Here is a 55,477-nt window from a genome sequence, read left to right as displayed (position 1 = left end):
TTCGTAGATGCCGCGCGACTTCATGCCGACATAGCGGTTCTCGACGAGGTCGAGACGGCCGATGCCGTTGTCGCGGCCGTAATTGTTGAGCGCCGCCAAAAGTGTCGCCGGGCTCATGCGCACACCATTGATCGAAACCGCGTCACCCTTTTCAAAACCGACTTTGATCACCGTTGCCTTGTCGGGTGCAGCCTCGGGCGAAATGGTGCGCATATGCACATATTCCGGCGCTTCCTGGGCGGGGTCTTCGAGAACCTTGCCCTCGGAAGAGGAATGCAGAAGGTTGGCGTCGACGGAGAACGGCGCCTCGCCCTTCTTGTCCTTGGCGACCGGGATCTGATGCTGCTCGGCGAAGGCGAGCAGGTCGGTGCGGCTCTTGAACGCCCAGTCGCGCCACGGTGCGATGATCTTGATGTCGGGGTTCAAAGCATAGGCGGACAATTCGAACCGGACCTGGTCGTTGCCCTTGCCGGTCGCCCCATGGGCGATCGCATCCGCACCCGTCTTGCGGGCGATATCGATCAGATGCTTGGAAATCAACGGCCGGGCAATCGAGGTGCCGAGCAGGTAGACGCCTTCATAGACGGCATTGGCGCGGAACATCGGGAAGACGAAATCGCGCACGAATTCCTCGCGCACATCCTCGATATAGATCTCCTTGATGCCGAGCATCTCGGCCTTCTTGCGCGCCGGCTCCAGCTCTTCGCCCTGGCCGAGATCGGCGGTGAAAGTGACGACTTCGGCGCCGAGTTCCGTCTGCAGCCACTTCAGGATGATCGAGGTGTCGAGGCCGCCGGAATAGGCGAGCACGACTTTCTTCACGTCTTTATATGATGCCATGATGATGAGGTCCGTTGCATAAAGGCCGGCGAAAACCCGGTGTCGCGGCACTTTTAGCGAGATTGGCGCCTGACGCAAGGGCAAGTGCGACGCCCATGCGCCGATAGCGTTTGACAGCGCCAAAGCGGAGCCCATATTCGCCAGCGTCCGAACTATGCTCGAGGAGAGGCAACCCCCGTGACGAATATTCAAGACATTTTCAAGAAGTCCAATGTTGCCGTCATCACCGGCGGCGCCTCCGGCATCGGCCTGGCGGCAGCGAAATATTTCGCCGGGCGCGGTATGAGCGTCGTCATCGCCGATCTCGGCGGCGATCGGCTGGCCGAGGCCGCCGACGAACTCAAGGCCATTGTCGGCGAGGAAAATGTGATGGCGGTCGAAACCGACGTCGCATCCAAGGACTCGCTCGAGGCGCTCGAACGCGCCGTGCTCCAGCGTTTCGGCCGCGTGCATGTGCTGATGAACAATGCCGGCATCGGCCCGGAAACTTCGATCTTCAGCCCGCAGGCCAACTGGGACAATATCTTCGCCGTCAATCTGATGGGCGTCGTCAACGGCACGCGCACCTTCGGCCCGAAGATGCTGTCGCATGGCGAGCCAGGCCTGATCATCAACACCGGCTCGAAGCAGGGCATCACCACGCCCCCCGGCAACCCCGCTTACAACATTTCCAAGGCTGGGGTGAAGGTCTTCACCGAAGCGCTCGAACACGAGCTTCGCAACGTCGACGGCGGAAATATTTTCGCCCATCTTCTCATCCCCGGCTTCGTCTTCACCGGTTTGACCCAAGGCAGCCATGTCGAAAAACCGGCCGCCGCCTGGACACCGGAGCAGACCATCGACTTCATGGTCGAGAGCCTTGAGCGCGGCGACTTCTATATCCTCTGCCCCGACAATGACGTAGCCCGCGCAGTCGATGAGCGCCGCATGCTCTGGGCGGCCGGCGACATCGTCGAGAACCGCCCGCCACTGTCGCGCTGGCACAAGGACTACGGCGACAAGTTCAAGGCCTTCCTCGAACAGAAGTAATCGGTACCATTCCAAGGTTTGATTGGTAATTTTCTGAAAGCCGGATAGGAAATCGTCCGATCTTCCCGGCTTTCAGAGTGTGCCATGGATTTCCTGCCCAGCCTGTCGACCCTTCTCGCCTTTGCCGCCGCGACGCTGCTGCTCGCGGCGACCCCAGGCCCCGACATGACGCTGTCGATCAGCCGTTCGCTGTCCCAGGGCAAGAAGGCGGCTCTTTTCGTCGTCGTCGGAACCAGTCTCGGCATCGTCGTTCACACCATGCTGGTCGCCTTCGGCATTTCGGCGCTGATCACCGCCTCGCCGACCGCCTTCCTGATCCTGAAGACCGGCGGTGCCGCCTATCTGCTCTGGCTGGCGGTGCAGGCGATCCGCTTCGGCTCGAAGCTTACCGTCGCCAAGGTCGAAGCGCAGAAGGGCACGGTGTTTTCGAACATCTCCTCGGGTTTCTGGGTCAATCTTCTGAACCCCAAGGTCATCATCTTCTTCATGACCTTCCTGCCGCAATTCGTCAGCGCCGGCGATCCCGCCGTGACGCAGAAGCTGCTTTTCCTCGGGTTTTGCTTCATCCTGATCGGCATGCCGGTCAATGCCAGCGTCGTCTTTGCCGCCGACTGGCTGGCCTCCTGGCTGCAGACCAACAAGAAGGTGCTGCGCGGCATGGACTACACCTTTGCCGGCGTCTTCTCGATCTTCGCCGCGAAGATACTGCTCACCCAGGCAAGATGATCAGCCATCCCGCGGTCGGCCTAGCCGATCAGCAAAGCATCGTCGTCGAGCGTCTGGCCGCGCATCTTGCGGAACATCGCGATCAGGTCCTCGACCTGCAGGTTCTTTCTGCTGTCGCCCGCGACATCGAGAACAATCTCGCCGCCATGCAGCATGATCGTGCGGTGGCCGTAATCCAGCGCCTGGCGCATCGAGTGCGTCACCATCATCGTCGTCAGCTTGCGCTCGGCAACGATCTTCTGGGTGAGGCCCATCACGAATTCCGCCATGCCGGGATCGAGCGCTGCCGTATGTTCGTCGAGCAGCAGCACTTCCGAGCCGGCAAGCGTCGCCATGACCAGCGAAACGGCCTGGCGCTGCCCACCGGAGAGCAGATCCATGCGGTCCTTCAGCCGGTTTTCCAGCCCGAGATTGAGTTCGGCGATCCGCTCCCGAAAATAGTCGCGCCGGCTGCCACCGAGGGCCGATGCAAGTCCGCGTTTCTTACCCCGACTGGCAGCCAGAGCAAGATTTTCCTCGATCGACAGCGCGCCGCAGCTTCCCGTCAACGGATCCTGGAACACACGCGCAACCAGACCGGCGCGGGATGCCGTCGATTTGCGCGTCACCTCATTCTTGCCGATCAGCACCTGCCCCTCACTCGGCAGGACGTCGCCGGCGAGCACGCCGAGCAAGGTCGATTTGCCGGCCCCGTTGGAGCCGATGACAGTCACGAAGGAGCCTTGCTCGATGGTCAGGCTGACGCCGTTCAGTGCCTGCTTCTGCAGCGGCGTGCCGCGCCCGAAAACAACCTTGATGTCCTTGACGCTGATCACGATGCGGCACCTCCGCGAAGACGGGGCAGGATGAGCGCCACGGTCACCAGCACCGCCGTTACGAAATTGAGGTCGGATGCCTGCAGGCCGATGACGTCGCTGGACAGCGCCAACTGGATCGCGATGCGATAGAGGATCGAGCCGAGCACGCAGCCGATCAACGCGATCAGCAGCCCGCGGCGCCCGAGCAGCGTCTCGCCGATGATGACGGCGGCAAGGCCGACGACGATCGTGCCAACGCCCGAGGTGACGTCGGCAAAGCCGTTCGTCTGAGCAAACAACGCGCCGCCGAGTGCCACCAGCGCGTTGGAAATCGCCATGCCGAGATAGATCTGCCGGCTGGTATCGACGCCCTGCGCCCGCGCCATCCGCGCATTCGCGCCGGTCGCCCGCATCGCCAGCCCGGCATCGCTTTCCAGGAAACGCCAGACCAGGATGAGCGCGAAGATCACGAGAACGCCGACGAACAGCGGCCGCACGTAGAAATCGCGAAGGCCATGGCCGAAGAATGGGCTGATCATCGTGTCGGCATTGATGAGGGCGACATTGGGTTTGCCCATCACGCGCAGATTGACGGAAAACAGCGCGATCATCGTCAGGATCGAGGCCAGCAGGTTGAGGATCTTGAAGCGCACGTTGAGCAGCGCCGTCACCATGCCCGCGCCAGCCCCGGCCGCCATCGCGACCAGAGCCGCAAGCCAGGCATTGAGACCGGCAATGATCAGCACCGCGGTCACCGCCGCGCCAAGCGGAAACGAGCCGTCGACCGTCAGATCGGGAAAGTCGAGGACACGGAAGGCGAGATAAACGCCGAGAGCGACGAAGGAATAGACCAAGCCGAGCTCGACGGCTCCCCAGAATGCGATTTGGCTCAAGGCTTTTGGCCCCTTTTCTTCCGTTTCCGTTCCGCATGCGTGCGTGCGTGCGAAACATTCAGGCTTCCAATAGCATCAGCCACTCTCGTGTGGAACGAGAGCGGCTGTAATACTCGATCGGTGGCAGCAGCCGCGTTGCTATTCGATGACTTTGGTGGCGCGGGAAAGCACGCTCTGCGGCAGGGTGACGCCCATCTTGGCCGCAGCAGCCTTGTTGACGACGAGATCGCTGCCGGCTGCGGTCTTGACCGCGATATCACCGGGGTTTTCGCCCTTCAGCACCCGCACGACGATTTCGCCGGTCTGCTTGCCGACATCGTAATAGTTGAAGCCGAGGGCGGCGATCGACCCGCGCGAAACCGAATCCGTATCGGCGGTGAAGAGCGGCAGCTTGCTCTCTTCGGCGACCGCGACGGCGCCTTCCAGCGCCGAGATGATCGTGTTGTCGGTCGGGATGTAGATCACATCGGCGCGGCCGACGAGGGCGCGTGCCCCACCCTGAACCTCGGCCGATTTGGTGGCAGCCGATTCCACAACCTTCAGGCCGGCCTTTTCGGCTTCGGACTTCAACACGGCGAGCAGCGAAACGGAGTTCGCCTCGCCTGAGTTGTAGAGATAACCGATGGTTTTCACATCAGGCAGGATCTCCTTGATCAGCGCGATGTGCTCGGCGACCGGCGACATGTCGGAAAGGCCGGTGACGTTGCCGCCTGGTTTATCCAAGTTCTTGACGAGCTGGGCGCCGAGCGGATCGGAGACCGCCGTGAAGACGACCGGGATGTCGCGCGTCGAGGAGACGACCGCTTGGGCCGAGGGCGTGGAGATCGGCACGATGACATTCGGCTCGTCGCCGGCGAACTGGCGGGCGATCTGGGCGGCCGTCGCCGGATTGCCCTGCGCCGACTCGAACACAAATTTCAGGTTCTCGCCCTCCTTGTAGCCGGCCGCCGTCAGCGCATCGAGAATGCCCTTGCGCGCAGCATCCAGCGCCGGATGTTCGACGATCGCCGTCACGGCAACGGTGACGTTATCGGCTTTCGCGGGCAGGGAAAGGGCCAAAGTGGCGGCGAGAGCGAGCAGAACCGGGCGCATTTGTATCCTCCTGAATGATTTTGGCGCCAGTTTTAGGAAAAGCGCCTCCTGAAATCAATCGCGGAGAATTGTAGCGAGGATCAAACTTGCTGATCAGTCGTCGGCGCCGTGATTGGCAATCATCATCGCCTCGAAGGCCAGGCGCTCGGTCTTGCGCATGCGTTCGGAGTCCGATTTCAGCTGGCCGCAGGCGGCAAGAATATCACGGCCGCGCGGCGTGCGGATCGGCGAGGCGTAACCCGCCGAGTTGATGAAATCGGCAAACTTTTCGATCTGCTCCCAGTCGGAACACTGGTAGTTGGTGCCGGGCCAGGGATTGAACGGAATGAGGTTGATCTTAGCCGGCACGCCCTTCAGCAGCTTGATCAGCCCCTTGGCGTCCTCAAGGCTGTCGTTGACATCCTTCAGCATCACATATTCGAAGGTGATGCGCCGCGCATTGGATAGGCCAGGATAAGACTTGCACGCCTCGATCAGCTCCTTCAGCGGGTACTTCTTGTTGATCGGCACGAGAATGTCGCGCAGATCGTCGCGCACCGCATGCAGCGAGATCGCCAGCATGACGCCGATCTCATCGCCGGTGCGGAAAATCTCCGGCACGACACCGGAGGTGGAAAGCGTCACTCGGCGCCTGGACAGCGACAGGCCGTCGCCATCCGTGGCGATCAGCAATGCCTGTTTGACGGCGTCGAAATTATAGAGCGGCTCACCCATGCCCATCATCACGATGTTGCTGACCTTGCGGCCCTCGGCCGGCATGATCGTACCCTGCGGCGCTTGACGATCCGGGAAGTCGCCGAGCCGATCGCGGGCAAGCAGCAGCTGCGACAGAATTTCCTCTGCGGTCAGGTTGCGCACCAGACGCTGTGTCCCGGTATGACAGAAGGAACAGGTCAGCGTGCAGCCGACCTGGCTGGAAAGACAGAGCGTGCCGCGGCCCTCTTCCGGAATATAGACGGCTTCGATCTCGACGGGACGCCCGGCGCCCCGCGGGGGGAAACGCAGCAGCCATTTGCGCGTGCCGTCGTTCGAGACCTGCTCCTCGACGATCTCCGGACGCTCGATGGTGAAATGCTGCTTCAGCATCTCCCGCATGTCTTTGGCGACATTCGTCATATGGTCGAAATCGGAGACGCCGCGCACATAGATCCAGTTCCAGAGCTGCGCGACGCGCATCTTGATCTGTTTCTCGGCCACACCCTTTTCCCGGAGTGCCGCCCCCATCTCCTCGCGCGACAGCCCGATCAAAGACGGCTTTTCGAGGCTGGCGGAGGTGCGCGCCTGCGGCTTGCTAACAACGATCGCATCCATGACGGACATAGGCATTCATCCCGAATTCAAACATGTCCTGCCCCTGCGAGCCCGCACGCTTCGGGGGGAACCGGAAGACTTGCGGACGCATGACGGCAGATCGGCAAAAATTGAATGGCGGAACGGCGACTGATCGCAATCTATCCGCTGTTGGCGCCGGCTTTAGCATCATTTTGCCCGCCCGTCACTATAGATGGAAAACGGCAAAGGCCGGCGCAAGGCCGGCCCCTGGAAACTCTGCGGCTGGAGACCGCTTACTTGCAGCTTTCGATCTGCTTCAGCGCAGCCGAGATGCCCGAGAGCGAATAGCTGTAGGAGGTGCCGGTGCCCTTGCGCGAAACGGCATTCACCGTCATCGAATGACCGGTCTTCATGGCCGCGACGAGGGCTGGCTCCTGCGCGGCATTCTCGACCCAGCCGGCCTTGTCCTTGGTGAACATCACGAAGGTCTTGTTGTCGATGACGACGTTGATCTTCGAATTTTCCTTCACCGTGTAGCCCATCATCGCCTGCGGTTCGTAGGAGATGTTCTGGCCCGGACGCTGCGAGACGATGAAGAAGTTGTCGCCATGGTCGACGCTTGCCGGCTGCTTTGCCGTCGGAACGGACAGCACATAGCAGACGGTGCTGTTGCCCGACTTGTAGGAGTAGGCGCCCCATGCCTGGAACTGCTGGATGCGGTTCGGCGCAGCGGCCTGCTGCGCTGCCGCAACTCCGGCCATGACAAGGGTGAGTGCGAGAGCGGATACGATACTTTTTACAAACATGGATTCCTGCCGGTTCTTGCGATCAAGGCCCGAAGCGATCATAGCGGGCGCCGCATAATCACGATCTGCTTTATTTTGACTTAATTCAGGTTACCAAATGGTCAACAATAGCCGCGATTTGTATGTGCCTGTGTCATTTCAGCTCGAGTGTCAATTTTCGACCCTTTGACGGCATCGGCCGCAACACCCTGTCCCGATGGTACTGGCCGTCCGTTCCGCTGAATTTAAGACACAAAGATTCAGGCAAGAGTTTGACCTTTCCCAAATCCGTTGTACCTCATTAAGACTTGGAAATCCGATACGAATTTATTGCGCAGGGGGCTTGTGAGGGGACATGGATGCCGAGGAAAGACAGCGTTTCGCTGCCCTCGCGAAGGCCGTCGCCAGAAATCGCGACCAGCAGGCCTTTTCCATCCTGTTCGACTATTTCGCGCCCCGTCTGAAAGCCTGGCTGATGCGCCAGAAGATGGCATCAGGCGAGGCCGAGGAACTGGTTCAGGAGATCATGATCGTGCTCTGGCACAAGGCCGATCTCTACGATGCCACGCGATCTTCGCTCTCGACCTGGCTTTTCCGCATTGCCCGCAATCGCCGCATCGACATGCAGCGCCGCGTCAATACCCGCATCTTCGATGAAACCGATCCGGCTCTGCAGCCGCCGGCCGAAATCGGCGCCGAGGAAATCGTCGCCAATGACGATCGCGACGCCAGGATACGTGCCGCCGTCGGCCAATTGCCGGAGGAGCAGCGCGACATGCTGCGCGCCGCCTTCTTCCTCGGTCAATCGCACTCGGAAATCGCCGAAGCGACCGGGCTGCCGCTCGGCACGGTGAAGTCGCGGATCCGGCTTGCCTTCGGCAAGCTCCGCAAGATGCTGGAGCGCGAGATGGCATAATGTATGTCGCCGAGAAGCGTGCAGCGATTCCGGGCAACATGCATAAACAAAGGACTGAAGCGCGTCACATGATTCGAATTTGATGCGACGCGCTTTAAATCGTCTTCATCGTTTCCTCAGTCCGGTCGGCCAGAACGCGGTCGGCCGCTTCGTAGTGACCCGGGCGGATATGGCCACGCACCATGGCAAAGGCGGCCGACAGCACGGCGATGTCGTCGGAAAATCCGATGACGGCGAAAACATCCGGGATCATGTCGATCGGCATGACGAAATAGGCAAGCGCTGCGAGCAGCACGCCGCGCACCTTCGTCGGCGTCTGCGGATCGAGCGCGCAGTAGAAACCGGCGACGACATCGCGCGAAAACGGAATCTGCCGCACGGCCCGCCGGAAAGTCGGCCAGAATTTCTGCCGCACAGTCTTTTCCCGCCGGCTCTGAGTATCCTCGTCGCCGGGCAACAGGATTTCCCCGAATTTGACGTCGTTCATCCCTTCGATCCTTTCGTCCAAGCGAACATATGGTGATCGCGCCCACTCTTTCAATCGGCCCCTTTCAATCGGCCCCGCTTTCAAACGCCGCGTCGGGCCGCAACCTTGTCCATCGCCTTGGCAAGCTTGAAATCCAGCTCCGTCAGTCCGCCGGCATCATGCGTGTTCAGCGTCACGTCCACCCTGGAATAGACGTTGAACCATTCCGGGTGGTGATTGAGCTTCTCGGCCGTAATCGCTGCTTCGGTCATGAAGCCGAAAGCCTCGACAAAGTTTGCAAACTTGAACGTCCTCGATATTGCAGAGGCCGCATCATTGAGCGCCCAGCCCGCAAGCCCCGCCATTTCAGCCTCCACCGCCGTCCGTTCCAGTCTTTCCATTTTCATGCCCTGCTCCTCCTCTCATCTGCCGACAGGTCTATCGATGATAGCGTATCAATATCCCCTTCGTTTGCATGGGCAATATATGCCGTTCTCCACTCGAGCATGATGTCATAAGAAAACCGCTCACACTTTTCGGCATCATGCTCTGCGGAGGGAATTTTCAGCCACCTCGCCGCCGAGGTTGATTTGAGTGGCCACTTCACGATCGATTCCGCCGGCACCGGCGGTCGGCAGAGGGCGAGCCACCTGACCGGCGGTCGATCGTCACCGCGAAAAGCCACGGCATCGACATATCCGGGCGACGCGCCCGCCGAATCCGCTCAAGCGATTTCAGGGATTTCGATCTGATCCTGGCCATGGACCGCGACAACCTTGCGGTGCTCGGCAACATCGCACCGCCTGAGGCGACCATCCGCCTCTTCGGCGATATCGCGCTTGGAACGGGAGAGGATATTCCCGATCCCTATTATGGCGGCCAAGCAGATTTCGAGCCGATCTACACCATGCCCTTGATCGGCTGCAGCAGACTGCTCGAAACGCTTGGGGCCGAGCGCGCCTCGTGCAGCGGGAACACTTCCTCGGTGAGGTAAGGGCCGCCGCCGACCGATTCGCGCGACGACAGCAGCACGAAGCGCGGCGCGGTGAAGGTTGCGGTATAAAAGTTGCCGTGTCCCGCCAGGTACTGCACGACATCGTCGAGCCGCGACGATTTGAGCCGCGCCAGCGTTACATGCGGCATGAACTTGCGCGGATCCGGCGGCAGGCCGATACGCTGGCAGATGCGCTCGATCTCACCCTGCAGCGCATGCATTTCAGGCGATTGCGAAACACCGGCCCAGACCGAATGCGGTTTCTTCGAGCCGAAGGAACCGATGCCTTCGAGCCGGAACTGGAATTCCGGCCGGTCGATCCGGTCGAGGCGTTCGACGATTTCATCGGCCGTGCGGCCGTCGACATCACCGATGAAGCGCAGCGTGATGTGGTAATTCTCCACATCGATCCATCGTGCTCCGGGGAGGCCACCGCGCAGCAATGAAAGGCTCATCGCCGCATTGCGCGGAATTTCGAGGGCGGTAAACAGTCTCGGCATAACGAGCACTCCCCGAATCTTTTGCAGATGCTTACACGGAATCACGCAATCAACAGCCGCGCAAGTCCCTATTTCTTCACAGAAGAAATCGCTTCGACGAAATTTGTGACGGCGGGCTCCATCTTCCCGACCATGATCTCGACACCTCTCGTATTCGGATGCATGCCGTCTTCAAGTTTGAGCCCGGGATCCAGCGCGACACCGTCGAGAAAGAACGCATAGAGCGGAAGTCCGTGTTTTTCCGAAAGCCTCTGGTAGATCGGGTTGAACCGCGCCGCATAATCCGCCCCCATGTTCGGCGGCGCCATTATGCCGGCAAGCAAGACGGCAATCCCGCGATCCTTTAGCCGAGCAATCATCTGATCGAGATTCTTCTCGCTTTCTCCAGGCGGGATGCCGCGCAACGCATCATTGGCGCCAAGCTCCAAAATGACGCCATCGGTGCCGTCAGGTATCGACCAATCGATGCGCGCAAGCCCCCCTGACGTCGTGTCGCCGGAGACCCCGGCATTGGCAACGGCGACGTCGAGCCCCTTCGCCTTCAGGGCCGCCTGCAGCTTTTCCGGAAAACCGTCGCCGGGCGGCAGCTGGTAGCCCGCCATCAAACTGTCCCCGAAACCGACGAGATTGATCGTCCGCGCATCGGCTGCAGCGGCAAAGATCAACGAGACGGCAATGACGGTGAATTGAAGCGCGGCAACTTTAAATCTCATTCTGGCTTCCCTAGATTGGCGAAGTGCCGTCATGCGGCCATTCGATCACAGACTTATATAGGGCGATTTCTGTTGGCAAAAACCATCATCGAGTTGAAGGGCGCCGATCTGACGCTTGGCAGTGCGGCCGCTTCCGTGCATGTGCTGAAGGGCATCGATCTCGATATCGATGCCGGCGAATCCGTCGGCATCGTCGGTCCCTCCGGTTCCGGCAAGTCGACCCTGCTGATGGTGCTTGCCGGGTTGGAAAAACTCGACAGCGGCGAAATCAACATCAACGACACGCCGCTCCACGCGCTGAGCGAGGACCAGGTCGCCGATTTCCGCGGCCGCAACATCGGCATCGTCTTCCAGTCTTTCCATCTGATCGCCAACATGACGGCGCTGGAAAACGTCGCCGTGCCGCTGGAGCTCGCCAATGTCGGCAACGCTTTCGAGATCGCCCACCGCGAGCTGAAATCGGTCGGCCTCGGCGAACGGCTGAACCATTATCCCGGCCAGCTTTCCGGCGGCGAACAGCAGCGCGTGGCGATCGCCAGGGCGCTTGCCCCCTCGCCGGCCCTGCTGATCGCCGATGAACCGACTGGCAATCTCGACACCGAGACCGGTCGCCAGATCGCCGACCTGCTGTTCTCCAAGCAAGCCGAACGCGGCATGACCCTGCTTCTCGTCACCCATGACGTCTCGCTGGCAAACCGCTGCTCGCGCCAGATTCGCGTCCGCTCCGGCAGGATCGAAGGCGACAGCGCCGCCCGCCAGAACGAGGCGGCGATCGCATGAGCATCATCACGCCACGCGTCTCGCTTGCTTTTCGCCTGGCGCTCCGCGAGCTGCGCGGCGGCATTGCCGGCTTCTACATTTTCCTCGCCTGTATCGCCCTCGGCACCGGCGCCATCGCCGCCGTCAATTCCGTTTCGCAGTCGATCACCGACACGATTGCCTCGCAGGGGCAGGAGCTGCTGGCCGGCGACGTCCGCTTCGAGCTCAACAACCGCGAGGCGAAGCCTGAGGAAATGAGTTTCCTCGAAGGCCTCGGCACCGTTTCGGTGTCGACGGGCCTGCGCTCGATGGCCCGCAAACCTGACGGTTCCGATCAGGCGCTGGTCGAAGTCAAGGCCGTCGACGACGCCTACCCACTCTACGGCCGCTTCGTGGCCGAGCCGGACTATCCGCTCGCGGCGCTGCTTTCCGGCCAGGGCGGCACCTATGGTGCCGTCGCAGCCCCACTGCTTCTCGATCGGCTCGGGCTTGCGGTCGGCGACGAATTGCTGCTCGGCAATGTCAAGCTCAGCATCACCGGCACGGTCAAAACCGAGCCGGATGCGCTGTCGGAAGGTTTCGGCTTTGCGCCGCGTCTGCTCGTCAGCCGCCGGGCGCTCGAAGCCTCCGGGCTGATCCAGACGGGAAGCCTGGTCGAACATGCCTATAAGATCCGGCTGGAAGACAAGGGTGCGATGGTGGGCATCCAGGCACGCGCCGCCAAGGAATTTCCCTCCGCCGGCTGGGCTGTCCGCACCAGCGACCGCGCCGCCCCGTCGCTCACCGAAAACATCACCCGCTTCTCGCAGTTCCTGACACTGGTCGGCTTGACCGCGCTGATCGTCGGTGGCGTCGGTGTCGCCAATGCCGTGCGCGCCTTCCTCGATTCCAAACGCACCACCATCGCCACCTTCAAATGTCTGGGTGCGCCGGCGCAGGTCGTCGTGTTGATCTATCTTTTCCAGATCGCCATCATCGCGCTTGGCGGCATCCTGATCGGCCTCGTCATCGGCGCCCTGTCGCCGATCTTCGCCGCCCAGTTCCTGGCGCAATTCCTGCCGGTGTCGACAGTACCGACCCTCTATCCCGGCGCCCTGCTGCTGGCGACGCTGTTCGGCATCCTGACGACGCTTGCCTTCGCCATCCTGCCGCTCGGCCATGCCCGCGAAGTGCCGGCGACCGCACTCTTTCGCGAACAGGGTTTCGAAGCCCGCAGCCTGCCCTCCTGGCCCTACATTCTGCTGGCCGCGCTGTTCATGGCCGCCCTTGCCGGCCTTGCCATCCTCACCGCCTATGACCGCTTCATCGCCGTCGTCTTTGTCGGCGCCATCGTCTTCGCCTTCGTCGTGCTGCGCCTCGTCGCAGCAGCGATCGCCTGGCTTGCGCGCCGCAGCCCGCGGGTCAATTCCCCGGCATTGCGGCTAGCAATCGGCAACATCCATCGCCCCGGCGCCCTGACGCCCTCGGTGGTGCTCTCGCTCGGCCTCGGCCTGGCGTTGCTGGTGACGCTGACCTTGATCGACGGAAATCTGCGCCAGCAACTGACCGGCCGCATGAACGAGGGCGCGCCGAACTTCTTCTTCGTCGATATCCAGAGCGCCGAGGTCGACGCCTTCCGCGATCTCGTCCAGGCGCAGGCGCCGCAGGGCAAGCTCGTCGAAGTGCCGATGCTGCGCGGCCGGATCGTCGCCTTCAACGGCGAGGACGTCACCAAGATGAACGTGCCGGCCGCCGGCCGCTGGGTGCTGAACGGCGATCGCGGCATCACCTATGCCGACACCCTGCCGGAGAATGCCGCGCTCACCGAAGGCAGCTGGTGGGACAAGGATTACAGCGGCGAGCCGCTCGTCTCCTTCTCCTCGGAAGAGGCGCATGAACTCGGCCTGAAGATTGGCGATAAGGTCACCGTCAACGTGCTCGGCCGCAACATCACCGCCAAGATCGCCAATCTGCGCCGCGTCCAATGGGAATCGCTGTCGATCAACTTCGTCATGGTCTTCTCGCCGAACACTTTTCGCGGCGCGCCGCATGCGTGGCTGGCGACGCTCACCGATCCCTCCTCGACGCCGGCCGAAGATGCGGCGATCCTGAAATCCGTCACCAACACCTATCCGACGATCACCAGCGTCCGCGTCAAGGACGCAATCGATATCGTCAACCAGTTGGTGGCGCAGCTTGCGACCGCAATTCGCGCCGCCGCCTCCGTCGCCCTCATCGCTTCGATCCTCGTCCTGGCCGGCGCGCTTGCCGCCGGAAACCGGGCGCGCACCCACGATGCAGTGGTGCTGAAGACGCTTGGCGCCACCCGCGCCATGCTGATCCGCGCCTTCAGCTACGAATATCTGATCCTCGGGCTGGCAACCGCGATCTTCGCGCTGATCGCCGGCGGCGTCGCCGCCTGGTTCATCGTCGCCCGTATCATGCGCCTGCCCTCGGCGTTTCTGCCCGACGTGGCTGGCCTGACGCTGGTGACCGCGCTCGTCCTCACCGTCGGCATCGGCCTGATCGGCACCTGGCGCATCCTCGGGCAGAAGGCGGCGCCCGTCCTGCGCGAGCTCTAACCGGCAGCGACGCCCAAACCCTTCACCTTACGGCGATTTAACCGGCCGAGCCTTTGCAAGCCTCTTGTTTGCGATCGGCGGAAGCCTCATATTGTCTGCAGGCATGCTGGAGCTCCGCAGCGGCGCCCGGGTCGAAAACCCGACACCGTATTTCCATCGGAGCTTGTAAGAGGAAACTATGGCTGACCTTCGTAACTATCAAAGCCGCGCGCAGACCGGCGAGATGATTGATCAAGGCCTGCGCACTTATATGCTCAAGGTCTACAACCTGATGGCGCTGGGTCTGGCGATCACCGGTGTGGCCGCATATCTCGGATTCAACTTCGCTGTTCAGGACGGCCAGCTCACCCAGTTCGGCGTGCTGCTGTTCCAGTCGCCTTTGCGCTGGGTCGTCATCCTTGCGCCTCTTGCGGCCGTCTTCTTCCTGAGCTTCCGCATTAACAGCATGAGCGTGGCCGCCGCCCAGACGACTTTCTGGGTCTATGCCGCACTCGTCGGCTTGTCGCTCTCATCGATCTTCCTGGTCTACACCGGCCAGAGCGTCGTTCAGACTTTCTTCGTCACCGCCGCCTCCTTCGGCGCGCTGTCGCTTTACGGCTACACCACGAAGCGTAACCTGTCGGCGATGGGCTCGTTCCTGATCATGGGTCTTTTCGGCCTGATCATCGCTTCGATCGTCAACATCTTCCTGGCGTCGTCTGCGCTGCAGTTCGCGATCTCCGCGATCGGCGTCCTGATCTTCGCAGGCCTAACCGCCTACGACACGCAGCGGATCAAGGAATTGTACCTGGAAGCCGATGACGTCGCTGTCGCCGGCCGCAAGGCGATCATGGGTGCGCTGACGCTCTATCTCGACTTCATCAACCTCTTCATGTTCCTGCTGCAGTTCATGGGCAACCGTAAATAAGCAGGACAGACTGAGATCGAAAAGGCGGCTTCGGCCGCCTTTTTTGTTGCGCCGGCTTTCGCGGAATGGTTTAGGAAAGACCTTGCCCTCCGATGGACCTGCCGCCGAAATGTCCTTCCTCCTGCGCGATGCCTTTGAAGCCGACATCCCCGCCATTGCCGAAATCTACCGGGAATCCGTCCTGAACGGCACGTCGAGCTATGAGATCGCGCCGCCGTCCGAGGCGGAGATGGCGCAACGTTTTGCGGCGATCATCAGTCAGCAGTATCCCTACATCGCCGCAGCCGATGCTGACGGAAACCTGCTCGGCTACGCCTATGCCTCGGCTTTTCGCGTCCGTCCGGCCTATCGCTGGATGGTCGAGGATTCGATTTATCTGGCGCCCGAAGCCCGCGGCCGCGGCATCGGAAAGGCATTGATGACCGAGCTGATCGACCGCTGCACTGGTCTCGGTTTCCGTCAGATGATCGCCGTCATCGGCGGCGCCAGCCCCGCCTCCATCGCACTTCATCTCAAGGCGGGCTTCGTGGAGGTCGGCCTGATGCGGGGCGCCGGCTACAAGCACGGCCGCTGGCTGGATACGATGCTCATGCAGCGCACCCTCGGCGAGGGCATGACGACCGATCCGGACCCGTTCACCTATCCCGGCACGCTATTTGCCGGCTGATGCATGTCGCCCGGAAGTGTGCAGCGGTTGCGGGATAACGACATGCAGAAAATAGCGTCCTAGTTGTCGACCAGCTTCAGCGCCTTGTCGAACACCTTCAGCACCTGGTTCAACTCGTGACCGCGCTTCAGGATCGTGCCGTGGACGTTGATCACCGAATAGGCGCCCTGCTTGGCGGCAAGTTTCGGGTTTTTCTCGATGCGGAAGAGCGGCATCTCGCCGGAGCGCTTGAAAACGGAAAAGACCGCCCTGTCCTTCAGGTGATCGATGGCGTAGTCGCGCCAGTCGCCGTCACCGACCATACGGCCGTAGATCCACAGAATCGCGTCCAATTCGCGCCGATGGAAGGTCACCGGAAGCGGGTCCTTGCTTTGCTTGTATTCCCTGAGATCGACGACGACTGAGGAACTATTGTCGACGGAACGGCTTTCGCCGTGTCGCAAATCCGGCTGATCTGTCATTCAGTCTCCAAGGCCTCTGCGTGTGACAGGTGAGTGACAGTGTGCCCGAGCTGCCGCAAATTGCAAGAGCGCCGGCCGTCGCATTCGGCCACGCGTCAGCGCGCAAGGACGCTGCAGCACTTTGAATCGGCACATCGTCCGATGCGCATGACAGCGCTGACGCTTTCTCGGTAGCGCCGTATTTCAGTCAAAACAGCGCCTCATTTGCAGGAGAAATATCAATCCCGGTTTGGCGCCAGCGCGCCAAAGGGCCCGGCGAGCGTATCGACCTTAACCCCAGCCCCGAATACGCTCAGCCGGGCCGCCCGGTACTTCATCCGCAATCGGGATGAAATCTCAGATATTTTTGCCAGCCATCACCACGGTCGCGCCCAGGATCGCAGCCGGATCGCCGTTGTCGGTCGCCGATTGCAGCAGGATCGCGCAGCCCTCAAGCTGCGGCCGCTGCAGGACGCTGGCCGGCAGCGTCAGACTGGTCGCCTTGCCGTCCCACATGCCGACGGTTTCGACATTGGTGACGCTGTGCAGATAGGAAATCTTCTTCCCACTGTTCTCGCCCTTTTCGACGTCAATCGTCTTTTCCTTGTCGAAATAGACCATCACGACATTGGCTTTGCCCTGTCCCGCGCCAATCTTGATCTCCAGCTCGTCGCCACGCATCGATGTGCTGATGGGGACGGTCAGCCCATTGCCTTCGCCGCTATAGGTATCGAGCTTGCCGTTGATACCGTTGAGATCGGCGCCGGCCAGATGATCGCGCCCGTTGACGATCGCCTGCGGCGTGTAGACGTTGCTGCGGCCCATTGTCCTTGCATAGCCGTACTGCCGCTCGGTGTTTTCCTTGGAGCTCAGCGTATCGGCCCAGCCGAGATAGTTCCAGTAATCGACATGATAGGCGAGCGCGATGACATCGCCCTGGCTCACCAGCTTGCGGAAAGCCGCATCAGCGGGAGGACACGAGGAGCAGCCCTGCGCCGTAAACAGTTCGACGACACCTTTCGGCGTGCCGTCTTCGGCCTGCAGCGGGCCTGAGAGAACAACGCCGGCTATCAGCGGAATCAGAAAACGGGGGGACATTCACCTGCACCTCTTTTTCAGCGCCGACGGCGTGTTCGAACCGGAGGCCCTGACATATGAACGTACGAATAATCCTTCCGGGTCCAAACGAAAAATCACGAACGGGTGAGGCGCAGCGCAACCGGAACCCGCATAAAACAAATCATCGTGAGGCCCCTCAAATACCGTCGCTGCAAAGAAAAGCCGCCGGAAACTGCTCTCCGGCGGCCATCATCATATTATGAAGCTCTTAACAATCAGGCAGCGAGATCGCGCAGAACCGTCTGCAGGATGCCGCCATTGTTGAGGTAGACCACTTCGTCGAGCGTATCGACGCGCGACAGCAGCGGAACTTCCTTCACAGTGCCGTCGCCATAGGTGATCCTGGCGATCTTCTTCTCGCGCGGCTTGATCTTCTCCAGACCCTCGATGGTGACGAGTTCGTCGCCCTTGAGGCCAAGGCTCTGCCAGGTCGTACCCTCTTCGAAGACGAAGGGAATGATGCCCATGCCGACCAGGTTCGAGCGATGGATACGCTCGAAGGACTGGGCGACGACAGCCTTGACGCCCAGCAGGTTGGTGCCCTTGGCAGCCCAGTCGCGCGAGGAGCCGTTGCCGTATTCGACACCGGCGAAGATGACGAGCGGTACGCCTTCGGCCTTGTACTGCATCGCCGCGTCGTAGATCGAGGTCTCTTCCTTCGACGGGTAGTGGATGGTGTAGCCACCTTCCTTGCCGTTCGGACCGAGCATATGGTTGCGGATGCGGATATTGGCGAAGGTGCCGCGCATCATCACTTCATGGTTGCCGCGGCGCGTGCCGTACTGGTTGAAGTCGGCAACGGCGACCTCATGGCCGAGCAGATAGGCACCTGCAGGGGATGCAGCCTTGATCGAACCGGCCGGGGAAATGTGGTCGGTGGTGATCTTGTCGCCGAACAGGCCAAGGACGCGGGCGCCCTTGATATCGGCGACGCCGCTGCCCTTCTTGCCCATGCCGACGAAGTAAGGCGGGTTCTGGACATAGGTCGAATCGTCGTCCCAGGCATAGGTCTGGCCCGGAGGAACCTGAACGGCCTGCCAGTTGACGTCGCCCTTGAAGACGTCGGCATACTTGCTTTCGTAAAGTTCGCGGGTCACGTATTTCTGGATGAACTCCTGCACCTCGTGCGAGGTTGGCCAGATGTCCTTGAGATAAACCGGATTGCCGTTCTGGTCTTCGCCGATCGGCTCCTTGGTCAGGTCCATCTGCACCGTACCGGCGAGCGCATAGGCGACGACGAGCGGCGGGGAAGCCAGGTAGTTCGCCTGCACGTCGGGCGAAATGCGGCCTTCGAAGTTGCGGTTGCCGGAAAGGACGCCGGAAACGATCAGGCCCTTGTCGTTGATCGTCTTCGAGATCGGCGCCGGCAGCGGGCCGGAATTGCCGATGCAGGTAGTGCAGCCGAAGCCGACGAGGTTGAAGCCGAGCTTGTCGAGATCGGCCTGCAGGCCTGACGTGGCAAGATATTCGCCGACGACTTGCGATCCCGGTGCCAGCGAGGTCTTCACCCAGGGCTTGGTCTTCAGGCCCTTGGCAACGGCATTGCGAGCCAGAAGCCCGGCAGCGATCAGCACCGACGGATTGGAGGTATTGGTGCACGAGGTGATGGCAGCGATCGCCACGTCGCCATGGCCGAGATCGAAATCCGTGCCTTCGACCGCGTAGCGGTTGTTAAGCTGGCCCGGCTTCTTGTAATCGGCATCCATCGAGCCGGCAAAGCCGGTCGCGATGTTCTCGAGCGAGATGCGGCCTTCCGGACGCTTCGGGCCGGCCATTGACGGCACCACGTCGCCGAGATCGAGTTCCAGCGTATCGGTGAAGACGAGATCGGAACCATCACCGTCACGCCACATGCCCTGGGCCTTCGAATAGGCTTCGACGAGCGCGATCCGGTCATGCGTGCGGCCGGACACGGTGAGGTAGTTGATGGTTTCGCCATCGACCGGAAAGAAGCCGCAGGTGGCGCCGTATTCCGGGCCCATATTGCCGATCGTCGCGCGGTCGGCGAGCGGCATATTGTCCATGCCAGGCCCGAAGAATTCGACGAACTTCGAAACGACGCCTTTCTTGCGCAGCATCTGCACGACGGTGAGGACGAGGTCGGTCGCAGTGACGCCTTCCTTGAGCTTGCCGATCAGCTTGAAGCCGATGACTTCAGGCAACAGCATCGAGACCGGCTGGCCGAGCATCGCCGCCTCAGCTTCGATACCGCCCACACCCCAGCCGAGAACGCCGAGACCGTTGATCATCGTCGTGTGGCTGTCGGTGCCGACGCATGTATCCGGATAGGCGATCGTCTCGCCGTCCTCTTCCTTGGTCCAGACGGTCTGTCCAAGATATTCGAGATTGACCTGATGACAGATGCCGGTGCCGGGAGGCACGACGCGGAAATTCTTGAAAGCCTGCTGGCCCCACTTCAGGAAGCGGTAGCGCTCGCCGTTGCGCTGGTATTCCAGCTCGACATTCCTGGCGAAAGCCTGCGGCGTGCCGAATTCGTCGACGATGACCGAGTGGTCGATGACGAGATCGACGGGAACGAGCGGGTTGATCTTCTCGGGATCGCCGCCGAGCGACACCATCGCGTCGCGCATCGCGGCAAGATCGACGACGGCGGGAACGCCGGTGAAGTCCTGCATCAGCACGCGCGCCGGGCGATAGGCGATTTCGTTTTCGACCGCACCCTTATTATTCAGCCATTCGGCAACGGCGAGGATATGCTCCTTGGTGACCGACTGGCCGTCTTCGAAGCGCAGCAGGTTTTCGAGCAGCACCTTCATCGAATAGGGAAGCTTCGAGACGCCGGCCAGACCGTTTGCCTCAGCCTTGGGCAGGCTGTAATAGACATAGTCCTTTCCACCAACGGAAAGCGTGGAACGACAATTGAAACTGTCAAGAGATTTAGACACGAGAGACCCCGTTCTGATAGCCAACACAGTCGTGCGAACGCCTATGCACTTAATGCACATCAGGATGCGGGTACGGCCATTTCCGCTGTCCGCACGTGGAACTGATGCTCCAAGTTCGGCGCAAGGATGAAATTCACGCCGACCGCTGGCGTGGTTGCGGCTCTTATAGATAATTTCCTAAAAACTTGCCATACCGAGCGCGGTCAAAATCGGAGATTTTTTGACCCTGCCGCGACCCGAAACGAAGAAAGAGCCGACGCATGCATCTCACCGCCGAAAATCTGGCCGCAAGGCGCGGTGAGGATCTCATTTTCGTTAACATTTCCTTTCACTTGGCCGCCGGCGAGGCGCTCATCTTGACGGGCAGAAATGGATCGGGAAAGTCCACTTTGCTGCGGGTTGTCGCCGGCCTCCTGAGGCCGGAAAAAGGCGTCGTCATCTTCCATGACGCAGAGGGCGGAGAAGACCGCCATCCTGGCGAGCTCAGCCACTACCTTGGCCATCGAAATGCGATGAAGAATGAACTTACAGTTGCAGAAAACCTCGGTTTCTGGCGCAGCTTTCTTGGCGGCGTAGGAGGCTCTGCCGGCCTCGCCGTCGACGCCGCCGCCGAAGCCGTCGGTCTTTCCGGCGTCACCCACCTTCCCTTCGGTTACCTCTCCGCCGGCCAGCAGCGCCGGTTTGCCTTCGCCAAGCTGCTCGTCGCCCACCGCCCCGTCTGGATCCTCGACGAACCGACAGCCGCACTCGATACCAACGCCGACCGGCTGCTGGCCGGATTGATCGCGGCGCATCAGGCAAAGAGCGGCATCGTGCTGGCGGCAACGCACCAGCCGCTGGGGCTCGAGAATGCGCGGGAATTGAAGATGACCGGCTTTGCCGGTGCGGATGCGGGGGTATGGGGATGATGGTCTGCGGATGTTTACGAGAGCATGGCGTAAAACCCCCTCCCCAACCCCTCCCCACAAGGGGGAGGGGCTACGGTGCCGCGCTGTCTCGCACAAACCTCATCGTAGCAGTCGGCAGAACGATAAAAGCCTGCAAAACCTTCACTTTCGACCACAGCCACGGACCGCAGCTTAGTCCCTCCCCCTTGTGGGGAGGGGTTGGGGAGGGGTTTTTCTTCGCTCGCAGTGAGGGGTCTTCCTCACATCCCCGCAACGAGCGCCGCGCATGACCGCCCTCTTCCTCCGCGACCTCAAGCTCTCGATCCGCGCCGGCGGCGGCGCGCTGATCGGCGTGCTGTTCTTCCTCACGATTGTCGCCGTCATCCCCTTCGGCGTCGGTCCGGACCTCAAGCTTCTCTCCCGCATCGGCCCTGCCATCGTCTGGATCGGCGCATTGCTCGCCGCCCTTCTTGGCCTCGACCGTCTGTTCCAGGCCGAGCGCGATGACGGATCGCTCGACCTGATGCTGATGCAGGAAACGCCGCTCGTCCTCACCGTGCTGGTCAAATGCTTCGCCCACTGGACCGCCACCAGCCTGCCGCTGGTCGTCGCCTCGCCGCTGCTCGGCCTGTTCATGAACATGGACGAAAGGGCAATCGGCGCGACCGCGCTGACGCTTCTTGCCGGCTCTCCCGCCATCACCTTCATCGGCGCGGTCGGCGCCGCCGTGGCCGTCGCACTGCCCCGCGGCGGTCTGCTGGTCTCGATCCTGGTGTTGCCACTGACCATCCCGGTGCTGATCTTCGGCGTCAGCGCCACCTATGCCGCCGTCGAGGATCCCGCCCCGTTCCTGCCGCCCTTTCTCATCCTCATCGCGCTGACGCTGTTTTTCGCGGTCATCGGCCCGGCTGCCGCCGCCCTTGCGCTGCGAAACACGGCGGATTGACCAGGATTGACCAGCCATCCGATTGCGGGAAAAGCCGGATCACGGTAAGGAAGCGGACATGAGCCAAACCAGCCTTGCCATCAGCAAATTCAGCGATCTCGCCAACCCGACCCGGTTCTTGGCGCTGGCAGCGCGCGTCATTCCCTGGCTGGCCGGCATCACCGCCCTCTGTTTCGCGATCGGCCTCTATCTCAGCTTCTCCACAGAAGGCGATTACCAGCAGGGCGAGACCGTGCGCATCATGTACATCCATGTGCCCGCCGCCTGGCTTTCGATGATGTGCTACACGATCATGAGCGTCTCGGCGATCGGCACGCTGGTTTGGCGCCATCCGCTGGCCGACGTCTCGGCCAAGGCCGCAGCCCCGCTCGGCGCCGCCTTCACCCTGCTCGCCCTCGTCACCGGCTCGCTCTGGGGCAAGCCGATGTGGGGCACCTGGTGGGTCTGGGATGCGCGGCTGACCTCCGTCTTCATTCTCTTCCTGATGTATCTCGGCCTGATTGCGCTCAGCCGCGCCATCGACGATCCGTCAAAGGCTGCGCGCCTCAGCGCCGTGCTCATCCTCGTCGGCTTCGTCAACATCCCGATCATCAAATTCTCTGTGGAATGGTGGAACACGCTGCATCAATCGGCAAGCGTGCTGCGCCTTGATGGCCCGGCGATCGATCCGGAATTCCTGCGGCCGCTCTTCTTCATGGCGATCGCCTTCTCGCTGCTTTTCTTCACGCTGCATATCATGGCGATGCGCAACGAAATCTGGCGCCGCCGCATTGCCGCCCAACGCCGTCTTGCCGCCCGCATGGCGAGCCGGGAGGAATAACCGGTGACGCATGCCTTCTACGTCTACGCCTCCTATGGCTTCGCAGCCCTCGTGACCGTTGCCGTCACGCTCTGGACCTGGACCGACGGCCGGGCGCGCCGCCGTGAACTGGCAGCGCTCGAAGCCGCCGGCATCCGCCGCCGCTCGGCGCGCGCAAAGGACGGCGAATGAGCGAAGCGCCTGAAACCACGATCACCAAACCGCGCGGCCTTGGCCGCTACGCGCTGGCGCTTCTGCCGCTGATCGTCTTCGGCGGCATTGCCGCGACGGCCGCAAAAATGCTCTACGACCAGGATTTCCACGGCAAGAACATCGCCGAAATCCCCTCCGCCCTGATCGGCACCAAGGCGCCCGCGCTGAACCTGCCGCCGCTAGACGGCGCCAACCTGCCGGCGCTGACCGATGCCGCCGTCAACGGCAAGCTGACCCTCGTCAACGTCTTTGCCTCGTGGTGCATCCCCTGCCGGGACGAGCATCCTGTGTTGAAAGAACTGGCGAAAGACGGACGGTTGAACGTCGTCGCCATCAACTACAAGGACAAGAGCGACAACGCCGTGCGTTTCCTCGGTGAGCTTGGCAACCCCTATCAGGCGATCGGCATCGATCCGAACGGCAAGGCCGCGATCGACTGGGGTGTCTACGGCATTCCGGAAAGTTATCTGGTCGGCCCCGACGGCACGATCCTCTACAAACGCGTCGGCCCGTTTGATGATATCAGCCTGAAAGAAGGGCTGTTTCCGGCGATGGAAAAGGCCCTGGGGAAGCCGGTTTCGTAAGAGCTTACGCTCCGCCCTGCCAGACTTTGATCGCCTCCACCGGCCAGATCAGCATCACCACGTTGAGGGTCAGGTTGTCGCGGATCATATAGCCTGTGAAAATCTCGAAGAAGATGGCGATCGCAACCGTGAGCGCCACCGGCGCACGCGCTGCGAAGAAGAAACCGACGCACATGAAGACGGTATCCATCGCCGAATTCAGGATGCTGTCTCCGTAATAGTCGAGCGCGATTGTCGCCGTACGGTAGCGGTCGATGATCAGAGGCGAATTCTCCAGCAGTTCCCAGCCGGATTCGATGACGAGCGCCAGCAGCAGCCTCGCCGCCAGCGGCTTGCGGCGCAGGATCAGATGCCCGAGCGCGTAGAACAGGAAGCCGTGGATGATATGCGACGGCGTGTACCAATCCGACAGATGCTGCGAATTGCCGCTGGTATTGACCCCACCCTCCCACAGCTTGACGTAGCCGCAGGCGCAGATCGGCACGCGGCCCATCATATATTCGGCGACGATCTGGGCGACCAGCACAGCAAGGCAGGCGACAAACCAGAAGGTCTGGTGTCTGGCCCGATATTCGACGTCTGCCGCGCTCACTTCTCGCCGTCCGTTTCCAGGTTGATGCTGTGCTTCAGCACCAGCGGCATCTGCGCCAGCGTAAAGATGATGGTGATCGGCATCGTGCCCCAAACCTTGAAGGCGACCCAGGTACCGTCGGAGAAATTGCGCCAGACGACCTCGTTCAACACAGCGAGAAACAGAAAGAAGATACCCCAGCGAATGGTGAGCTTGCGCCAGCCCTCCGGATCGAGCTGGAAGGCGGCATTGAAGACGTAGCCGAGCAGCGACCTGCCGAAGGCAAGCCCACCAAGCAGCGCCACCCCGAAGAGCGCGTTGACGATGGTCGGCTTCATCTTGATGAATGTCTCGTTCTGCAGGTAGATGCCGAGCGCCCCGAAGATCAGCACCACGATGCCGGAGACGAACGGCATGATCGGCAGATGGCCGAGCACGATTTTCGAAACGATCAGCGAAATCGCCGTCGCCGCCATGAAAAGCCCGGTTGCGACGAACAGCGGACCACCCAGCTCCGAAAGAGCGGGAAACCGCTCCACCAGCCACTGGCCGCGCAGATTGGCGAAGAAGAAGATCAGCAGCGGCCCGAGTTCCAGCGCCAGTTTCAGCAGCGGATGATGCCGGTCGGCCGCGGTTGGGGTGATGTCGCTTTCGGTGCTCATGCGTTCTTCAAACCTGCTATTCCTGAAAACCTGGTTGCCAACCGTGCCCTGCACGTTTTCGGCGGCATATCTGTGGCATCATTGGGGAAGTCCGGCAATGGCATGGGCGAAATCCTCGGCCTCGAACGGCTCCAGGTCCTCGACGCCCTCGCCGACCCCGATGAAATAGACCGGCAGCTTGTGCTTGGCCGATATGGCAACGAGAATGCCGCCGCGCGCCGTGCCGTCGAGCTTGGTCATGATCAGCCCGTTGACGCCGGCGACGTTGCGGAAGATCTCGACCTGGCTGAGCGCATTTTGCCCGGTCGTCGCGTCGAGCGTCTGCAGCACCGTGTGCGGTGCATCGGGATCGAGCTTGCCGAGCACACGGACGATCTTCTCGAGCTCGGCCATCAGCTCGGCCTTGTTCTGCAGCCGGCCGGCGGTATCGACGATCAGCACGTCGCATTTTTTCGCTTTCGCCTGTTCGAAGGCGTCATAGGCAAGGCCGGCGGCATCGGCGCCGAGTTTGGTGCCGATGAATTCGGAATTCGTCCGGTCGGCCCAGATTTTCAGCTGCTCGATTGCCGCGGCGCGAAAGGTATCGCCGGCAGCCAGCATCACCTTCAGCCCGGCGCCGGAGAGCTTCGCCGCGAGCTTGCCGATTGTCGTCGTCTTGCCGGTGCCGTTGACACCGACGACAAGGATGACGTGCGGCTTGTGCGACAGGTCAAGCTGCAGCGGCTTGGCGACCGGCTTCAGAACCTTGGCGATTTCGGACGCCATGATCCGGCTGACATCCTCGCCGGTGACATCCTTGCCATAACGCTCGGAAGCCAGCGTATCGGTGACCCGCATGGCGGTCTCGACGCCGAGATCGGCCTGGATCAGCAGGTCTTCCAGATCCTGCAGCGTCTCGTCATCAAGCTTGCGCTTGGTGAAGAGCGCGGTGATCTGGCCCGTCAGCTGCGAGGACGTGCGTGCAAGGCCGTTGCGCAGGCGCTGGAACCAGCTGAGTTTCGGCTGCGGGACTGGAGCGACGAATTCAGGGACGGCCGGGCCTGTGGCAAAGCCTTTGGGAAGAATGGGAGATTCGGGCTTCGGCTGTTCTGCTATCGTCTCGGAAGGCTCGGCGGGTGAGATACCCCCCTCTGCCCTGCCGGGCATCTCCCCCACAAGGGGGGAGATCGGCTGAACGGAAATGTCTGAGGCTCCGTCGATTTCAGCGGGAATCTCTTCTGAAAACACTTCTGCGACTTCCGCGGTCCCTTCGACCGAAGCCGGCGCGTCAGCCTCCGAACGATCCCCCCCCTTGTGGGGGAGATGTCCCGAAGGGACAGGGGGAGGTGCTTCCGCCTCGCTCTCGTCACTTGCCTGCGTCTCTGCTTCGGCTTCGATCTCCAGCAGTGAAAGCGGCACCAAGCCGAAATCACTCATCTGGCCTGCGGGAGGCAAAGGCAAGGCCTCATCGAGGATGTCCGTTTCCTCGCCTTCGCCGACATCCGCAGCCGGCCCGCCGGCCGTCTCCATTTCCTCGGGAAGAACCGGGTCATCGGCGACCGGCAGATCCTCGTCGCGCGAGCGCGGCTCGAGTTCCCTTGCCACGGCATCAGGCACAGTCACGGCATCAGGCACGGGCTCTTCCGCCGGCTTGTCCTTGCCGAAGGTGAAGACCTTTTTGATGAAACTGAGCGCCATGGGGATTCCGTGAGAAGTCAGGCCGCCGCTGCGGCCGTCAATTGCATGTCGAGATGCTTGCCATTGTGGCCGGTGATCGTGGCCGGCACAAGTTCGCCGGGACGAAGGCCGGGTGCCGCAGCAAGCGTGAAGTTCTCCGTATGCGCCAGGCCGCCGTTTTCGACAAGCAGCCATTGCCGGCTGCCGATCATGCCGTCGAGATGGGCTTGATGCAGCATATGTCCAGTGGCACGCAGCCTGGCGGCGCGCTCCTTGACCAGCGACCGGTCGAGCTGCGGCATGCGGGCTGCCGGCGTGCCCGGACGCGGGCTGTAGGGGAAGACATGCAGATGCGCGATATCAGCCTCTTCGGCCAGTCGCAGGGCATTGCCGAACATCTCTTCCGTTTCGGTGGGAAAGCCGGCGATCATATCGGCGCCGAAGCTCATCTCGGGGCGAAGCCGTCGCGCTTCCTTGATGAAATTGAGCGCATCGGCGCGCGAGTGCCGGCGCTTCATGCGCTTCAGGATCATGTCGTCGCCATGCTGCAGCGACAGATGCAGATGCGGCATGAAGCGGGGCTCGTCGGCGATGAGATCCATCAGGTGGGCATCGGCCTCGATGCTGTCGATCGAGGAAAGCCGCAGGCGGTGAATATCCGGGAGCTGTTTCAGCAGCGTCTTTGCCAGAAGCCCGAGCGTCGGTGCTCCCGGCAGATCGCCGCCATAGCTGGTGGCGTCAACGCCGGTCAGCACGATCTCGCGGTAGCCGCTGTCGGCGAGCTTGCGGGCCTGGTCGACGACCGCTCCCATTGGCACGGAGCGGGAATTGCCGCGGCCATAGGGGATGATGCAGAAGGTGCAGCGGTGGTCGCAGCCGTTCTGCACCTGGATGAAGGCGCGCACATGGCCGTCGATGTGCCGGACCATCTGCGGCGCCGTCGCCTTGACGCTCATGATATCGTTGACACGGAGCTTCTCTTCGGCCGAAACCCCGAAGTCCGGCAGGCTGCGATAGGAAGCGCTCGAAAGCTTCTCCTCGTTGCCGAGCACGGCATCAACCTCTGCCATCGCGGCGAAGGTCTCTTTCTCCGTCTGTGCGGCGCAGCCGGTGACGATGATGCGGGCATGCGGATTGTCGCGCCGTGCCCGGCGGATCGCCTGGCGGGCCTGGCGCACGGCCTCGCCGGTGACCGCACAAGTATTGACCAGGACGGCGTTGTTGAGCCCGGCCTTCTCGGCCTGCGCCTTCATCACTTCGGATTCGTATGTGTTGAGGCGGCAGCCGAAGGTAATGACCTCGACGCCGCTCACTGCGCCTCCGCCTCTCGGGTACCATCGCGTGACCAGAGGCCGGTCGAGGGATCGAGCCTGCCCGACCATTCCCATTCGGCCGGGCCGGTCATGATGACGTGATCGTCGCGTTCGCGCCATTCGATCGAAAGCGTGGCCGGCGGCTTGGCACTTGCGACATTGACCGTCACCTTGCGGCCGGTGCGGCCGGTGCGTGCAGCGCTGACGGCGGAGGAACAGGCGGCCGAGCCGCAGGCAAGCGTCAACCCGGCGCCGCGCTCCCAGGTGCGCGTCGTCATCGATGTCGGCGAGGTCACTTGCGCCAGCGTGATATTGGCGCGCTCGGGAAACATCGGATGGTTTTCGAGCAATGGCCCGAAGCGGGCGAGATCGTAGGACATGACGTCCCTGTCCACCCAGAAGATCGCATGCGGATTGCCCATCGACATCACTGAGGGCGAATGCAGCACCGGATTGTCGATCGGGCCGATCTGTAGTTCGATGCGGCTGGTGTCGTGGAATTCTTCCGCCAGTGGGATCTTCTCCCAATCGAACACCGGCCGGCCCATATCGACGGAGATCGTTCCGTCCTCGTGCTCGACGGCGTTGAGGATGCCGGCGACCGTCTGGAAGGTGAAGGCCTTCCGCCCGGTCTCGGCGGCCAGCGCCTGCACGACGCAGCGGGTGCCGTTGCCGCAGGCCTGCGCCTTCGAACCGTCGGAATTCAGGATATCGATGAAGGCGTCGGTGCCCTCCGCCTTCGGATCATGGACCGCCATGATCTGGTCGAACTCGGTCTCAGGATCAGCATTGAGCGCGACCGCCGCCGGAGGCGTCACCTTGTCCGGCCGGCCGCGCATGTCGACGACCAGGATCTTGTTACCAAGCCCGTTCATCCTCGCGAATTCGACCGTTGCGCTCATGATGTCATTCCGTCCGTCTTTCCGGTGTATATGGCGGAAATGCGAAGGAATTACCAGTGGGGTGAGTGCCGGGCAGGCGCTGTACCCTTCGAGCCAGTTCGGCTTTACCGCTGCACACCATCGGGATCGAAGGACGCGGCATGCGCCTCGACAATTGCCGCGGTGATCACCTTTCTCAGCTCGTAGACCAGCGAGCGGGACCGCTTGCGATCCAGATCCTGCGCCGCCTTCGCAAGGTTCAGGCCTTCGTTCAGAACAATATGATGGGCCCGTGCCAGCGCCCAGCTCTCAATATCAGCATTCAACATTCGATATCTCCGCCGGATCATCCGGCATCAAGGATATTCACGAATCATTTTACAGGACGCACTTAACAAGAAAGTAGAATCATAAGCGGAATATTTTGCAACTGGCCCTGCTGCGAATTCGAGCCGCCAAATCAGAAATTTTTTACGGCAAAATCAGAAAAACCAGGCGGGATGTGGAAACCAATACATCGCTCGATTTGAACATCTACTTTCCGACCGCTGCCCGGCGGCGCAATTCCGGCGCGCTCCTGCGGTTCCCGAAAAGTCGCCATGCGGTCATTTGTCCGCATTCGCCTTGACTTTCGCGCGGCTTTCCTGTTTATCGCGCCCAATCCGCGACGAGCCGCATGACTCCGAGCCGCCGACCGGGACCTGAGATCCCGGAGGTCAACACCCGACAGCGCGATGCGCCCTCGGGTGCTTTTTGGCTTTGCGTCTTGTTTTCGTCAAGGAAAAGCACGACGTTTCCGGGCACGTAAGATCCCGCCCGAAACGTATCAAGGAAGAGCCGATGTTTGAAAACCTCCAGGACCGTCTTGGATCCATTCTGAATGGACTGACAGGCCGTGGCGCGCTTTCGGAAGCCGATGTTTCCGCAGCGTTGCGCGAGGTTCGCCGTGCTTTGCTGGAGGCCGACGTCGCGCTCGACGTCGTGCGTTCCTTTACCGACCGCGTGCGTGAAAAGGCCGTCGGCGCCGAGATCCTGAAGTCGATCAAACCAGGCCAGATGGTCGTCAAGATCGTCCATGACGAACTGATCGAGATGCTGGGCGGCGAAGGTGTCGGCATCGACCTGCATGCGGCCGCTCCGGTCGTCGTCATGATGGTCGGCCTGCAGGGCTCCGGCAAGACGACGACGACGGCGAAGATCGCCCACCGACTGTCGACGCGCGATAAGAAGAAGGTGCTGATGGCGTCGCTCGACACGCGCCGTCCGGCAGCCCAGGAGCAGCTTCGCCAGCTCGGCGCCCAGGCCAATATCGACACGCTGCCTGTCATATCGGGTCAGTCGCCAACCGATATCGCCGCCCGCGCCGTCCAGGCGGCCAAGCTCGGCGGCCATGACGTCGTCATCCTCGACACCGCCGGCCGCACCCATATCGACGAGCCGTTGATGGTCGAGATGGCCGACATCAAGAAGCGCTCGAACCCGCATGAAATCCTGCTGGTCGCCGACAGCCTCACCGGTCAGGACGCCGTCAACCTCGCCCGCAGTTTCGACGAACGCGTCGGCATCACCGGCCTGGTGCTGACCCGCATGGATGGCGACGGCCGCGGCGGTGCCGCCCTTTCGATGCGCGCCGTCACCGGCAAGCCGATCAAGCTGATCGGTGTTGGCGAAAGAATGGGCGAGCTGGAGGAATTCCATCCCCGCCGCATCGCCGACCGCATCCTCGGCATGGGCGACATCGTTTCGCTCGTCGAGCGCGCCGCTGAAAATATCGACGCCGAGAAGGCGGCCGCCATGGCCGCCAAGATGGCCAAGGGCAAATTTGACCTTGACGACCTCGCCGACCAGCTGCGCCAGATGCAGAAGATGGGCGGCATGGGCGGCATCATGGGGATGATGCCCGGCATGGCGGGCATGAAGGACAAGATGGCCGCGGCCGGCCTCGACGACAAGCTTTTCGGCCGCCAGATCGCCATCATCCAGTCGATGACCAAGGCCGAGCGCACCAATCCCGACATGCTCAAGCATTCGCGCAAGAAGCGCATCGCCGCCGGCTCCGGCACCGATGCCGCCGCCATCAACAAGCTTCTGAAGATGCACCGCCAGATGGCCGACATGATGAAGATGATGGGCGGCAAGGGCAAAGGCGGCATGATGAAGCAGATGATGGGCGGCCTTGCCGGCAAGATGGGGCTCGGCGGCGGCATGGGCGGTATGGGTGGCGGCATGCCCGATCTCTCGAATATGGATCCCCGGCAGCTCGAGGCCTTGCAAAAGCAGGCGGAAGCGGCGGGACTTGGAAAGCCGGGTGGGGGTATGCCCGGTCTCGGCGGTCTGCCGGGTGGTTTGCCTGGCCTCGGCGGCGCCAAACTGCCGGGCCTTGGCGGTGGTTTCCCGGGATTGCCCGGATTGCCGAAGAAGAAGTGAAAGGATCGCTTGCCCCATGATTGATCCAAACGTCAAAGCCCAGCTCGCGAGCTATCGTCAGTCGATCGACAACATCGATGCCGCTCTCGTGCACATGCTGGCCGAACGCTTCCGCTGCACCAAAGAGGTCGGCATGCTGAAGGCCAAATACAATCTGCCGCCGGCCGACCCGGCGCGCGAGGAATACCAGATCGAACGCCTTCGCCAGCTGGCGAAGGCTGCCAATCTGGACCCGGATTTCGCCGAGAAGTTCCTGAACTTCGTCATCAAGGAAGTCATCCGGCATCATGAGCAGATCGCTGCGGATCATGCTGAACAGAGCGCCGCAGCCCGATAACCCCGCCTAATCAGGCGATCAAGAAAATCCTAAGGAGTAAAGAACATGGCACTGAAAATTCGTCTCGCCCGCGGTGGCTCCAAGAAGCGCCCGTACTACCACGTCGTTCTCGCCGATGCGCGCAGCCCGCGTGACGGCCGCTTCCTCGAAAACCTCGGCTCCTGGAACCCGATGCTTGCCAAGGACGATGAGAAGCGCGTTCAGCTGAACGCCGAGCGTATCAAGCATTGGATCGAACAAGGCGCCCAGCCGACCGATCGCGTTCTGCGCTTCCTCGATGAAGCCGGCGTTGCCAAGCGCGAAGTCAAGAACAACCCGGTCAAGGCAAAGCCCGGCAAGCGCGCCCAGGAACGCGCCGCCGAAAAGGCTCAGAAGGTCGCTGACGCCGCCGCTGCTGCTGCCGACGCTGCGGAATAATCGGGACAGTCCCTTATCGAACGGGCGGCATGGCGACATGCCGCCCGTTTTCGTTTCCAATTACCCGCACTTCGTTTATGAGAAACCTGTCTTTCGGCTTCACATGAAGGAACCCATGACAAAGCTTGAAAACCCCGTTCTGATGGCAACGATCGGTGGCGCGCAAGGCCTCCGGGGAGAGGTGCGTGCCAAGGCCTACACAGCCGATCCGAGCTCACTTGGCGACTACGGCCACCTGCACAGCATGGACGGCCGAAGCTTCGAAGTGCTGGAAATCCGCGAGACGAAGAATATCGTCGTCGTCCGTTTCCGCGGCGTCAACGACCGCAATGCCGCCGAGGCGCTGAACGGGCTTGAGCTCTATATCGAGCGCGACAATCTGCCGGACGAAGAGCTGGAGGACGACGAGTTCTACTATGCCGATCTCGAGGGTCTCGAAGCACGCGACGACAAGGGTGTCAGTTACGGCACGGTCACCGGCGTCTTCGATTTCGGCGGTGGCGACCTGCTGGAACTCAAGGGTCCTGGCAAACGCCCGGTGCTGATCCCCTTTTCCGAAGCCTCGGTGCTGGAGATCGACCTCGAGGCCGGCACGCTGCTGATCGATCCGCTGGCGGCAGGGCTGGTCGACGATTCCGAAGAACTTTCGAAATTCACCGCGGACAAGCCGAAAAAGAAGAAGTGACGCCATGGCCTTCCGGGCGAGCGTGCTGACACTCTATCCGGAAATGTTTCCGGGGCATCTGGGCTTCTCGCTCGCCGGCAAGGCAATGGAGCGCGGGCAATGGTCGCTGGATGCGGTGCAGATCCGCGACTTCGCCACCGACAAGCACCGCACCGTCGACGACACTCCGGCTGGCGGCGGCGCCGGCATGGTGCTGAAACCCGACGTTCTCGCCCGTGCGATCGACAGCACCGCAGAAAACGATACCCGCCCGCGCCTGCTGATGAGCCCGCGCGGCCGGCCGCTGACGCAGGAGCGCGTACGCGAGCTTGCGGCCGGCGACGGCGTCATCATCGTCTGCGGCCGCTTCGAAGGCGTCGACCAGCGAGTGATCGAGGCGCGCGGGCTGGAAGAGGTCTCGATCGGCGACTACGTGTTGTCCGGCGGTGAGCCGGCGGCACTGATCGTGCTCGACGCGATCATCCGCATCCTGCCCGGTGTCATGGGCAACGATCTTTCCGGCCTGCACGAAAGCTTCGAAGGCGGCCTGCTGGAACATCCCCACTATACCCGGCCGCAGGCGTGGGAAGGCCGGGAAATCCCCGCCATTCTCACCTCGGGCAACCACGGCGCCATCGATAAATGGCGGCATCAGGAGGCGGTGCGGCTGACGCGGGAGCGACGGCCGGACCTGCTCGAAAAAGCTGAAAGTGACAAAAACGGCTGATTTCGCGGCCTTTTTCACAAAAATGTCGTGCGAGGGATGACAAGCCCTGGGCTTTGGTGTATTGGCGCACGCGGAAATGGGGTTTATCCCCGTCTGCCAGCAAACAAAGAATGGCGAACCCGCTCCCGCCCTGAAGGGCAAAGTCCTGAGGCAAGTTCCAAAGGATCAGTGTCGAGCGCTCTGGCTGTTTCAGAAGAACCAAAGGTTAAGACGATGAACATCATTCAGCAGCTTGAGGCCGAACAGGTCGCCAAGATCGAAGCCAAGCGCACGCTCCCAGAATTTTCCCCGGGCGACACCCTCCGCGTCAACGTCAAGGTCACGGAAGGCACCCGTACCCGCGTTCAGGCCTATGAAGGCGTCTGCATCGCCCGCTCCGGCGGCGGCTTGCAGGAAAACTTCACGGTCCGCAAGATCTCCTACGGCGAAGGCGTCGAGCGCGTATTCCCGGTTTACTCGCCGATGATCGAAAGCGTCGATGTCGTTCGCCGCGGTAAGGTCCGTCGCGCCAAGCTCTATTACCTGCGCGACCGTCGCGGCAAGTCTGCCCGTATCGTTGAAGACACCGGCGTCCGTGCCCGTAAGCTCAACGACGCCGAGCGCGCTGCCATTGCCGAGGAAAAGGCACGCATCGAAGCTGAAAAGGTTGCAGCAGCCCAGGCGCTCGCCGCCGAGAAGGCAGCAGCAGAAGCAGCGGAAGCCAAGGCCGCTGCTGAAGCAGCAGCCGCTGCCGCCGCAGCGGAACCGGCAGCAGAATAACATCTGCACGACGCATTCTTTGCTTGAAGCAAAATTCTTCGCTTTGAGCAAAATTCTTTCGCTTCGAAAGGCGGCCTTCGGGTCGCCTTTTCTATTTTTTGCTTCGGCGTGCAGCAGGCGGCCTTGCTTCTGACCTATCTTCCGTGACAGTTTTTGGCGTTCAATTTTAGGGAACCCATCAATGTTGTTTCGCCGCACCGTTCTTGCGAGCTTCGCCGCCCTTACTCTTCTGCCGCTCGCCGCAATGGCCGCCGAGCTGCCCGATCTCGGCGGCAAGAGCGTCGTCGTCGTTACCGAGAATGCCTATCCGCCGCTGCAGTTCGTCGATCCGAAATCCGGCAAGCCGATCGGCTGGGAATATGATGCGATGAACGAGATCGCCAAGCGGCTGAATTTCAAGGTCGAATACCAGAACACCAGCTGGGACGCGATGATCCAGGCAGTTTCCGACGGCCAGTACAATATCGGCATGACCGGCATTACCATCAAGGAAGACCGCAAGCAGAAGGTGGATTTCTCCGACCCCTATATGCGTTCGCAGCAGTTCATGCTGGTGCGCGGCGACGAGAAGCGGTTCACCGAGGCCAAGTCCTTCGGCGCATTCAAGGACGGCCTAGTCGGCGCGCAAGCCGGCACGACGCCATTCTATACCGCTGTTTATGAAGTGCTCGACGGCAACGAACAGAACCCGCGCATCAAGCTGTTCGAAACCTTCGGCGCCACCGTCCAGGCCTTGAAGGCCGGCGACGTCGACGTCGTGCTGACCGACGGCACCGCCGGCAAGGGTTATGTCGATGCCTCGGGCGGTGCCCTGAAGCTGATCGGCGAGCCGCTCGGCACCGAGGATTTCGGCTTCATTTTCCCGAAGGGCTCCGATCTCGTCGCCCCCGTCAATGCCGCCATTTCAGCTCTCAAGGCCGACGGCACGCTGGATGCGCTGAACAAGAAGTGGTTCCTCGACTACAAGATGGGCGAATGACGCCGAGCAACTGCTGATGGCTTTGCGACCATGTCACGACAGGCAGGTCAAGGACGACTATCCCTGGTGGCTGGTCACGCTTGTCGTGATCGGCATCGCCCTTGCTGCCGTCATCGTCGCCAACGATATCTATGCCCAGGTTTTCCGCGCCGTCGTCAACGGTGTCGGCATCACCGTCTTCGTCACGCTGGTCGCCTTCGTGCTCGCCACCGTGCTCGGCCTCGGCATCTGCCTGCTCGGCATGGCCGATAGCCAGGTGTTGCGCCAGATTGCCCGATTCTACATCGAGATCATCCGCGGCATCCCGATCCTGGTGCTCTTGTTCTACGTCGCCTTCGTCGGCGCGCCGGCCCTGGTTGCCGCCTATAACGTGCTGATTTCGCCGCTGGTGACATCAGGCATGGCCGAGCCCATCTTGGTGCGCGATCTCTCGTTGATGTGGCGGGCGATCATCGCGCTGACCATCGGTTATTCCTCCTTCATCGCCGAGATCTTCCGGGCCGGTTTCCAGTCGGTCGATCTGGGCCAGATCGAGGCGGCCAAAGCACTCGGTCTTTCCCGCTACCGGCGCTTCCGTTCCGTCGTCTTCCCGCAGGCGATCCGGGTGATCTTCCCGCCGCTCTCCAACGATTTCGTCTCGATGGTGAAGGATTCATCGCTCGTCTCCGTGCTCGGCGTCGCCGACATCACCCAGATGGGCAAGGTCTATGCCGCCGGCTCCTTCCGCTTCTTCGAAACCTATTCGATCGTCACCTATATCTACCTGATCCTGACGATCGGCCTGTCGCTGGCGCTGCGGCGGACGGAGAAGTGGATGAAGTCGCGGTGAGCGATCGACAGCTGTGACACGCTGAAGGGACCGCGGACGCGTTTGATGATTCAAATTGAAGCCGCCGCGAAAAATCGTTATATGCAGGCGATGGAATCCAAGTTCAGATGCACAGGCGCGCATATTTTCGTGCTGCAGGACCACTATCGCCTGCCGGCGCGGTTCTTTGCATGCGTGTCCGGTGCGCTCAGCAGCCGACTTCGTTGATCGAATGACGGCCGGCGGAGCCTGATCCGCTTTTTTCTCGATTTCCCAACGCATCAAAAAACGGACTTAACGCCATGAGCGCACCGCGTACTCTCTACGACAAGATCTGGGACGATCACCTGGTCGATGAACAGCCAGACGGCACCTGTCTTCTCTACATCGACCGCCATCTGGTCCATGAAGTGACTTCGCCGCAGGCGTTCGAAGGCCTGCGCATGACCGGCCGCAAGGTTCGCGCCCCGGAAAAGACGCTCGCCGTCGTCGACCATAACGTTCCGACCTCGCCCGATCGCCATCTCGGCATCAAAAACGAGGAAAGCCGCATCCAGGTGGAAGCGCTGGCCACCAACGCCGCCGAATTCGGCGTCGAATATTATTCGGCCAGCGACAAGCGCCAGGGCATCGTCCACATCGTCGGTCCGGAACAGGGCTTCACCCTGCCCGGAATGACCATCGTCTGCGGTGACAGTCACACTTCGACGCACGGCGCCTTCGGCGCGCTGGCGCACGGCATCGGCACCTCCGAAGTCGAGCACGTGCTGGCGACCCAGACGCTGATCCAGAAGAAGGCGAAGAACATGCTGGTGCGGGTCGACGGCCTGCTGCCGCCGCACGTTACCGCCAAGGACATCATCCTCGCCATCATCGGCGAAATCGGCACCGCCGGCGGCACCGGCCACGTCATCGAATTTGCCGGCGAAGCGATCCGCTCGCTGTCGATGGAAGGCCGCATGACCATCTGCAACATGACGATCGAAGGCGGTGCCCGCGCCGGCCTGATCGCCCCTGATGAAAAGACCTTCGAATACATCAAGGGCAAGCCGCGCGCGCCGAAGGGCGAGGCGCTGGAACAGGCGATCGCCTACTGGAAGACGCTGCAGACCGACGAAGGCGCTCATTACGACCGTGTCGTCGTGCTCGACGCCGCCAGCCTGCCGCCGATCGTCTCCTGGGGCTCCTCGCCCGAGGACGTCATCTCCGTCCAGGGCATCGTGCCGAACCCCGACGATATTCAGGACGAGACCAAGCGCACCTCCAAGTGGCGTGCGCTCGACTATATGGGCCTGAAGCCGGGCACGAAGATGACCGACATCACCCTCGATCGCGTCTTCATCGGTTCCTGCACCAACGGCCGCATCGAGGATCTGCGCGAAGTCGCCAAGGTTGTCGAAGGCAAGACGGTTGCTTCAACCGTCGATGCGATGATCGTCCCGGGCTCCGGCCTCGTCAAGGAACAGGCCGAAGCCGAAGGCCTCGACAAGATCTTCAAGGCAGCCGGTTTCGACTGGCGCGAGCCGGGCTGCTCGATGTGTCTTGCCATGAATGACGACCGCCTGAAGCCGGGCGAGCGTTGCGCCTCGACCTCGAACCGCAACTTCGAAGGCCGCCAGGGCTTCAAGGGCCGCACGCATCTCGTCTCGCCGGCTATGGCCGCTGCCGCCGCAATCGCCGGTCACTTCGTCGATATCCGCGACTGGAACTGATCCGCTAAACGGGTGAGAATTAAAGCCCGCCGATGCGCCTAAAGCGCATCGGCGGGCTTCGTCAATTATTGACCCCTGCAGCTGACCGGCTGGCAATGATCGAAACGATGATCAGAAGGTTGCCGTCATCGGGTCCGGTCCCATGCGGGCGCCGGCGCTGTCGAGCCTGGCGATCGCCGCCATGTCATCGGCATCGAGCTTGAAGTCGAATACCTGGAAGTTCTCCTCGATGCGCGACGGCGTCACCGACTTCGGGATGACGACGAGGCCGGTATCGAGGTGCCAGCGGATGATGACCTGGGCCGGGGTCTTGCGATGTTTTCTGGCGATCTCACCGATAACCGGGTTCGAGATGAACTTGCCCTGGCCAAGTGGGCTCCAGGATTCGGTGGCGATACCAAGCTTCTTGTGCGCCTCCTGCGCCGCCTTCTGCTGGAAGTCGGGATGCAATTCGATCTGGTTGATGACCGGAACGACACCGGTTTCGCCGATGATGCGTTCCAGATGTTCGGGGAAGAAATTCGACACGCCGATCGAGCGGGCGCGGCCCTCTTCGCGGATGCGCACGAAAGCCTTCCAGGTCTCGGTGTAGAGGCCGCGATGCGGCGACGGCCAGTGAATGAGATAGAGATCGACATACTCGGAACCGAGCTTCTTCAGACTGCCGTCGAAGGCGCGTAGCGCATTGTCGTAACCCTGGTCGGTATTCCTGAGCTTGGTGGTGACGAAGATATCCTTGCGGTCGAGGCCGGAAGAGCGGATGCCTTCACCGACGCCCTCTTCGTTGTCGTAGCCGGACGCCGTATCGATATGGCGATAGCCGGCGGTAATTGCTGTGCGCACCGTCGGCGCGGCAATGTCCTGCGGCGTCTGCCAGACGCCGAGGCCGATCTGGGGAATGGAATGTCCGTCATGGAAAGTGATGATGGGTTGAGCGGTCACAATATATCTCCGGGAGTTTGAAGAATTGGACGAGGCATGAATTGCGCCCGCACGCGGGCGTCCCGGAACGCGTTTCAGCCGCAGCGTTCGGTCACCGGAAATATATAGGTGACAGCATCAGGAAGACAATCAGAGGACGCGGACAATCGTCCCCTTTCGAAGGTGAGGCAGTAGCCGGCGCATGTCGCTGAGGCTGACCGCTACGCAGCCGGCCGTCGGCTCGTAGCCCGGCCTGATCAGATGGAAGAAGATCGCCGAGCCGCGGTTGCGCGCCCGTGAGGAGATGTTCCAGTCCATCACCAGGCAGACATCATAGAGCCCGTCGCAGCGCCGCATCTCCTCATGGCTTGCACCGAACGGCGCTCTGACGAGGCGGTTATAGCTGGCATCGTCAGGCTGATCGCACCAGAGCATGTCGGCGCGGATGCGGCGAATGGGAAGTGGGGTGGCGAGCCGGCCATTCCGCTCACCGCGCCGGAAGCCGGATATCAGCCTCATCGAGCCGATCGGCGTGGCGCCGTCACCCTCGCGTTTGATCACGGTGCGGCCGGACCGGCCGATCGCCGCAGGCACGGTGATCGCGCCGAGCCGAACGATGGCCCGGCTCTTGCGCCCCGGCGCGGGCCGCACCACGATCGTCGACGGCCTCATCCCCGGCTCCCGCCTTGTTTTTTCCATTTTTCTCGCATGTCTTGCATTGTCTGGGGTTCCAATTGAAATCATATGAAAACCTGTGCGGCAACCGCCCGCTGCCCGATCCTTGCCAAACCAGGAATTTGGCGTAGGACTAGGAAACTTAACATGAGGACGCAACGGCATGACCGCACGCACCATTCTTCTGGTGGATGACGACGACGATCTTCGTCAGACGCTGACGGAGCAATTGTCGCTGTATGAGGAATTTTCGGTTCTGCAGGAAGCCAACGCCGGCAAGGGTGTTGCGACCGCCCGCTCGACACCGGTCGATCTGCTGATCATGGATGTCGGCCTGCCCGATATGGACGGCCGCGAGGCAGTGAAGCTGCTGCGCAAGGGCGGCTTTAAGGCGCCGATCATCATGCTGACCGGCCACGATACCGATTCCGACACGATCCTCGGCCTGGAAGCCGGCGCCAACGACTATGTCACCAAGCCTTTCCGCTTCGCCGTGCTGCTCGCGCGCATTCGCGTGCAGCTGCGCCAGCACGAGCAGAGTGAAGACGCCACCTTCACCGTCGGCCCCTACCTGTTCAAGCCGAGCCAGAAGCTGCTGACCACCGACAACGGCCAGAAGATCCGCCTGACGGAAAAGGAGGCGGCGATCATCCGCTACCTCTATCGTGCCGAACAGAAGGTCGTCACCCGCGACGTGCTTCTCGAAGAGGTCTGGGGCTATAATTCCGGCGTGACGACGCATACGCTGGAAACCCACGTTTACCGCCTGCGCCAGAAGATCGAGCGCGATCCCTCCAATGCCGAAATCCTCGTCACCGAAAATGGCGGCTACAAGATCATACCCTAGAGCATTTCCATTTTTCTCCGAATCACGGAAATGCTCTATCTCTCTGTTTTCACGCAATTCCCGCTAGGCACTTTTGCGGGAATTGCTCCAAGGCGAAAAGCCCGCATGGCGCTGACCGACGACATACACTTGCTCGCGCAGCTTCCTTTGTTCAGGGATATGAACGAGGATCAGCTGCGGCTGATCGCCTTCGGCGCCGACCGGCGCATGATCGCGGCCGGCCAGATGCTGTTTCGCCAGGGCTCCCCCGCCGAGAGCGCCTATGTCGTCCTCAGCGGCAGCCTGGAGCTGAGCGCCGCAAGCAGCGACGGCACCCAGAAGACGGAGGGGGTCGCCGGCCCCGGAACGATGATTTCCGAGCTGGCGCTGGTCACGCTGGTGGAGCGCAAGTTCACCGCCGTGGCGCGCGAGGACACCGGCATCATCCGCATCACCCGCGCCCTCTTCCACCGGCTGATCGAGGAATATCCGGACGCAGCCCTGCTGATCCAGAACCGCATCCGCGACAATCTCGCCGAACTTGCGGCAAAGGCCGCAAGCCAGTTCTACCGCTTCAGCTGAAGCCTGTTGGAGCGCAGGACTCGATCGAGCACATCCATAAGGCGCATGCTCAATCGCGGGTAAGACCGTCGATCGCCGCCGCAAGCTTCACAAGGTCTGCGGCGTAGAACCCGGCAGCATTGAGACAGTTCGTCTCAAGCAGCTTCAACCCCTCTTCGGTACGGCAGACGTCAATGACATAAGCCGGCGAGTAGCCGGGGTTGATGTCCACCATGCGCTGCCCGAATTCGAGCACATCGTCATCGATCTCGTAGCGGTGGACGACACGCGATCCGTCCTTGTAGAGGGAATAGGTGACGATCCGATCGTTGACGGCCCAGAGACGCCATTCGCGCAGGATGCGGACAGGCTTGGTGAACATCAACAGCGTGTCGTGGCGAAGCGATCCCGTCGGAATTTCATCCTCGTCAAGCGCAAGGACCCTCTCGGCCATACGGATGATCTCATCCGTCGATTTCACGTTGCCGGGTTCCTCCTTGCTGTCGTCAACCGGGCGCAGGAACCATTCCCTCGCATCGCCGGCCAGACGCGCGGGAACATCGCGCAGCGTCAGGAACAGCGCATCGGCTCCATTGAGGAGGTAAGGATGCCACACCTCCTCCTGAACGAATGGGCGCAGCTTGAAGACACCTGGCCGGTAGCTATTCGCCTCAGCGTTCCTCCAGAGTGAGTAGGAGCCGAACATCACCACGGCACCCGGATCGGCGATAACGGGCTTGGGAATAAGCTCGCCGATGAACGGAACGACCTTGTGCCAAGTGTACGGGATGCCGAGCCGGTCGAGTGCCTCGGCCAGCTTGTGGGTGTCTTCAAACTCCTGGGGGATCCACTGCATCAGAAATCGAAATGCGCCGTGACCGGGACGTGGTCCGAGGGGCGATCCCAGCCACGCGCTTCCTTGAGGATCTCGATGCGCCTGAGATGCGGCCCGAGATCCGAAGACGACCAGATATGGTCGAGACGGCGGCCGCGATCGGCCGCTTCCCAGTCCTTGGCGCGGTAGCTCCACCAGGTGTAGAGCTTCTCGTTTTCCGGCACATGCTGGCGCATGAGATCGAGCCAGCCGCCGCGCTTCATCACCTCGAGCAGCCCGTCGGTTTCGACAGGCGTATGGCTGACGATCTTCAGGAGCTGCTTGTGCGACCAGACATCGTGCTCCAACGGCGCGACGTTCAGGTCGCCGACCAGGATGGCGGAGGTGTTGGTCTCACCATTGGCTTTCAGCCGCTTCATCTCCTCGATGAAATCGAGCTTGTGGCCGAATTTCGGATTGACGGTACGGTCCGGCTCGTCGCCGCCGGCCGGGACGTAGAAATTATGCAGTCGCACGCGGCGATTGCCGTGCTCGAAGATCGCCGAAATGTGGCGGGCATCGCCGACCCCGCAATAGTCCTGCCGGTGATCCTCGGTCAGCGGAATGCGCGAGGCGATCGCCACGCCGTGATAGCCCTTCTGGCCGTGAATGATGATGTGATCGTAGCCCATCGCCCGCAACGGTGCGGCCGGAAAGAGCTCGTTCGCCACCTTGGTCTCCTGCAGGCAGAGAATGTCGGGCCTGTGCTTGAGAACGAGCTGCTCGACGATCGGCATGCGCAGCCGCACCGAGTTGATGTTCCAGGTGGTGATCGAAAAGCCCATATTCCCAGCCCTTTCATGCTTTCATGAAGGGGCTTTAGAACAAAGGCGGATGGGAGGGAACCGCCCGCGTGCAAAACATCGGGCAGTCAACCAAAAAGGCGTCAGTCGCGGGACTGAGGCGTGCCCGGAATGGTTTCATAGGGCACGCGGAATACGCGATCGTCGAACTGCATGCCTGTCTTGACATTGAAGATCATCACCGACGTGTCCTTTCCCTGATTGTCGGTGATCGTCCACTGACGCAGGTCGTAGGTCTTCGGGTCGAACATCATGGTGATGGTCGAGTTGCCAAACACCGTATTGTTGCCGAGCGCGATCGTCGTCAGATCAGACTCTTCCTTCACGCGCTTCACCATGCCGGCCGACAGGTCGATATGCTGGGCCAGGAGAAGGCTGAGCGGCGTCTTGGAAAGCGGGTAGAGATCCCAGGTCTTCAACTTCGTATTGCCGATGGCGACGTTTCTGCCGTCGGCGATCACCCGCATCGGCGACGGGTCGTCATAGTTGAACCGTAGTTTGCCGGGCCGCTGGATGAAAAATTTGCCGCCGGTCTGCTCGCCGCGCGGACCGAACTGCACGAATTCGCCCTGCATCGTGGTGACGCCGGAGAAATGGTCGGCGATCGCCTGCGCGGTGCCGGAAGCGGGAGCTGCCGCCTGCGCATAAGCACCGAAGGGAACGGCGCTCACCATCGCAGCGGCAGCAAAGGCGCCAAGAAGATCGCGGCGCGTTACCGTCAGGCCGGAGAGGAAGGGGTTGGAGTTACTCATCTAAATCTCCTTTATGCGATCTGCATGCTGCCGAAAGGCGGCGTCTTCAAGGCGTTGCGATCGGCCCGCGAGAGCTAACGGCTTCGACGCTGTCAGGTTTCCGCAAAAGCGACCCTATTGGAAATATATCCCGATTATTTCAGCGGTCGAGGATGTCACCTTCTGTGGGAACGAGAATCTCGCGTTTACCGGCATGATTGGCCGGCCCGATGATGCCTTCCTTCTCCATCCGCTCGATGAGCGAGGCGGCCCGGTTGTAGCCGATGCCAAGCCGGCGCTGGACGTAGGAGGTCGAGGCCTTGCCGTCACGCAGCACGATGGCGACGGCCTGATCGTAAGGATCTTCCGAATCGGAGAGGTTTGACGTGCCGGCCGGGCCACCGCCGCCGTAATCGCCATCCTCATCGTCGTCGGCGGTGATCGCATCGAGATATTGCGGCGAGCCCTGGGTCTTCAGGTAGGAGACGATCTCTTCCACCTCGACATCCGAGACGAACGGGCCGTGCACGCGCTGGATACGTCCGCCGCCCGCCATGTAGAGCATGTCGCCCATGCCGAGCAGCTGTTCGGCGCCCTGCTCGCCGAGAATGGTGCGGCTGTCGATCTTCGAGGTCACCTGGAAGGAGATCCGGGTCGGGAAGTTCGCCTTGATCGTGCCGGTGATGACGTCGACCGACGGACGCTGTGTCGCCATGATCACATGGATGCCGGCCGCGCGCGCCATCTGCGCCAACCGCTGCACGGCGCCTTCGATATCCTTGCCGGCGACCATCATCAGGTCGGCCATTTCGTCGATGATGACGACGATATAGGGCATCGGCCTGAGGTCGAATTCTTCGGTCTCGTACATTGCCTCGCCGGTGTGGCGATCGAAGCCGGTCTGCACCGTGCGCGAGATCGCCTCGCCCTTCGACAAGGCCTGCTCGACGCGGGTGTTGAAGCCGTCGATGTTGCGCACACCGATCTTCGACATCTTCTTGTAGCGCTCCTCCATCTCGCGCACGGTCCATTTGAGCGCGACGACGGCCTTCTTCGGATCGGTGACGACGGGCGAAAGCAGATGCGGGATGCCGTCATAGACCGAAAGCTCGAGCATCTTCGGGTCGATCATGATCAGCCGGCACTGTTCCGGCGTCAGGCGGTACAGCAACGACAGGATCATCGTGTTGATGGCGACCGACTTGCCGGAGCCGGTGGTGCCGGCGACAAGCAGATGCGGCATCTTGGCGAGGTCGGCGATGACGGCTTCGCCGCCGATCGTCTTGCCGAGCGCCATGGCGAGCTTCGCCTTGCTGCCTTCGAAATCCCTGGAGGCGATAAGTTCACGCAGATAGACGGTCTCGCGCGTCTGGTTCGGCAATTCGATACCGATCGCGTTGCGGCCGGGCACGACGGCGACGCGGGCGGCAATGGCGCTCATCGAGCGGGCGATATCGTCGGCAAGGCCGATGACGCGCGACGACTTGATGCCGGGCGCCGGCTCCAGTTCATAGAGGGTGACGACGGGGCCTGGACGGACATGGATGATCTCGCCCTTGACGCCGAAATCCTCGAGCACGCCTTCGAGCATGCGGGCGTTCTGCTCCAGCGCATCGGCTGATAGCGTCGAGTCGCGCACGACATTCTTCGGTTCCGCAAGCAGATGCATTGACGGAAGCTGGAAACCCTCGGGACGGATGAACGAGCCCTGCGCCTCCCGCTCGATGCGGGCGCTGGGCTTCGGGCGCGAGACCAAAGGCACGACGCGCGGTTCCGGCTTGCCGGCGGCCTTAGCCGGTGCGCGGATCATCCAGTCGTCGTCATCATCATCGGGCAGGATATCGGCCGGGCGCGGCGGCATGTCGGCATCGAAGGGCAGATCGTCGTCGTCATCATCGTCGTCATCGACGGAAAGCGACGGTGCAGAGACGATACGGCGCGGCGAAGCTGCGCGTGCCTCCATCGACGGCTCCATGCGCTCGCCGCGGGCGGTGGGCGCCTTGGCGCGGACGGGTTCGTTCAGCTTGCCGAACTCGTCATCGTTGAAATCATAGGGTGATTCAAAATCGCCCTGGCGGCGCTTACGCGGCCCCATGCCGAAGAGCCGCCGCAGCCGCCCTTGGCTCATGTACCAGGCATGCGTCACGGCACCGCTGAGAGCGACCCAGCGCGACTCGTCTTCTTCGTCTTCGTCTCCGACGACGCGAACCTTGCTTGTCGTCCCGACGTAATCTTCCTCGATCTCCTCCTCGGCGTCGCTGCGGCCGACGAGGCCCGACGCAAAGAGCATCATCCAGGCGGTCGGCGCGGCAAAGATGCAGCCGACAACCATGGCGAAGGTGCCGGTGGGATAGGCGCCGACGAAGAGTGCGGGAAAACGCAGGATCATATCGCCGATGACACCGCCGATGCCGTTCGGGATCGGCCAGGTGAGCGGCGGCGGGAAGCAGCCGATCACGGCGCAGGACAGCACCGTACCGGCAAGCCAGGCGCCGGCACGAGCGGGGATGCGGCTGAAGCGGCGGCCCGAGATCAGCGCCAGCGCCCAGGCGACGATCGGCAGCATCGAAACGACGCTGGCAAGGCCGAGGAACTGCATGACGATATCGGCAAAGGCAGCCCCGCTATAACCGAGGATGTTCGTCGGCAGGTTGGCAGTGGCATAGGAATAGCTCGGATCGGCAACGTTCCATGTCGCCAGCGCCGCGACGCAGAGCGCCAAGAGCAGAAAGATCGCAAAGCCGATGAGGGCCTGGATCTGCCGCAGCATGAATGCCGAGAGGGAGAACCGATCCGGACGGCCATCCATCGCCGGCGACGTGCTTCTTGCCATGTGTCTAACCCGTCCAATGCCTGAGGGCAGGCGAATCACCGAAGCTTCGCCATGCCAAAATGCGTCCGCTCCACCTAATCAGAGCCGGGTTAAAGCGATGTTAACCATGCGTGCCTGGACGTGTATTCCCGACAGGGAAATGAAAAAAGCCCGAACCTCGAAAGGTCCGGGCCAAATGCGGTCTATGGCAGCTTTTCCGGGTTTAACCCGGAAAAGCTCTAGATAGGCCGCGACGGGCCGTGAAGCGGCGCCCTTGTGCCGGACGCCGCAAACCCTATGATCAAGAAGAGTGGTAGGCGGCTTCGCCGTGGGTCGAAAGGTCGAGACCTTCGCGCTCGGCTTCGACGCTCACGCGCAGGCCGATGACGACGTCGACGATCTTGTAGAGGATCGCCGAACCGATGCCCGACCACAGCAGCGTCGTCAGCACACCCTTGGCCTGGGCGAGCACCTGGGTTCCCATGCCGGCGTAGGAGGCAGCGAAATCGGCTGTCGAATAGTCGACGATGCCTGCACCGCCGAGTGCCGGGTTGACGAGGATGCCGGTGCCGAGAGCGCCGATGATGCCGCCGACGCAATGGACGCCGAAGACGTCGAGGCTGTCGTCGTAGTTGAACTTGTTCTTCACGACGTCGACGAAGAAGTAGCAGACCGGCGAGACGATGAGGCCCAGAACGATCGAGCCCATCGGGCCGGCAAAACCTGCCGCCGGGGTGATGGCGACGAGACCGGCGACCGCACCTGAAGCACCGCCAAGCATCGAAGCCTTGCCGCGGGTCAGGCTTTCGATGATGCACCAGGACACGGCAGCAGCAGCCGTCGCGACGAAGGTGTTGATAAAGGCAAGCGAGGCGTAGGCATTGGCTTCGAGGTTGGAGCCGGCATTGAAGCCGAACCAGCCGACCCAGAGCAGCGAGGCGCCGACCATGGTCAGCGTCATCGAATGCGGGGCCATGATTTCCTTCTTATAGCCGGTGCGCTTGCCGAGCATGATGGCGCCGACGAGACCGGCAATACCGGCATTGATGTGGACGACCGTGCCGCCGGCGAAGTCGATTGCGCCGTAGGAGAAGATCAGGCCGGCCGGCGAGGTGTAGGAGCTCGGACCGCCCCAGAACCAGACCATGTGCGCCATCGGGAAGTAGATGAAGGTCACCCAGAGCACGACGAACAGCATGACGGCCGAGAACTTGATACGTTCGGCGAATGCGCCGACGATCAGGCCCGGCGTGATGCAGGCGAAGGTCATCTGGAAGACGATGAAGGTGTATTCCGGAATGGCGACGCCCTTCGAGAAGGTTTCGGCGAGCGACGAGGTGTTGACGCCGGCAAGGAAAGCCTTGGAGAAGCCGCCGACGAAGCTGTTCAGCGAACCGCCGTCGGTGAAGGCGAGCGAATAGCCGTAAGTCACCCAGATCAGCGCCACGACGGCGGTGATCATGAAGACCTGCATCAGCACGGAGAGCATGTTCTTGGCGCGGACGAGACCGCCGTAGAAAAGTGCAAGGCCGGGGATGGTCATCAGCAGGACGAGCGCCGAGGAGACGAGCATCCAGGTGTTGTCACCCTTGTCCATGGTGAAGGCCGGAGCGGCAGCAGCGGTGGCGGTGGCAGCCGCGGGGGCAGCCTCCTGCGCGAAAGCGACAGCCGGCGCCAGAAGCGCAGCCGTTGCTGCGCAAATCCGCGCAAAGCTGGAAGAAAACTTCGAAATTGACATTGGAAATGGCTCCTTGATCTGCCGCTTACAGCGCTTCTGAATCGGTTTCGCCCGTACGGATGCGCACGGCATGATCGATCGAATAGACGAAAATCTTGCCGTCGCCGATCTGACCGGTCTTGGCCGATGCCGCGATGGCCTCGACCGCCCTGTCGACGAGTTCCGATGCAACCGCGATTTCGATCTTGAGCTTCGGCAGGAAGCTGACCGCATATTCGGTGCCGCGATAGATTTCGGTATGCCCCTTCTGGCGCCCGTAGCCCTTCACTTCGGTCACGGTCAGCCCCTGAATACCGATCGCCGTAAGAGCTTCGCGGACCTCATCGAGCTTGAACGGCTTGATAATAGCCATCACAATTTTCATCTGGTTTCCCATCCTTCGTTATCCTCGGCGCGGAGCCGACTCTCCTTGCCGCTGACGTTCCTGAACAGCGACCGGCGATATACATTCAAGGGACGTGCCAGATTCGAGGCATATAATAACTTATTGAAAAATAACGATTATATTATCGAGTGCCAATAAACAGGCAAATGACCGGCAAATGATCGACCAACAAGCGCACAAATAATGCGCAAATTTAAAAAGATGCATATTTTTTATTCATTTGCCTTTTTCCGAATCAAACCCTCCTGTGCGACAGAGGCGATCAGCTCACCCGATCGGGTAAAGAGGCACCCCCGGGTCAGCCCTCTGGCACCCGAAGCCGACGGGCTGTCCTGCGTATAGAGCAGCCAGTCGTCGAGCTTGCAGGGCCTGTGGAACCACATGGAATGATCGAGGCTTGCCACCTGCAGGCTCTGGTCGAAGATGGAGGTGCCGTGTGCATAAAGCGACGTATCAAGCAGCGTCATGTCCGAGAGATAGGCAAGCACGGCCGCCTGATAGAGCCGGTCGTCGGGAACCGGGCCGGTGGCGCGCACCCAGACGTCTTGCCGGGGCTCGAGCTTCTTGTCGGAAAAATAGTGGGTCAGCGAGACGGGACGGATCTCGATCGGCCGCTCGCGCTGCCAGTATTTTCGGATCGGCTCCGGCGCATGCGCGAGATATTGCTCCTTGATCTGCTGTTCGCCGAGCAGCGCTTCGGGCATCGTCACCTCGGGCATGGCAATCTGGTGCTCGAAGCCAGGCTCTTCCACCTGGAAGGAGGCGGACAGCGTGAAGATCGCCTTGCCGTGCTGGATCGCGACGACGCGCCGCGTATTGAAGCTCGATCCGTCGCGGATGCGCTCCGCCTGGTAGATGATCGGCACGGAGGGATCGCCGGGTCGCATGAAATAAGCGTGCAGCGAATGGACGAAACGCTCGCCCTCGATGGTGCGTTGCGCCGCCATCAACGCCTGGCCGATCACCTGGCCGCCGAAGACCCGCTGCCAGCCGGCCTGCGGGCTGCGCCCACGAAAGATATCGACCTCGATCGGCTCCAGGTCGAGCGTCGAAAGCAGCGTCTCCATCGCCGAAGGCCCGGTCGTCTCGCGCGTCATTTTGTATGTCTCCCGGCGGTAGGAAGTGAAGTTGCGATGATCTATATAGGTCACATCTGAGGCATAAGGTACGGGAGCGGCGCGATGCTGGACATGCTGGTTGTGGGCGGGGGTTATGTCGGCCTTTCCGCCGCTGTCGCGGTCAAACAGGCAGCACCCCATCTGAAGGTCGCCGTCGTCGAGGCGGCGCCGGAGCATGTCTGGAAAAACGACACGCGCGCTTCCGCCGTCATCGCGGCGGCGGCGAAGATGCTCGAGGTCTTCGGCATCTGGAACGAGATCGAGCCGGAAGCCCAGCCGATCACCAAAATGATCGTCACCGACTCGAAGACCTCCGATCCCGTGCGTCCGGTCTTTCTGACTTTCGATGGTGAAGCGGCGGAAGGCCGGCCTTTCGCCCACATGATCCCGAATGTTGTCATGGTCGCAGCGCTGCGTGGCGTCTGCGAGCGGCTCGGCATCGACATCCGTCACGGGCTCGGCGCTACGGAGCTGAAGACGCATGACAGCCACGTCACCGTCACGCTGTCGGATGGCAGCGGGTTGGAGAGCCGGCTGCTGGTCGCCTGCGATGGCGTGCGCTCGACGCTGCGCGATCTCGCCGGCATCAGGACCGTCACCTGGGACTACGGCCAGTCGGGCATCGTTGCAACCGTCGAGCATGAACGGCCGCATGATGGCTGCGCCGAGGAGCATTTCCTGCCGGCCGGTCCCTTCGCCATCCTGCCGCTCAAGAACAATCGCTCCTCGCTCGTCTGGACGGAGCGGACACATGATGCCGATCGGCTGGTCGCCGCCGACGACCTGGTCTTCGAGGAAGAGCTCGAACGCCGCTTCGGCCACAAGCTTGGGGCGCTGAAAATCATCGGCGACAAACGCGCCTTCCCGCTCGGCCTGACGCTGGCCCGCGCTTTCGTCGCCCCGCGTTTCGCGCTGGCCGGCGACGCGGCCCACGGCATTCACCCGATCTCGGGCCAGGGCCTCAATCTCGGCTTCAAGGATGTTGCCGCACTTGCCGAAACGATCGTCGAGGCCGATCGGCTCGGCCTCGATATCGGATCGATCACCATTCTCGAACGTTATCAGACCTGGCGCCGCTTCGACACGTTTCGTATGGGCGTGACGACGGATGTGCTGAACCGGCTGTTCTCCAACGACGCAACACCGATCCGCATCGCCCGCGACGTCGGCCTCGGCATCGTCGACCGGCTGCCCCGCCTCAAATCCTTCTTCATCGGCCAGGCGGCCGGAACGACGGCGAAGGACAATCCGCGCCTGCTGGCCGGCCAAGTGATTTGATGCCGATTTAAAGAGCTCTATTCGTCGAGGCCGCGGGCTTCGGACACCAGCATGATCGGAATGCCGTCGCGGATCGGATAGGCAAGCCGCGCCTTTTCCGAGACCAGCTCATTGTGGTCGCGATCATAGGAAAGCCGGCCCTTGGAGAGCGGGCAGACCAGCAGATCGAGCAGCTTAGGATCGACGCGGCTGAGTTTTTCGTCCATGGCTGAAGTCTACTGCAGAATCGTGTCGGAGTCACCGAAGACCCGCGCCAGCACGATCTCGGTAATAGCGATCAGCGTTTCGGCCCGCGTCTTCAGATCGGGCGCTTCCAGCAGTGCCTGCTTTTCAGCCGGCCCGAACGGCGACATCATCGCCAGCGAATTGACAAGCGTCAGATTGCTCGCCCGCTCGACGCTCTCCCAGTCGGCTTCCAGCTTGTTGGCCGCAAGATAGGCCTTGAAGGCGGTCAAGAGCGCTGCGCGGTCGACCGCCTCCTCCTCGTTCGCGGCCGAGAGATCGGCGATAAACGGGACGATGCGGAAGGTACGGAACGGATCGCTCGTCGCTTTCTCCTCCAGCAACCGGAAGCGGCAGACGCCGGTCAGCGAGACGATATAGCGGCCATCGCCGGTCTCGGCGAAGGAGGTGATGCGGCCGAGGCAGCCGACGGCGGCAAGATTGGGATCGCCACCCTTGTCCTCGTGTTCGCCGAACGCCGGCTGCACCATGCCGATCAGCCGGTTTCCCGTCAGTGCGGCATCCAGCATCGCCAGATAGCGCGGTTCGAAAATGTTGAGCGGAAGCTGCCCGGCCGGCAGAAGGAGGGCACCGGTCAGGGGGAACACGGCGATTGTATCAGGCAGATCGCCCGGCTTCAGGTATCTGGCATTCCCGACTTGCATGAAACCGTCCCGCATTCTTGTAACGGGCATGCCCGTCCTCACGAGAATGTGGTGCCCCCGTCCGAAAACGCAAGGGCAGATGCTCGAAACTTAGCGCGTCGCCCCGAAAATCGGGATCGACCTTCCAAAGGATTGGACGCGGACTTAGAGCGATCCAGCGGCTTGCCGTGCTATCGGACCCGCGGCACTTTAGGAGAACAGCATTGCCGAAAGCCTGCGCCGGGCGGAAATCGTCGCCGGATCCTTGAAGCCCCAGACCTCGAAGAACTGCAGCAGCTGGCGGCGGGCGCCGTCATCGTCAAAGGTGCGGTCCTTGCGCATGATCAGCAGCAGGTGCTCGGCCGCTTCGTCGCGCCGGCCTTCGACATTGAGGATCTTGGCGAGCTTCAGCCGCGCTTCGTGGTCGTCGGGGTTTGCGGCAAGGTCACGCTCGAGCGCAACGGGATCGCCGAGCTTGCGGGCTTCCTCGATCTGTTCGAGCTTTTTCAGCACCGCCTGGATGCCGGCGTCCTTCGCCAGCTCTTCCGGCAGATCGGTCAGAGTTTCGCGCGCCCGCTCATGCTGGTTTGCGGCGATCATGCATTCGGCCATTCCGGCAATCGCCTTGGCATTTTCGGGATCGGCTTGCATCACGGCGGCGTAGAGTTGAGCGGCCTCGTTGACGTTGCCGGCAGCCAGCAGCTCTGCTGCTTCCGTAACCACGGCTTCGATCTCGGCCGCCTCATCGGCGCCGGCCGGGCCGGCAATACGGTCGATGAACTGCTGGATCTGGCTTTCCGGCACCGCACCCATGAAGCCGTCGGCAGGGCGGCCATTGACGAAGGCGATGACCGCCGGGATCGACTGGATTCCGAGCTGGCCGGCGATCGAGGGATGGTCATCGATGTTCATCTTGACCAGCCGGACACGGCCCTTGGCTTCGTTGACCACCTTTTCCAGTACCGGCGTCAGCTGCTTGCAGGGCCCGCACCAGGGCGCCCAGAAATCGACCAGCACCGGCTGATGGCGCGATTCCTCGATGACGTCCTTGCCGAAATTCGCCGTCGTCGTGTCGGTGATGTAGCTGCCGGCTGCAGCCGCCGGTTCCGGGGTGGCGCCGAAGCTTGTCGTCGCCGTCATCTGATTTCCGAAGGAACCGTTATAGGGGTTGTCGCTGCCGCTCATAGGTATCTCCCGCCGCGCCGATCTTGCCGGCGTCTTTGCTAAAGCATGTCGCGCAAAAGTGTAGCGGTTTTGCGATCAAGACATGCACAAAACCAAAGGCCTAAAGCGCGGCAAGCGAAACTGAAAGTCCGCGACGCGCTTTAGCGCTAAAATCGTATGTCAGGACGTCACTTTCAAGACAAGCGGCTTATGCCCGGTCGCTTCCATGAAACGGATGAGATCGACGCTCGCAATCGATGTCGTCGCATCGTTGGACAGCGGATGGCAGTTGATGATTTCCTCGCGCATCAGATCGGCATCGAGCACGAAGGTGACATTCGCCGCAGTATCGTTGATCGCGCCGAATGCGGTCACCGCGCCGGGAATGACGCCGAGATAGTCCATCAACTTCTCCGGCCTGCCGAAGGAGACCCGGCCGGACCCGCCGATGGCATTATGCACCTGCTTGAGATCGACGGCAGCATTTTCCTCGACGGTCAGGAGAAAATACCTGTCCTTCTTGTCCTTGACGAACAGGTTCTTGGTGTGGCCGCCGGGGATCTCGTCGCGCAGCGCAACCGATTCCGCCACGGTGAACACCGGCGCATGGTCGACGGTCTTATGGGCAATGCCGAGCCCATCGAGAAAGGCAAACAATTCTTCTCTGGTTTTCGGGACATTTTCGGACATTGGGCAATCCATTGGACAGGAAGGGAAAAAGACAAGGCGTCCTGATTAAGTCCGTCGACATCGTTTGGCAATCTTTGCGGCCGACGCTTTGCCCCGCATTTGCGGCCTTTCCGCCTGCCTCATGCGACCTGCCAAATTTTTATTCGCCTCTCCGTCATTTCCCTGTTGCATTTGAAAACCCGTTAGGCCATATAGCGCCGGTCGCCGAGAGGCGGCGCCCACGGTCCAGCAACTACCCCGGACCGATGCGGATTGAGCGGGTGTAGCTCAGGGGTAGAGCACAACCTTGCCAAGGTTGGGGTCGAGGGTTCGAATCCCTTCGCCCGCTCCAGTTTATCTAAATTTCAAAGCCTTAGTGTGCCTGTGCTGCGTATGATGTTTGCCGATCCGTAAGCTCGCTGATCGGGCGAATCATGGGGCGTGTGCGCCTCGCGGCCGGTGCGCGTAAGCTGCTGTGTTCGACGCGATCTTGCATGCATCCAACGACTCACCTCATAGCAACGCCACCCTGCTTGGCCTCGACTCATAAGATGATGTTCTGGTCATCGTGATCGGCAGGAGCGATGGCGCACTTAATGAGATGAGGCGGCACCGCTTGCGACAATCCCACACTTGGTGTCAGATGACAGGCGAAATTCTTGACGACGGGACCGGCCTCAAGGTTCAGGCCGCCGGCATCGCCACCTATACCTTCCTGATTGCTCCCAACATCAACTGAGGTTTCCCCATGCGTATCGCCGTCGGTGGCATTCATATCGAATGCAGCACATACAATCCCGTCCTGAACGAGGAGAAGGATTTTCGCGTGCTGCGCGGGGACGCACTGCTGGCATCACCCTACTTTGGCTTCCTCAGAGATTACGACGCCGAATTCCTGCCGACGATCCATGCCCGCGCCATTGCCGGCGGCCCGGTTTCGCGTGCGGCCTACGAGGCCTTTAAGAGCGAATTCCTAGAGCGGCTGAAGCCGCTGCTGCCGCTCGATGGTCTCTACCTCGCCATGCATGGCGCCATGTATGTCGAAGGCATGGAGGATGCCGAGGGCGACTGGATCAGTGCGGCCCGCGCGCTGGTCGGCGAGGATTGCACGGTTTCGGCAAGCTACGACCTGCATGGCAACGTCACCCAGCGCATCATCGATGCGCTCGATATTTATTCAACCTATCGCACCGCGCCGCATATCGACGTCGAGGAGACGATGCGCCGTTCCGTCTCCATGCTGGTGGAGAGCCTGAAGACTGGCGCAAGGCCGGTCGTTCTCTGGGCGCCGATCCCGGTCGTGCTGCCCGGCGAGCGCACCAGCACCGTCGATGAGCCGGCAAAGAGCCTGTATGAGATGCTGCCCGGCATCGATGCGATTGATGGCGTCTGGGATGCATCGCTGATGGTCGGCTATGTCTGGGCCGACGAACCGCGCGCCACGGCCGCCGCCATCATGACCGGCACCGACCGCGCGGCAATGGAGCGCGAGGCAAGACGTCTCGCCAGGGCCTATTGGGATGTGCGCGAAAACTTTGTCTTCGGCTGCGAAACCGGCTCGTTGGAAGAATGTGTCGCGAGAGCGATCGCTAGCCCAACCGCCCCGGTGGTGCTCGCCGAATCCGGCGACAACCCAACGGGCGGCGGTGTCGGAGACCGGGCCGATGTCCTGGCCGAGCTGATCGCCAAGGGTGCAACCGGCGTCGTCCTCGCCGGCATCACCGACAAGGCTGCGACCGAGGCCTGCTATGCCGCAAGCGTGGGTGCCGAGCTGGACCTCAGCGTCGGCGCCACACTCGACAGCAATGGCAGCAAGCCGGTCATTGCTCGTTTCACGGTCAAATTCCTGCACGAAACGTCAGATCCGGCCGACCGCCAGGCGGTGGTTGCGATCGACGGCATCGACCTCGTGCTCTGCGCCAAGCGCCGGCCCTATCACAATATCGCCGATTTCACTCGACTCGGTCTCGATCCGCATGCGGCGAGGATCATCGTCGTCAAATCGGGCTATCTCTCGCCGGAACTGGCGCCGATCGCCAATCCGAACCTGATGGCGCTGTCGACCGGTGTCGTCGATCAGTTCGTCGAGCGCCTGCCGCGGCTGCGCAAACAGCATCCGACCTATCCCTTCGACAAGGACTTTGCCTTCGAGCCGCAGGTCTTCCTCTCCTCGCGTTCTGCGGGGACTTGAGATCGGCGCGAGGTGTGGTTCATGCCGACGGGTTGAGGCGCGCGCAGACACGGCCGCGCCCCGCCGGCTCTACGATCGGGCGACACTCAGCGGCTCCGCAAAGTGTCCGAGGCAAAAATATCGCAGAAGACAACGGTTGCG

At 61.7% G+C, this 55,477-nt stretch carries 59 protein-coding genes, 1 tRNA gene and 1 pseudogene (1 of these 61 only partly in view); 29 read left to right on the top strand and 32 right to left on the bottom strand.

Translation table 11 applies throughout. The features are described from left to right. Positions 1–840: the 5' portion of an argininosuccinate synthase gene (locus RCCGE510_RS18675; RefSeq protein ID WP_007632487.1), read on the bottom strand. 384 nt of this gene lie to the left of the window's left edge; the window shows 840 of its 1,224 coding nt (coding positions 1–840); its start codon is at positions 838–840; the stop codon falls past the left edge of the window. Positions 841–1,017: 177 nt separating this feature from the next. Here RCCGE510_RS18675 and RCCGE510_RS18670 point away from each other — a divergent pair, with 177 nt between their 5' ends. Both RCCGE510_RS18670 and RCCGE510_RS18665 read left to right on the top strand, forming a co-directional pair. Next, a complete protein-coding gene (locus RCCGE510_RS18670) occupies positions 1,018–1,869 on the top strand; it encodes an SDR family NAD(P)-dependent oxidoreductase (protein ID WP_007632483.1) in 852 nt (283 codons plus the stop codon). A gap of 84 nt (positions 1,870–1,953) precedes the next feature. Then, positions 1,954–2,595, top strand: a complete 642-nt coding sequence (locus RCCGE510_RS18665; protein ID WP_007632481.1) for a LysE family translocator — start codon at positions 1,954–1,956, stop codon at positions 2,593–2,595. Between the two features lie 20 nt (positions 2,596–2,615). On the opposite strand, the gene RCCGE510_RS18660 is transcribed toward RCCGE510_RS18665, so the two are convergent. The 5 genes from RCCGE510_RS18660 to RCCGE510_RS18640 form a co-directional block, all read right to left on the bottom strand. Beyond that, positions 2,616–3,410 carry an ABC transporter ATP-binding protein gene (locus RCCGE510_RS18660; RefSeq protein ID WP_007632479.1) on the bottom strand — a complete coding sequence of 265 codons (795 nt, stop codon included), beginning with the start codon at positions 3,408–3,410 and terminating at the stop codon, positions 2,616–2,618. Further along, positions 3,407–4,285 (bottom strand): ABC transporter permease, encoded by an 879-nt coding sequence (locus RCCGE510_RS18655; RefSeq protein WP_007632477.1) that lies wholly within the window; start codon positions 4,283–4,285, stop codon positions 3,407–3,409. Before RCCGE510_RS18655 ends, RCCGE510_RS18660 begins: the two co-directional genes overlap by 4 nt. A 138-nt stretch (positions 4,286–4,423) precedes the next feature. Continuing rightward, positions 4,424–5,377 (bottom strand): ABC transporter substrate-binding protein, encoded by a 954-nt coding sequence (locus RCCGE510_RS18650; RefSeq protein ID WP_007632475.1) that lies wholly within the window; start codon positions 5,375–5,377, stop codon positions 4,424–4,426. 93 nt (positions 5,378–5,470) lie between these two features. Next, entirely contained in the window at positions 5,471–6,697 is a 1,227-nt protein-coding gene (rlmN, locus tag RCCGE510_RS18645) for a 23S rRNA (adenine(2503)-C(2))-methyltransferase RlmN (RefSeq protein ID WP_007632473.1), read from the bottom strand. Positions 6,698–6,942: 245 nt separating this feature from the next. Continuing rightward, on the bottom strand, positions 6,943–7,455 hold the full coding sequence (locus tag RCCGE510_RS18640; RefSeq protein ID WP_007632470.1) for an invasion associated locus B family protein: 513 nt from the start codon (positions 7,453–7,455) through the stop codon (positions 6,943–6,945). 334 nt (positions 7,456–7,789) lie between these two features. Here RCCGE510_RS18640 and RCCGE510_RS18635 point away from each other — a divergent pair, with 334 nt between their 5' ends. After that, positions 7,790–8,350 (top strand): sigma-70 family RNA polymerase sigma factor, encoded by a 561-nt coding sequence (locus tag RCCGE510_RS18635; protein WP_007632469.1) that lies wholly within the window; start codon positions 7,790–7,792, stop codon positions 8,348–8,350. Between the two features lie 94 nt (positions 8,351–8,444). Here RCCGE510_RS18635 and RCCGE510_RS18630 read toward each other — a convergent pair whose 3' ends face one another. After that, entirely contained in the window at positions 8,445–8,837 is a 393-nt protein-coding gene (locus RCCGE510_RS18630; RefSeq protein WP_007632467.1) for a YkvA family protein, read from the bottom strand. Positions 8,838–8,917: 80 nt separating this feature from the next. After that, positions 8,918–9,223 carry a 4a-hydroxytetrahydrobiopterin dehydratase gene (locus RCCGE510_RS18625; RefSeq protein ID WP_007632466.1) on the bottom strand — a complete coding sequence of 102 codons (306 nt, stop codon included), beginning with the start codon at positions 9,221–9,223 and terminating at the stop codon, positions 8,918–8,920. Between the two features lie 68 nt (positions 9,224–9,291). Between RCCGE510_RS18625 and RCCGE510_RS33550 the strand changes: the two are divergent. Further along, positions 9,292–9,810: pseudogene (locus RCCGE510_RS33550) on the top strand (low molecular weight protein-tyrosine-phosphatase). On the opposite strand, the gene thpR reads toward RCCGE510_RS33550, so the two are convergent. Further along, positions 9,717–10,310, bottom strand: coding sequence for an RNA 2',3'-cyclic phosphodiesterase (gene thpR, locus RCCGE510_RS18620; protein WP_007632464.1), 594 nt, complete (start codon positions 10,308–10,310; stop codon positions 9,717–9,719). The pseudogene RCCGE510_RS33550 and the gene thpR sit on opposite strands and share 94 nt — an antisense overlap. A 68-nt stretch (positions 10,311–10,378) precedes the next feature. Beyond that, positions 10,379–11,023: an arylesterase gene (locus RCCGE510_RS18615; protein ID WP_007632461.1), complete on the bottom strand. Its 645-nt coding sequence runs from the start codon at positions 11,021–11,023 to the stop codon at positions 10,379–10,381. A 72-nt stretch (positions 11,024–11,095) separates the two neighbouring features. On the opposite strand from RCCGE510_RS18615, the gene RCCGE510_RS18610 reads away from it, so the two are divergent. The 4 genes from RCCGE510_RS18610 (at position 11,096) to RCCGE510_RS18595 (ending at position 15,917) form a co-directional block, all read left to right on the top strand. After that, entirely contained in the window at positions 11,096–11,803 is a 708-nt protein-coding gene (locus RCCGE510_RS18610) for an ABC transporter ATP-binding protein (protein ID WP_007632459.1), read from the top strand. Next, positions 11,800–14,343 (top strand): ABC transporter permease, encoded by a 2,544-nt coding sequence (locus RCCGE510_RS18605; RefSeq protein WP_007632457.1) that lies wholly within the window; start codon positions 11,800–11,802, stop codon positions 14,341–14,343. Before RCCGE510_RS18610 ends, RCCGE510_RS18605 begins: the two co-directional genes overlap by 4 nt. Before the next feature lie 178 nt (positions 14,344–14,521). After that, on the top strand, positions 14,522–15,250 hold the full coding sequence (locus RCCGE510_RS18600; protein WP_007632456.1) for a Bax inhibitor-1/YccA family protein: 729 nt from the start codon (positions 14,522–14,524) through the stop codon (positions 15,248–15,250). A 109-nt stretch (positions 15,251–15,359) separates the two neighbouring features. After that, a complete protein-coding gene (locus RCCGE510_RS18595; protein WP_007632455.1) occupies positions 15,360–15,917 on the top strand; it encodes a GNAT family N-acetyltransferase in 558 nt (185 codons plus the stop codon). Positions 15,918–15,976: 59 nt separating this feature from the next. Here the strand turns inward: RCCGE510_RS18595 and RCCGE510_RS18590 are convergent, their stop codons facing one another. The 3 genes from RCCGE510_RS18590 to acnA all read right to left on the bottom strand — a co-directional run bounded on the left by RCCGE510_RS18590 (position 15,977) and on the right by acnA (position 20,382). Next, positions 15,977–16,378 (bottom strand): DUF2794 domain-containing protein, encoded by a 402-nt coding sequence (locus RCCGE510_RS18590; RefSeq protein WP_007632454.1) that lies wholly within the window; start codon positions 16,376–16,378, stop codon positions 15,977–15,979. A 336-nt stretch (positions 16,379–16,714) separates the two neighbouring features. Next, the gene (locus RCCGE510_RS18585) at positions 16,715–17,455 is read right to left on the bottom strand and encodes a thioredoxin family protein (protein ID WP_007632453.1); all 741 of its coding nucleotides are present in this window, start codon (positions 17,453–17,455) and stop codon (positions 16,715–16,717) included. Positions 17,456–17,691: 236 nt separating this feature from the next. Continuing rightward, the gene (gene acnA, locus RCCGE510_RS18580; RefSeq protein WP_007632452.1) at positions 17,692–20,382 is read right to left on the bottom strand and encodes an aconitate hydratase AcnA; all 2,691 of its coding nucleotides are present in this window, start codon (positions 20,380–20,382) and stop codon (positions 17,692–17,694) included. A gap of 260 nt (positions 20,383–20,642) precedes the next feature. Between acnA and ccmA the strand changes: the two genes are divergently transcribed. The 5 genes from ccmA (at position 20,643) to RCCGE510_RS18555 (ending at position 23,811) form a co-directional block, all read left to right on the top strand. Continuing rightward, positions 20,643–21,290, top strand: coding sequence for a heme ABC exporter ATP-binding protein CcmA (gene ccmA / locus RCCGE510_RS18575; RefSeq protein WP_007632449.1), 648 nt, complete (start codon positions 20,643–20,645; stop codon positions 21,288–21,290). Between the two features lie 265 nt (positions 21,291–21,555). Next, the gene (ccmB, locus tag RCCGE510_RS18570; protein WP_007632448.1) at positions 21,556–22,215 is read left to right on the top strand and encodes a heme exporter protein CcmB; all 660 of its coding nucleotides are present in this window, start codon (positions 21,556–21,558) and stop codon (positions 22,213–22,215) included. 58 nt (positions 22,216–22,273) lie between these two features. After that, positions 22,274–23,035, top strand: coding sequence for a heme ABC transporter permease (locus RCCGE510_RS18565; protein ID WP_007632445.1), 762 nt, complete (start codon positions 22,274–22,276; stop codon positions 23,033–23,035). Between the two features lie 3 nt (positions 23,036–23,038). Further along, positions 23,039–23,206, top strand: coding sequence for a heme exporter protein CcmD (ccmD, locus tag RCCGE510_RS18560; RefSeq protein ID WP_007632443.1), 168 nt, complete (start codon positions 23,039–23,041; stop codon positions 23,204–23,206). Further along, positions 23,203–23,811: a DsbE family thiol:disulfide interchange protein gene (locus RCCGE510_RS18555; protein WP_007632441.1), complete on the top strand. Its 609-nt coding sequence runs from the start codon at positions 23,203–23,205 to the stop codon at positions 23,809–23,811. The genes ccmD and RCCGE510_RS18555 overlap by 4 nt, the downstream gene beginning before the upstream one ends. A gap of 4 nt (positions 23,812–23,815) precedes the next feature. Here the strand turns inward: RCCGE510_RS18555 and RCCGE510_RS18550 are convergent, their stop codons facing one another. From RCCGE510_RS18550 to RCCGE510_RS18525, 6 genes are all read right to left on the bottom strand, one after another. After that, on the bottom strand, positions 23,816–24,403 hold the full coding sequence (locus RCCGE510_RS18550) for a DUF2585 domain-containing protein (protein WP_007632440.1): 588 nt from the start codon (positions 24,401–24,403) through the stop codon (positions 23,816–23,818). Next, on the bottom strand, positions 24,400–25,044 hold the full coding sequence (locus RCCGE510_RS18545) for a septation protein A (protein WP_007632438.1): 645 nt from the start codon (positions 25,042–25,044) through the stop codon (positions 24,400–24,402). Before RCCGE510_RS18545 ends, RCCGE510_RS18550 begins: the two co-directional genes overlap by 4 nt. 78 nt (positions 25,045–25,122) lie before the next feature. Continuing rightward, on the bottom strand, positions 25,123–26,721 hold the full coding sequence (gene ftsY, locus RCCGE510_RS18540; RefSeq protein ID WP_007632436.1) for a signal recognition particle-docking protein FtsY: 1,599 nt from the start codon (positions 26,719–26,721) through the stop codon (positions 25,123–25,125). A 17-nt stretch (positions 26,722–26,738) separates the two neighbouring features. After that, positions 26,739–28,013 carry a tRNA (N(6)-L-threonylcarbamoyladenosine(37)-C(2))-methylthiotransferase MtaB gene (gene mtaB / locus RCCGE510_RS18535; RefSeq protein ID WP_007632434.1) on the bottom strand — a complete coding sequence of 425 codons (1,275 nt, stop codon included), beginning with the start codon at positions 28,011–28,013 and terminating at the stop codon, positions 26,739–26,741. Further along, positions 28,010–28,915 (bottom strand): diaminopimelate epimerase, encoded by a 906-nt coding sequence (dapF, locus tag RCCGE510_RS18530; RefSeq protein WP_007632432.1) that lies wholly within the window; start codon positions 28,913–28,915, stop codon positions 28,010–28,012. The genes mtaB and dapF overlap by 4 nt, the downstream gene beginning before the upstream one ends. A gap of 104 nt (positions 28,916–29,019) precedes the next feature. Further along, complete coding sequence (locus RCCGE510_RS18525; RefSeq protein ID WP_081525764.1) at positions 29,020–29,244, bottom strand: hypothetical protein; 225 nt, start codon at positions 29,242–29,244, stop codon at positions 29,020–29,022. Positions 29,245–29,318: 74 nt separating this feature from the next. On the opposite strand from RCCGE510_RS18525, the gene RCCGE510_RS34810 reads away from it, so the two are divergent. The 11 genes from RCCGE510_RS34810 (at position 29,319) to leuC (ending at position 37,724) form a co-directional block, all read left to right on the top strand. Continuing rightward, on the top strand, positions 29,319–29,522 hold the full coding sequence (locus tag RCCGE510_RS34810; protein ID WP_007632428.1) for a hypothetical protein: 204 nt from the start codon (positions 29,319–29,321) through the stop codon (positions 29,520–29,522). Positions 29,523–29,734: 212 nt separating this feature from the next. After that, positions 29,735–31,321, top strand: coding sequence for a signal recognition particle protein (gene ffh, locus RCCGE510_RS18515; protein ID WP_007632426.1), 1,587 nt, complete (start codon positions 29,735–29,737; stop codon positions 31,319–31,321). Positions 31,322–31,337: 16 nt separating this feature from the next. Continuing rightward, positions 31,338–31,658 (top strand): chorismate mutase, encoded by a 321-nt coding sequence (locus tag RCCGE510_RS18510; RefSeq protein ID WP_007632424.1) that lies wholly within the window; start codon positions 31,338–31,340, stop codon positions 31,656–31,658. A gap of 45 nt (positions 31,659–31,703) precedes the next feature. Further along, positions 31,704–32,075, top strand: a complete 372-nt coding sequence (gene rpsP / locus RCCGE510_RS18505) for a 30S ribosomal protein S16 (RefSeq protein ID WP_007632423.1) — start codon at positions 31,704–31,706, stop codon at positions 32,073–32,075. A gap of 115 nt (positions 32,076–32,190) precedes the next feature. Continuing rightward, positions 32,191–32,760: a ribosome maturation factor RimM gene (gene rimM / locus RCCGE510_RS18500; RefSeq protein WP_007632422.1), complete on the top strand. Its 570-nt coding sequence runs from the start codon at positions 32,191–32,193 to the stop codon at positions 32,758–32,760. Between the two features lie 4 nt (positions 32,761–32,764). After that, complete coding sequence (trmD, locus tag RCCGE510_RS18495; protein ID WP_007632420.1) at positions 32,765–33,466, top strand: tRNA (guanosine(37)-N1)-methyltransferase TrmD; 702 nt, start codon at positions 32,765–32,767, stop codon at positions 33,464–33,466. 213 nt (positions 33,467–33,679) lie between these two features. Further along, positions 33,680–34,225, top strand: coding sequence for a 50S ribosomal protein L19 (gene rplS, locus RCCGE510_RS18490; RefSeq protein WP_007632418.1), 546 nt, complete (start codon positions 33,680–33,682; stop codon positions 34,223–34,225). Between the two features lie 181 nt (positions 34,226–34,406). Continuing rightward, positions 34,407–35,204 (top strand): basic amino acid ABC transporter substrate-binding protein, encoded by a 798-nt coding sequence (locus RCCGE510_RS18485; RefSeq protein ID WP_007632416.1) that lies wholly within the window; start codon positions 34,407–34,409, stop codon positions 35,202–35,204. A gap of 16 nt (positions 35,205–35,220) precedes the next feature. Next, on the top strand, positions 35,221–36,033 hold the full coding sequence (locus RCCGE510_RS18480; protein WP_007632414.1) for an amino acid ABC transporter permease: 813 nt from the start codon (positions 35,221–35,223) through the stop codon (positions 36,031–36,033). Between the two features lie 45 nt (positions 36,034–36,078). Next, the gene (locus RCCGE510_RS34500; protein ID WP_007632413.1) at positions 36,079–36,240 is read left to right on the top strand and encodes a hypothetical protein; all 162 of its coding nucleotides are present in this window, start codon (positions 36,079–36,081) and stop codon (positions 36,238–36,240) included. Positions 36,241–36,314: 74 nt separating this feature from the next. After that, complete coding sequence (leuC, locus tag RCCGE510_RS18475; RefSeq protein WP_007632410.1) at positions 36,315–37,724, top strand: 3-isopropylmalate dehydratase large subunit; 1,410 nt, start codon at positions 36,315–36,317, stop codon at positions 37,722–37,724. A gap of 111 nt (positions 37,725–37,835) precedes the next feature. On the opposite strand, the gene RCCGE510_RS18470 is transcribed toward leuC, so the two are convergent. Both RCCGE510_RS18470 and RCCGE510_RS18465 read right to left on the bottom strand, forming a co-directional pair. Further along, a complete protein-coding gene (locus RCCGE510_RS18470) occupies positions 37,836–38,666 on the bottom strand; it encodes an aldo/keto reductase (RefSeq protein ID WP_007632408.1) in 831 nt (276 codons plus the stop codon). A gap of 129 nt (positions 38,667–38,795) precedes the next feature. Beyond that, entirely contained in the window at positions 38,796–39,317 is a 522-nt protein-coding gene (locus RCCGE510_RS18465; RefSeq protein ID WP_007632406.1) for a L,D-transpeptidase, read from the bottom strand. 166 nt (positions 39,318–39,483) lie between these two features. Here RCCGE510_RS18465 and RCCGE510_RS18460 point away from each other — a divergent pair, with 166 nt between their 5' ends. Both RCCGE510_RS18460 and RCCGE510_RS18455 read left to right on the top strand, forming a co-directional pair. Beyond that, on the top strand, positions 39,484–40,167 hold the full coding sequence (locus tag RCCGE510_RS18460; RefSeq protein ID WP_003582964.1) for a response regulator transcription factor: 684 nt from the start codon (positions 39,484–39,486) through the stop codon (positions 40,165–40,167). Positions 40,168–40,272: 105 nt separating this feature from the next. Further along, on the top strand, positions 40,273–40,728 hold the full coding sequence (locus RCCGE510_RS18455) for a cyclic nucleotide-binding domain-containing protein (protein ID WP_007632404.1): 456 nt from the start codon (positions 40,273–40,275) through the stop codon (positions 40,726–40,728). 49 nt (positions 40,729–40,777) lie between these two features. Here the strand turns inward: RCCGE510_RS18455 and RCCGE510_RS18450 are convergent, their stop codons facing one another. The 7 genes from RCCGE510_RS18450 to tesB form a co-directional block, all read right to left on the bottom strand. Beyond that, entirely contained in the window at positions 40,778–41,563 is a 786-nt protein-coding gene (locus tag RCCGE510_RS18450; RefSeq protein WP_007632403.1) for an ATP-grasp domain-containing protein, read from the bottom strand. Next, positions 41,563–42,366 (bottom strand): exodeoxyribonuclease III, encoded by an 804-nt coding sequence (locus tag RCCGE510_RS18445; RefSeq protein WP_007632402.1) that lies wholly within the window; start codon positions 42,364–42,366, stop codon positions 41,563–41,565. The genes RCCGE510_RS18450 and RCCGE510_RS18445 overlap by 1 nt, the downstream gene beginning before the upstream one ends. A gap of 101 nt (positions 42,367–42,467) precedes the next feature. Further along, entirely contained in the window at positions 42,468–43,136 is a 669-nt protein-coding gene (locus RCCGE510_RS18440; protein WP_007632401.1) for an outer membrane lipoprotein carrier protein LolA, read from the bottom strand. A 139-nt stretch (positions 43,137–43,275) separates the two neighbouring features. After that, positions 43,276–45,948 carry a DNA translocase FtsK gene (locus tag RCCGE510_RS18435; RefSeq protein ID WP_007632400.1) on the bottom strand — a complete coding sequence of 891 codons (2,673 nt, stop codon included), beginning with the start codon at positions 45,946–45,948 and terminating at the stop codon, positions 43,276–43,278. A gap of 280 nt (positions 45,949–46,228) precedes the next feature. Beyond that, complete coding sequence (locus RCCGE510_RS18430) at positions 46,229–47,665, bottom strand: ammonium transporter (RefSeq protein ID WP_007632399.1); 1,437 nt, start codon at positions 47,663–47,665, stop codon at positions 46,229–46,231. A gap of 25 nt (positions 47,666–47,690) precedes the next feature. Further along, positions 47,691–48,041: a P-II family nitrogen regulator gene (locus RCCGE510_RS18425; RefSeq protein ID WP_003543684.1), complete on the bottom strand. Its 351-nt coding sequence runs from the start codon at positions 48,039–48,041 to the stop codon at positions 47,691–47,693. A gap of 221 nt (positions 48,042–48,262) precedes the next feature. Beyond that, positions 48,263–49,147 (bottom strand): acyl-CoA thioesterase II, encoded by an 885-nt coding sequence (gene tesB / locus RCCGE510_RS18420; protein WP_007632397.1) that lies wholly within the window; start codon positions 49,145–49,147, stop codon positions 48,263–48,265. Positions 49,148–49,231: 84 nt separating this feature from the next. Here tesB and RCCGE510_RS18415 point away from each other — a divergent pair, with 84 nt between their 5' ends. Continuing rightward, positions 49,232–50,446 carry a ubiquinone biosynthesis hydroxylase gene (locus RCCGE510_RS18415; RefSeq protein WP_007632396.1) on the top strand — a complete coding sequence of 405 codons (1,215 nt, stop codon included), beginning with the start codon at positions 49,232–49,234 and terminating at the stop codon, positions 50,444–50,446. Between the two features lie 17 nt (positions 50,447–50,463). On the opposite strand, the gene RCCGE510_RS18410 is transcribed toward RCCGE510_RS18415, so the two are convergent. From RCCGE510_RS18410 to RCCGE510_RS18395, 4 genes are all read right to left on the bottom strand, one after another. Further along, positions 50,464–50,652: a Trm112 family protein gene (locus RCCGE510_RS18410; RefSeq protein ID WP_007632395.1), complete on the bottom strand. Its 189-nt coding sequence runs from the start codon at positions 50,650–50,652 to the stop codon at positions 50,464–50,466. Between the two features lie 9 nt (positions 50,653–50,661). Continuing rightward, positions 50,662–51,348, bottom strand: coding sequence for an LON peptidase substrate-binding domain-containing protein (locus RCCGE510_RS18405; RefSeq protein WP_192815327.1), 687 nt, complete (start codon positions 51,346–51,348; stop codon positions 50,662–50,664). A 174-nt stretch (positions 51,349–51,522) separates the two neighbouring features. Further along, positions 51,523–52,497 (bottom strand): thioredoxin, encoded by a 975-nt coding sequence (trxA, locus tag RCCGE510_RS18400; protein ID WP_007632393.1) that lies wholly within the window; start codon positions 52,495–52,497, stop codon positions 51,523–51,525. A gap of 159 nt (positions 52,498–52,656) precedes the next feature. Next, positions 52,657–53,166, bottom strand: a complete 510-nt coding sequence (locus RCCGE510_RS18395; RefSeq protein ID WP_007632392.1) for a prolyl-tRNA synthetase associated domain-containing protein — start codon at positions 53,164–53,166, stop codon at positions 52,657–52,659. A 256-nt stretch (positions 53,167–53,422) separates the two neighbouring features. Between RCCGE510_RS18395 and RCCGE510_RS18390 the strand changes: the two genes are divergently transcribed. Together RCCGE510_RS18390 and RCCGE510_RS18385 are read left to right on the top strand one after the other, a co-directional pair. Next, a tRNA-Gly gene (locus RCCGE510_RS18390) sits at positions 53,423–53,497 on the top strand. A gap of 396 nt (positions 53,498–53,893) precedes the next feature. Next, complete coding sequence (locus RCCGE510_RS18385) at positions 53,894–55,336, top strand: M81 family metallopeptidase (RefSeq protein ID WP_007632391.1); 1,443 nt, start codon at positions 53,894–53,896, stop codon at positions 55,334–55,336. The last annotated feature ends 141 nt before the right edge of the window (positions 55,337–55,477 follow it).

Source organism: Rhizobium sp. CCGE 510 (genome assembly GCF_000292525.1).
Taxonomy (GTDB): Bacteria; Pseudomonadota; Alphaproteobacteria; order Rhizobiales; family Rhizobiaceae; genus Rhizobium.
The sequence above is the reverse complement of the archived record's forward strand: the minus strand, read 5'-3'. Positions and strand labels throughout refer to the sequence as shown.

Bases quoted from the DNA above. Each gene is read 5' to 3' on its own strand.
- RCCGE510_RS18665 (WP_007632481.1), top strand. From the start codon at position 1,954: ATGGATTTCCTGCCCAGCCTGTCGACCCTTCTCGCCTTTGCCGCCGCG.
- RCCGE510_RS18650 (WP_007632475.1), bottom strand. From the start codon at position 5,377: ATGCGCCCGGTTCTGCTCGCTCTCGCCGCCACTTTGGCCCTTTCCCTG.
- rlmN (WP_007632473.1), bottom strand. From the start codon at position 6,697: ATGTCCGTCATGGATGCGATCGTTGTTAGCAAGCCGCAGGCGCGCACC.
- RCCGE510_RS18640 (WP_007632470.1), bottom strand. From the start codon at position 7,455: ATGTTTGTAAAAAGTATCGTATCCGCTCTCGCACTCACCCTTGTCATG.
- RCCGE510_RS18635 (WP_007632469.1), top strand. From the start codon at position 7,790: ATGGATGCCGAGGAAAGACAGCGTTTCGCTGCCCTCGCGAAGGCCGTC.
- RCCGE510_RS18630 (WP_007632467.1), bottom strand. From the start codon at position 8,837: ATGAACGACGTCAAATTCGGGGAAATCCTGTTGCCCGGCGACGAGGAT.
- RCCGE510_RS18625 (WP_007632466.1), bottom strand. From the start codon at position 9,223: ATGAAAATGGAAAGACTGGAACGGACGGCGGTGGAGGCTGAAATGGCG.
- thpR (WP_007632464.1), bottom strand. From the start codon at position 10,310: ATGCCGAGACTGTTTACCGCCCTCGAAATTCCGCGCAATGCGGCGATG.
- RCCGE510_RS18615 (WP_007632461.1), bottom strand. From the start codon at position 11,023: ATGAGATTTAAAGTTGCCGCGCTTCAATTCACCGTCATTGCCGTCTCG.
- RCCGE510_RS18605 (WP_007632457.1), top strand. From the start codon at position 11,800: ATGAGCATCATCACGCCACGCGTCTCGCTTGCTTTTCGCCTGGCGCTC.
- RCCGE510_RS18600 (WP_007632456.1), top strand. From the start codon at position 14,522: ATGGCTGACCTTCGTAACTATCAAAGCCGCGCGCAGACCGGCGAGATG.
- RCCGE510_RS18595 (WP_007632455.1), top strand. From the start codon at position 15,360: ATGTCCTTCCTCCTGCGCGATGCCTTTGAAGCCGACATCCCCGCCATT.
- RCCGE510_RS18590 (WP_007632454.1), bottom strand. From the start codon at position 16,378: ATGACAGATCAGCCGGATTTGCGACACGGCGAAAGCCGTTCCGTCGAC.
- RCCGE510_RS18585 (WP_007632453.1), bottom strand. From the start codon at position 17,455: ATGTCCCCCCGTTTTCTGATTCCGCTGATAGCCGGCGTTGTTCTCTCA.
- ccmA (WP_007632449.1), top strand. From the start codon at position 20,643: ATGCATCTCACCGCCGAAAATCTGGCCGCAAGGCGCGGTGAGGATCTC.
- ccmB (WP_007632448.1), top strand. From the start codon at position 21,556: ATGACCGCCCTCTTCCTCCGCGACCTCAAGCTCTCGATCCGCGCCGGC.
- RCCGE510_RS18565 (WP_007632445.1), top strand. From the start codon at position 22,274: ATGAGCCAAACCAGCCTTGCCATCAGCAAATTCAGCGATCTCGCCAAC.
- RCCGE510_RS18555 (WP_007632441.1), top strand. From the start codon at position 23,203: ATGAGCGAAGCGCCTGAAACCACGATCACCAAACCGCGCGGCCTTGGC.
- RCCGE510_RS18545 (WP_007632438.1), bottom strand. From the start codon at position 25,044: ATGAGCACCGAAAGCGACATCACCCCAACCGCGGCCGACCGGCATCAT.
- ftsY (WP_007632436.1), bottom strand. From the start codon at position 26,721: ATGGCGCTCAGTTTCATCAAAAAGGTCTTCACCTTCGGCAAGGACAAG.
- dapF (WP_007632432.1), bottom strand. From the start codon at position 28,915: ATGAGCGCAACGGTCGAATTCGCGAGGATGAACGGGCTTGGTAACAAG.
- RCCGE510_RS18525 (WP_081525764.1), bottom strand. From the start codon at position 29,244: ATGATCCGGCGGAGATATCGAATGTTGAATGCTGATATTGAGAGCTGG.
- ffh (WP_007632426.1), top strand. From the start codon at position 29,735: ATGTTTGAAAACCTCCAGGACCGTCTTGGATCCATTCTGAATGGACTG.
- RCCGE510_RS18510 (WP_007632424.1), top strand. From the start codon at position 31,338: ATGATTGATCCAAACGTCAAAGCCCAGCTCGCGAGCTATCGTCAGTCG.
- rpsP (WP_007632423.1), top strand. From the start codon at position 31,704: ATGGCACTGAAAATTCGTCTCGCCCGCGGTGGCTCCAAGAAGCGCCCG.
- rimM (WP_007632422.1), top strand. From the start codon at position 32,191: ATGACAAAGCTTGAAAACCCCGTTCTGATGGCAACGATCGGTGGCGCG.
- trmD (WP_007632420.1), top strand. From the start codon at position 32,765: ATGGCCTTCCGGGCGAGCGTGCTGACACTCTATCCGGAAATGTTTCCG.
- rplS (WP_007632418.1), top strand. From the start codon at position 33,680: ATGAACATCATTCAGCAGCTTGAGGCCGAACAGGTCGCCAAGATCGAA.
- RCCGE510_RS18485 (WP_007632416.1), top strand. From the start codon at position 34,407: ATGTTGTTTCGCCGCACCGTTCTTGCGAGCTTCGCCGCCCTTACTCTT.
- RCCGE510_RS18480 (WP_007632414.1), top strand. From the start codon at position 35,221: ATGGCTTTGCGACCATGTCACGACAGGCAGGTCAAGGACGACTATCCC.
- RCCGE510_RS34500 (WP_007632413.1), top strand. From the start codon at position 36,079: ATGATTCAAATTGAAGCCGCCGCGAAAAATCGTTATATGCAGGCGATG.
- leuC (WP_007632410.1), top strand. From the start codon at position 36,315: ATGAGCGCACCGCGTACTCTCTACGACAAGATCTGGGACGATCACCTG.
- RCCGE510_RS18465 (WP_007632406.1), bottom strand. From the start codon at position 39,317: ATGAGGCCGTCGACGATCGTGGTGCGGCCCGCGCCGGGGCGCAAGAGC.
- RCCGE510_RS18460 (WP_003582964.1), top strand. From the start codon at position 39,484: ATGACCGCACGCACCATTCTTCTGGTGGATGACGACGACGATCTTCGT.
- RCCGE510_RS18455 (WP_007632404.1), top strand. From the start codon at position 40,273: ATGGCGCTGACCGACGACATACACTTGCTCGCGCAGCTTCCTTTGTTC.
- RCCGE510_RS18450 (WP_007632403.1), bottom strand. From the start codon at position 41,563: ATGCAGTGGATCCCCCAGGAGTTTGAAGACACCCACAAGCTGGCCGAG.
- RCCGE510_RS18445 (WP_007632402.1), bottom strand. From the start codon at position 42,366: ATGGGCTTTTCGATCACCACCTGGAACATCAACTCGGTGCGGCTGCGC.
- RCCGE510_RS18440 (WP_007632401.1), bottom strand. From the start codon at position 43,136: ATGAGTAACTCCAACCCCTTCCTCTCCGGCCTGACGGTAACGCGCCGC.
- RCCGE510_RS18435 (WP_007632400.1), bottom strand. From the start codon at position 45,948: ATGGCAAGAAGCACGTCGCCGGCGATGGATGGCCGTCCGGATCGGTTC.
- RCCGE510_RS18430 (WP_007632399.1), bottom strand. From the start codon at position 47,665: ATGTCAATTTCGAAGTTTTCTTCCAGCTTTGCGCGGATTTGCGCAGCA.
- RCCGE510_RS18425 (WP_003543684.1), bottom strand. From the start codon at position 48,041: ATGGGAAACCAGATGAAAATTGTGATGGCTATTATCAAGCCGTTCAAG.
- tesB (WP_007632397.1), bottom strand. From the start codon at position 49,147: ATGACGCGCGAGACGACCGGGCCTTCGGCGATGGAGACGCTGCTTTCG.
- RCCGE510_RS18415 (WP_007632396.1), top strand. From the start codon at position 49,232: ATGCTGGACATGCTGGTTGTGGGCGGGGGTTATGTCGGCCTTTCCGCC.
- RCCGE510_RS18410 (WP_007632395.1), bottom strand. From the start codon at position 50,652: ATGGACGAAAAACTCAGCCGCGTCGATCCTAAGCTGCTCGATCTGCTG.
- RCCGE510_RS18405 (WP_192815327.1), bottom strand. From the start codon at position 51,348: ATGCGGGACGGTTTCATGCAAGTCGGGAATGCCAGATACCTGAAGCCG.
- trxA (WP_007632393.1), bottom strand. From the start codon at position 52,497: ATGAGCGGCAGCGACAACCCCTATAACGGTTCCTTCGGAAATCAGATG.
- RCCGE510_RS18395 (WP_007632392.1), bottom strand. From the start codon at position 53,166: ATGTCCGAAAATGTCCCGAAAACCAGAGAAGAATTGTTTGCCTTTCTC.
- RCCGE510_RS18385 (WP_007632391.1), top strand. From the start codon at position 53,894: ATGCGTATCGCCGTCGGTGGCATTCATATCGAATGCAGCACATACAAT.